Source organism: Amycolatopsis sp. NPDC059235, from assembly GCF_042754125.1.
Lineage (GTDB): Bacteria > Actinomycetota > Actinomycetes > Mycobacteriales > Pseudonocardiaceae > Amycolatopsis > Amycolatopsis albidoflava.
Genome location: NZ_JBHZAG010000042.1, coordinates 1 through 54,517 on the forward strand (window position 1 = coordinate 1; position 54,517 = coordinate 54,517).

55 protein-coding genes (1 of these 55 cut by a window edge) are annotated in these 54,517 nt (G+C 68.8%); 27 read left to right on the forward strand and 28 right to left on the reverse strand.

Going from position 1 to position 54,517, the window contains the following annotated elements; all coding sequences use genetic code 11:
* Window positions 1-42: 42 nt before the first annotated feature.
* Window positions 43-1,539, reverse strand: a complete 1,497-nt coding sequence (locus ACFXI3_RS25340) for an AMP-binding protein (protein WP_378402643.1) — start codon at window positions 1,537-1,539, stop codon at window positions 43-45.
* A gap of 131 nt (window positions 1,540-1,670) precedes the next feature.
* On the opposite strand from ACFXI3_RS25340, the gene ACFXI3_RS25345 reads away from it, so the two are divergent.
* Complete coding sequence (locus ACFXI3_RS25345; RefSeq protein ID WP_101438236.1) at window positions 1,671-1,916, forward strand: phosphopantetheine-binding protein; 246 nt, start codon at window positions 1,671-1,673, stop codon at window positions 1,914-1,916.
* Here the strand turns inward: ACFXI3_RS25345 and ACFXI3_RS25350 are convergent.
* Together ACFXI3_RS25350 and ACFXI3_RS25355 are read right to left on the reverse strand one after the other, a co-directional pair.
* Window positions 1,909-2,868 (reverse strand): ACP S-malonyltransferase, encoded by a 960-nt coding sequence (locus ACFXI3_RS25350; RefSeq protein ID WP_344272038.1) that lies wholly within the window; start codon window positions 2,866-2,868, stop codon window positions 1,909-1,911. The two genes, ACFXI3_RS25345 and ACFXI3_RS25350, sit on opposite strands and share 8 nt — an antisense overlap.
* Window positions 2,861-3,793 (reverse strand): proline iminopeptidase-family hydrolase, encoded by a 933-nt coding sequence (locus tag ACFXI3_RS25355; protein WP_344272035.1) that lies wholly within the window; start codon window positions 3,791-3,793, stop codon window positions 2,861-2,863. Before ACFXI3_RS25355 ends, ACFXI3_RS25350 begins: the two co-directional genes overlap by 8 nt.
* Before the next feature lie 232 nt (window positions 3,794-4,025).
* Between ACFXI3_RS25355 and ACFXI3_RS25360 the strand changes: the two genes are divergently transcribed.
* From ACFXI3_RS25360 to ACFXI3_RS25370, 3 genes are read left to right on the forward strand one after another with little or no spacing between them, the layout of a single operon-like run.
* Window positions 4,026-5,288 carry a nucleotide disphospho-sugar-binding domain-containing protein gene (locus ACFXI3_RS25360; RefSeq protein WP_378402645.1) on the forward strand — a complete coding sequence of 421 codons (1,263 nt, stop codon included), beginning with the start codon at window positions 4,026-4,028 and terminating at the stop codon, window positions 5,286-5,288.
* On the forward strand, window positions 5,279-6,394 hold the full coding sequence (locus ACFXI3_RS25365; RefSeq protein WP_378402647.1) for a sensor histidine kinase: 1,116 nt from the start codon (window positions 5,279-5,281) through the stop codon (window positions 6,392-6,394). Before ACFXI3_RS25360 ends, ACFXI3_RS25365 begins: the two co-directional genes overlap by 10 nt.
* A gap of 23 nt (window positions 6,395-6,417) precedes the next feature.
* Window positions 6,418-7,071: a response regulator transcription factor gene (locus tag ACFXI3_RS25370; RefSeq protein WP_067580506.1), complete on the forward strand. Its 654-nt coding sequence runs from the start codon at window positions 6,418-6,420 to the stop codon at window positions 7,069-7,071.
* Between the two features lie 332 nt (window positions 7,072-7,403).
* Here the strand turns inward: ACFXI3_RS25370 and ACFXI3_RS25375 are convergent, their stop codons facing one another.
* The 3 genes from ACFXI3_RS25375 to ACFXI3_RS25385 are packed head-to-tail and all read right to left on the reverse strand — an operon-like array spanning window position 7,404 to window position 10,637.
* Complete coding sequence (locus ACFXI3_RS25375; protein ID WP_378402649.1) at window positions 7,404-8,306, reverse strand: acyl-CoA carboxylase epsilon subunit; 903 nt, start codon at window positions 8,304-8,306, stop codon at window positions 7,404-7,406.
* The gene (locus tag ACFXI3_RS25380; protein ID WP_378402651.1) at window positions 8,306-9,874 is read right to left on the reverse strand and encodes an acyl-CoA carboxylase subunit beta; all 1,569 of its coding nucleotides are present in this window, start codon (window positions 9,872-9,874) and stop codon (window positions 8,306-8,308) included. Before ACFXI3_RS25380 ends, ACFXI3_RS25375 begins: the two co-directional genes overlap by 1 nt.
* Window positions 9,867-10,637, reverse strand: coding sequence for a thioesterase II family protein (locus ACFXI3_RS25385; RefSeq protein ID WP_378402653.1), 771 nt, complete (start codon window positions 10,635-10,637; stop codon window positions 9,867-9,869). The genes ACFXI3_RS25380 and ACFXI3_RS25385 overlap by 8 nt, the downstream gene beginning before the upstream one ends.
* 162 nt (window positions 10,638-10,799) lie before the next feature.
* On the opposite strand from ACFXI3_RS25385, the gene ACFXI3_RS25390 reads away from it, so the two are divergent.
* Window positions 10,800-11,639, forward strand: coding sequence for an alpha/beta hydrolase (locus ACFXI3_RS25390; protein WP_378402655.1), 840 nt, complete (start codon window positions 10,800-10,802; stop codon window positions 11,637-11,639).
* Here ACFXI3_RS25390 and ACFXI3_RS25395 read toward each other — a convergent pair.
* Window positions 11,621-12,307, reverse strand: coding sequence for a GNAT family N-acetyltransferase (locus ACFXI3_RS25395; RefSeq protein ID WP_378402657.1), 687 nt, complete (start codon window positions 12,305-12,307; stop codon window positions 11,621-11,623). The genes ACFXI3_RS25390 and ACFXI3_RS25395 overlap by 19 nt on opposite strands.
* 151 nt (window positions 12,308-12,458) lie before the next feature.
* Between ACFXI3_RS25395 and ACFXI3_RS25400 the strand changes: the two genes are divergently transcribed.
* On the forward strand, window positions 12,459-13,181 hold the full coding sequence (locus tag ACFXI3_RS25400; RefSeq protein ID WP_378402659.1) for a VOC family protein: 723 nt from the start codon (window positions 12,459-12,461) through the stop codon (window positions 13,179-13,181).
* A gap of 41 nt (window positions 13,182-13,222) precedes the next feature.
* The gene (locus ACFXI3_RS25405; protein WP_344272007.1) at window positions 13,223-13,711 is read left to right on the forward strand and encodes a GNAT family N-acetyltransferase; all 489 of its coding nucleotides are present in this window, start codon (window positions 13,223-13,225) and stop codon (window positions 13,709-13,711) included.
* Window positions 13,712-13,718: 7 nt separating this feature from the next.
* Here ACFXI3_RS25405 and ACFXI3_RS25410 read toward each other — a convergent pair whose 3' ends face one another.
* The gene (locus ACFXI3_RS25410; protein WP_378402661.1) at window positions 13,719-14,150 is read right to left on the reverse strand and encodes an Lrp/AsnC family transcriptional regulator; all 432 of its coding nucleotides are present in this window, start codon (window positions 14,148-14,150) and stop codon (window positions 13,719-13,721) included.
* Window positions 14,151-14,311: 161 nt separating this feature from the next.
* Here ACFXI3_RS25410 and pdhA point away from each other — a divergent pair, with 161 nt between their 5' ends.
* The 3 genes from pdhA to ACFXI3_RS25425 are packed head-to-tail and all read left to right on the forward strand — an operon-like array spanning window position 14,312 to window position 17,666.
* A complete protein-coding gene (gene pdhA, locus ACFXI3_RS25415; RefSeq protein ID WP_378402663.1) occupies window positions 14,312-15,412 on the forward strand; it encodes a pyruvate dehydrogenase (acetyl-transferring) E1 component subunit alpha in 1,101 nt (366 codons plus the stop codon).
* Window positions 15,409-16,425, forward strand: coding sequence for an alpha-ketoacid dehydrogenase subunit beta (locus tag ACFXI3_RS25420; RefSeq protein ID WP_378402665.1), 1,017 nt, complete (start codon window positions 15,409-15,411; stop codon window positions 16,423-16,425). The genes pdhA and ACFXI3_RS25420 overlap by 4 nt, the downstream gene beginning before the upstream one ends.
* The gene (locus ACFXI3_RS25425) at window positions 16,425-17,666 is read left to right on the forward strand and encodes a dihydrolipoamide acetyltransferase family protein (protein ID WP_378402667.1); all 1,242 of its coding nucleotides are present in this window, start codon (window positions 16,425-16,427) and stop codon (window positions 17,664-17,666) included. The genes ACFXI3_RS25420 and ACFXI3_RS25425 overlap by 1 nt, the downstream gene beginning before the upstream one ends.
* Window positions 17,667-17,672: 6 nt before the next feature.
* Here the strand turns inward: ACFXI3_RS25425 and ACFXI3_RS25430 are convergent, their stop codons facing one another.
* From ACFXI3_RS25430 to ACFXI3_RS25450, 5 genes are all read right to left on the reverse strand, one after another.
* Complete coding sequence (locus tag ACFXI3_RS25430; protein ID WP_378402669.1) at window positions 17,673-18,941, reverse strand: glycosyltransferase; 1,269 nt, start codon at window positions 18,939-18,941, stop codon at window positions 17,673-17,675.
* Window positions 18,938-19,111 carry a hypothetical protein gene (locus ACFXI3_RS25435; RefSeq protein WP_344271990.1) on the reverse strand — a complete coding sequence of 58 codons (174 nt, stop codon included), beginning with the start codon at window positions 19,109-19,111 and terminating at the stop codon, window positions 18,938-18,940. Before ACFXI3_RS25435 ends, ACFXI3_RS25430 begins: the two co-directional genes overlap by 4 nt.
* 22 nt (window positions 19,112-19,133) lie before the next feature.
* A complete protein-coding gene (locus tag ACFXI3_RS25440) occupies window positions 19,134-20,816 on the reverse strand; it encodes a DUF2334 domain-containing protein (RefSeq protein ID WP_378402672.1) in 1,683 nt (560 codons plus the stop codon).
* A complete protein-coding gene (gene wecB, locus ACFXI3_RS25445) occupies window positions 20,813-22,006 on the reverse strand; it encodes a non-hydrolyzing UDP-N-acetylglucosamine 2-epimerase (protein WP_378402674.1) in 1,194 nt (397 codons plus the stop codon). Before wecB ends, ACFXI3_RS25440 begins: the two co-directional genes overlap by 4 nt.
* 369 nt (window positions 22,007-22,375) lie before the next feature.
* A complete protein-coding gene (locus ACFXI3_RS25450) occupies window positions 22,376-22,861 on the reverse strand; it encodes a carboxymuconolactone decarboxylase family protein (RefSeq protein WP_378402676.1) in 486 nt (161 codons plus the stop codon).
* A 46-nt stretch (window positions 22,862-22,907) separates the two neighbouring features.
* Between ACFXI3_RS25450 and ACFXI3_RS25455 the strand changes: the two genes are divergently transcribed.
* Window positions 22,908-24,305, forward strand: a complete 1,398-nt coding sequence (locus tag ACFXI3_RS25455) for a PLP-dependent aminotransferase family protein (RefSeq protein WP_378402678.1) — start codon at window positions 22,908-22,910, stop codon at window positions 24,303-24,305.
* Window positions 24,306-24,323: 18 nt separating this feature from the next.
* Here ACFXI3_RS25455 and ACFXI3_RS25460 read toward each other — a convergent pair whose 3' ends face one another.
* A complete protein-coding gene (locus ACFXI3_RS25460) occupies window positions 24,324-24,533 on the reverse strand; it encodes a molybdopterin-binding protein (RefSeq protein ID WP_067580482.1) in 210 nt (69 codons plus the stop codon).
* A 229-nt stretch (window positions 24,534-24,762) separates the two neighbouring features.
* Between ACFXI3_RS25460 and ACFXI3_RS25465 the strand changes: the two genes are divergently transcribed.
* The 3 genes from ACFXI3_RS25465 (at window position 24,763) to ACFXI3_RS25475 (ending at window position 27,219) form a co-directional block, all read left to right on the forward strand.
* Window positions 24,763-24,939 (forward strand): CsbD family protein, encoded by a 177-nt coding sequence (locus tag ACFXI3_RS25465; RefSeq protein WP_344271974.1) that lies wholly within the window; start codon window positions 24,763-24,765, stop codon window positions 24,937-24,939.
* A 117-nt stretch (window positions 24,940-25,056) separates the two neighbouring features.
* The gene (locus ACFXI3_RS25470) at window positions 25,057-25,665 is read left to right on the forward strand and encodes a TetR family transcriptional regulator (RefSeq protein WP_344271971.1); all 609 of its coding nucleotides are present in this window, start codon (window positions 25,057-25,059) and stop codon (window positions 25,663-25,665) included.
* 18 nt (window positions 25,666-25,683) lie between these two features.
* Complete coding sequence (locus ACFXI3_RS25475) at window positions 25,684-27,219, forward strand: FAD-dependent monooxygenase (protein ID WP_378402680.1); 1,536 nt, start codon at window positions 25,684-25,686, stop codon at window positions 27,217-27,219.
* Here ACFXI3_RS25475 and ACFXI3_RS25480 read toward each other — a convergent pair.
* Both ACFXI3_RS25480 and ACFXI3_RS25485 read right to left on the reverse strand, forming a co-directional pair.
* The gene (locus tag ACFXI3_RS25480; protein WP_378402682.1) at window positions 27,191-28,000 is read right to left on the reverse strand and encodes a class I SAM-dependent methyltransferase; all 810 of its coding nucleotides are present in this window, start codon (window positions 27,998-28,000) and stop codon (window positions 27,191-27,193) included. The two genes, ACFXI3_RS25475 and ACFXI3_RS25480, sit on opposite strands and share 29 nt — an antisense overlap.
* 23 nt (window positions 28,001-28,023) lie before the next feature.
* The gene (locus ACFXI3_RS25485; RefSeq protein ID WP_378402684.1) at window positions 28,024-28,845 is read right to left on the reverse strand and encodes a class I SAM-dependent methyltransferase; all 822 of its coding nucleotides are present in this window, start codon (window positions 28,843-28,845) and stop codon (window positions 28,024-28,026) included.
* 36 nt (window positions 28,846-28,881) lie between these two features.
* Here ACFXI3_RS25485 and ACFXI3_RS25490 point away from each other — a divergent pair, with 36 nt between their 5' ends.
* Together ACFXI3_RS25490 and ACFXI3_RS25495 are read left to right on the forward strand one after the other, a co-directional pair.
* Window positions 28,882-30,312 (forward strand): FGGY-family carbohydrate kinase, encoded by a 1,431-nt coding sequence (locus tag ACFXI3_RS25490; RefSeq protein ID WP_378402686.1) that lies wholly within the window; start codon window positions 28,882-28,884, stop codon window positions 30,310-30,312.
* Window positions 30,313-30,316: 4 nt separating this feature from the next.
* Complete coding sequence (locus tag ACFXI3_RS25495) at window positions 30,317-31,000, forward strand: alpha/beta hydrolase family protein (RefSeq protein WP_378402688.1); 684 nt, start codon at window positions 30,317-30,319, stop codon at window positions 30,998-31,000.
* On the opposite strand, the gene ACFXI3_RS25500 is transcribed toward ACFXI3_RS25495, so the two are convergent.
* The 3 genes from ACFXI3_RS25500 to ACFXI3_RS25510 all read right to left on the reverse strand — a co-directional run bounded on the left by ACFXI3_RS25500 (window position 30,993) and on the right by ACFXI3_RS25510 (window position 33,747).
* Window positions 30,993-31,703, reverse strand: a complete 711-nt coding sequence (locus tag ACFXI3_RS25500; protein WP_344271953.1) for a zf-HC2 domain-containing protein — start codon at window positions 31,701-31,703, stop codon at window positions 30,993-30,995. The two genes, ACFXI3_RS25495 and ACFXI3_RS25500, sit on opposite strands and share 8 nt — an antisense overlap.
* Window positions 31,700-32,239 (reverse strand): sigma-70 family RNA polymerase sigma factor, encoded by a 540-nt coding sequence (locus tag ACFXI3_RS25505; protein WP_037810598.1) that lies wholly within the window; start codon window positions 32,237-32,239, stop codon window positions 31,700-31,702. The genes ACFXI3_RS25500 and ACFXI3_RS25505 overlap by 4 nt, the downstream gene beginning before the upstream one ends.
* A 1,265-nt stretch (window positions 32,240-33,504) precedes the next feature.
* On the reverse strand, window positions 33,505-33,747 hold the full coding sequence (locus ACFXI3_RS25510; protein ID WP_378402689.1) for a hypothetical protein: 243 nt from the start codon (window positions 33,745-33,747) through the stop codon (window positions 33,505-33,507).
* A gap of 128 nt (window positions 33,748-33,875) precedes the next feature.
* On the opposite strand from ACFXI3_RS25510, the gene ACFXI3_RS25515 reads away from it, so the two are divergent.
* Entirely contained in the window at window positions 33,876-34,760 is an 885-nt protein-coding gene (locus ACFXI3_RS25515) for a DUF3800 domain-containing protein (RefSeq protein ID WP_378402691.1), read from the forward strand.
* Between the two features lie 314 nt (window positions 34,761-35,074).
* Here the strand turns inward: ACFXI3_RS25515 and ACFXI3_RS25520 are convergent, their stop codons facing one another.
* Window positions 35,075-35,494, reverse strand: coding sequence for a DUF5709 domain-containing protein (locus tag ACFXI3_RS25520; RefSeq protein WP_378402693.1), 420 nt, complete (start codon window positions 35,492-35,494; stop codon window positions 35,075-35,077).
* 71 nt (window positions 35,495-35,565) lie between these two features.
* Between ACFXI3_RS25520 and ACFXI3_RS25525 the strand changes: the two genes are divergently transcribed.
* Genes ACFXI3_RS25525 through ACFXI3_RS25535 form a run of 3 tightly spaced genes read left to right on the forward strand, consistent with a single transcriptional unit; the run spans window position 35,566 to window position 38,656 of the window.
* Window positions 35,566-36,639: a VanZ family protein gene (locus ACFXI3_RS25525; protein WP_378402694.1), complete on the forward strand. Its 1,074-nt coding sequence runs from the start codon at window positions 35,566-35,568 to the stop codon at window positions 36,637-36,639.
* A 50-nt stretch (window positions 36,640-36,689) separates the two neighbouring features.
* Complete coding sequence (locus ACFXI3_RS25530; RefSeq protein WP_378402696.1) at window positions 36,690-38,168, forward strand: AlkA N-terminal domain-containing protein; 1,479 nt, start codon at window positions 36,690-36,692, stop codon at window positions 38,166-38,168.
* The gene (locus tag ACFXI3_RS25535; RefSeq protein ID WP_378402698.1) at window positions 38,165-38,656 is read left to right on the forward strand and encodes a methylated-DNA--[protein]-cysteine S-methyltransferase; all 492 of its coding nucleotides are present in this window, start codon (window positions 38,165-38,167) and stop codon (window positions 38,654-38,656) included. The genes ACFXI3_RS25530 and ACFXI3_RS25535 overlap by 4 nt, the downstream gene beginning before the upstream one ends.
* Window positions 38,657-39,323: 667 nt before the next feature.
* Here ACFXI3_RS25535 and ACFXI3_RS25540 read toward each other — a convergent pair.
* Window positions 39,324-40,148 carry an isocitrate lyase/phosphoenolpyruvate mutase family protein gene (locus tag ACFXI3_RS25540; protein ID WP_378402700.1) on the reverse strand — a complete coding sequence of 275 codons (825 nt, stop codon included), beginning with the start codon at window positions 40,146-40,148 and terminating at the stop codon, window positions 39,324-39,326.
* An 87-nt stretch (window positions 40,149-40,235) separates the two neighbouring features.
* A complete protein-coding gene (locus ACFXI3_RS25545; RefSeq protein WP_344271925.1) occupies window positions 40,236-40,868 on the reverse strand; it encodes a peptide deformylase in 633 nt (210 codons plus the stop codon).
* A gap of 93 nt (window positions 40,869-40,961) precedes the next feature.
* Between ACFXI3_RS25545 and ACFXI3_RS25550 the strand changes: the two genes are divergently transcribed.
* Window positions 40,962-42,158: a cysteine desulfurase-like protein gene (locus ACFXI3_RS25550; RefSeq protein ID WP_378402749.1), complete on the forward strand. Its 1,197-nt coding sequence runs from the start codon at window positions 40,962-40,964 to the stop codon at window positions 42,156-42,158.
* A complete protein-coding gene (locus ACFXI3_RS25555) occupies window positions 42,159-42,893 on the forward strand; it encodes an enoyl-CoA hydratase-related protein (protein ID WP_378402702.1) in 735 nt (244 codons plus the stop codon).
* Here ACFXI3_RS25555 and ACFXI3_RS25560 read toward each other — a convergent pair.
* Both ACFXI3_RS25560 and ACFXI3_RS25565 read right to left on the reverse strand, forming a co-directional pair.
* On the reverse strand, window positions 42,890-43,405 hold the full coding sequence (locus ACFXI3_RS25560; protein WP_378402704.1) for a TetR/AcrR family transcriptional regulator: 516 nt from the start codon (window positions 43,403-43,405) through the stop codon (window positions 42,890-42,892). The two genes, ACFXI3_RS25555 and ACFXI3_RS25560, sit on opposite strands and share 4 nt — an antisense overlap.
* Window positions 43,338-43,931 carry a GNAT family N-acetyltransferase gene (locus ACFXI3_RS25565; protein ID WP_378402706.1) on the reverse strand — a complete coding sequence of 198 codons (594 nt, stop codon included), beginning with the start codon at window positions 43,929-43,931 and terminating at the stop codon, window positions 43,338-43,340. Before ACFXI3_RS25565 ends, ACFXI3_RS25560 begins: the two co-directional genes overlap by 68 nt.
* A 318-nt stretch (window positions 43,932-44,249) precedes the next feature.
* On the opposite strand from ACFXI3_RS25565, the gene ACFXI3_RS25570 reads away from it, so the two are divergent.
* From ACFXI3_RS25570 to ACFXI3_RS25585, 4 genes are all read left to right on the forward strand, one after another.
* Window positions 44,250-44,672 carry a hypothetical protein gene (locus ACFXI3_RS25570; RefSeq protein WP_344271917.1) on the forward strand — a complete coding sequence of 141 codons (423 nt, stop codon included), beginning with the start codon at window positions 44,250-44,252 and terminating at the stop codon, window positions 44,670-44,672.
* 556 nt (window positions 44,673-45,228) lie between these two features.
* The gene (locus tag ACFXI3_RS25575) at window positions 45,229-45,783 is read left to right on the forward strand and encodes a hypothetical protein (RefSeq protein WP_344271914.1); all 555 of its coding nucleotides are present in this window, start codon (window positions 45,229-45,231) and stop codon (window positions 45,781-45,783) included.
* Window positions 45,784-46,493: 710 nt separating this feature from the next.
* Window positions 46,494-46,943: a helix-turn-helix domain-containing protein gene (locus tag ACFXI3_RS25580; RefSeq protein WP_344271911.1), complete on the forward strand. Its 450-nt coding sequence runs from the start codon at window positions 46,494-46,496 to the stop codon at window positions 46,941-46,943.
* Window positions 46,940-47,482 (forward strand): toxin, encoded by a 543-nt coding sequence (locus ACFXI3_RS25585; protein WP_344271907.1) that lies wholly within the window; start codon window positions 46,940-46,942, stop codon window positions 47,480-47,482. The genes ACFXI3_RS25580 and ACFXI3_RS25585 overlap by 4 nt, the downstream gene beginning before the upstream one ends.
* A 206-nt stretch (window positions 47,483-47,688) precedes the next feature.
* Here ACFXI3_RS25585 and ACFXI3_RS25590 read toward each other — a convergent pair whose 3' ends face one another.
* Together ACFXI3_RS25590 and ACFXI3_RS25595 are read right to left on the reverse strand one after the other, a co-directional pair.
* Window positions 47,689-51,090, reverse strand: coding sequence for an aminotransferase class I/II-fold pyridoxal phosphate-dependent enzyme (locus ACFXI3_RS25590; protein ID WP_378402709.1), 3,402 nt, complete (start codon window positions 51,088-51,090; stop codon window positions 47,689-47,691).
* A gap of 107 nt (window positions 51,091-51,197) precedes the next feature.
* Window positions 51,198-52,139, reverse strand: a complete 942-nt coding sequence (locus ACFXI3_RS25595; RefSeq protein ID WP_378402711.1) for an NAD-dependent epimerase/dehydratase family protein — start codon at window positions 52,137-52,139, stop codon at window positions 51,198-51,200.
* A gap of 265 nt (window positions 52,140-52,404) precedes the next feature.
* On the opposite strand from ACFXI3_RS25595, the gene ACFXI3_RS25600 reads away from it, so the two are divergent.
* Entirely contained in the window at window positions 52,405-53,535 is a 1,131-nt protein-coding gene (locus tag ACFXI3_RS25600) for an MAB_1171c family putative transporter (protein ID WP_378402713.1), read from the forward strand.
* On the opposite strand, the gene ACFXI3_RS25605 is transcribed toward ACFXI3_RS25600, so the two are convergent.
* Together ACFXI3_RS25605 and trxA are read right to left on the reverse strand one after the other, a co-directional pair.
* Window positions 53,517-54,167 carry a DUF998 domain-containing protein gene (locus ACFXI3_RS25605; protein ID WP_378402715.1) on the reverse strand — a complete coding sequence of 217 codons (651 nt, stop codon included), beginning with the start codon at window positions 54,165-54,167 and terminating at the stop codon, window positions 53,517-53,519. The two genes, ACFXI3_RS25600 and ACFXI3_RS25605, sit on opposite strands and share 19 nt — an antisense overlap.
* An 81-nt stretch (window positions 54,168-54,248) precedes the next feature.
* Window positions 54,249-54,517, reverse strand: partial view of a thioredoxin gene (gene trxA, locus ACFXI3_RS25610; RefSeq protein WP_378402717.1) — the 3' portion only. It continues 40 nt past the right edge of the window; the window shows 269 of its 309 coding nt (coding positions 41-309); the start codon falls outside the window, past its right edge; its stop codon occupies window positions 54,249-54,251.

Here is a 54,517-nt window from a genome sequence, read left to right on the forward strand (position 1 = left end):
CCTTGAGGGAATCTGATTCCCTCAAGGAGCCCTTCACGGACCTTAAGCGGGGACGGGGCTGAGGATCTCCGCGGCGCGCGCGGCGAGCGTCTTCCGGTCGATCTTGCGGTTGGAATTCAACGGAAACTCCTCGACATGCTCGTACCGCCGCGGGATCACGCCCTCGGGCAGCACCGCCCGCAACGCGCGCACCAGTTCGAGCACCGGCCGCCGTGGCCCGGTGTAGAAGACGAACAGCTCAGTCCCGGCGTCGCCTTGGACACCGAGCGCCACCGCCTGCACCCCGCACGTCTGCAGCGCGTGCTCCACCTCGGTGAGCTCCACCCGCCAGCCGAGCACCTGCACCTGCGAATCGAGCCGCCCCAGGTACGCGAGATCGTCGCCGCCGAGCCGGCGCACCCGGTCGCCGGTGCGGTAGAACCGCTGCCCGTCGCGGTCGAGGAACCGGCCCTTCTCGTCGGCCGGGTCGAGGTAGCCCGGCGTCAGCTGCGGTCCCGCGATGGCGAGTTCGCCCTCCCCCGCCTCGTTCTCGTCGATGAGCAGGTACTCGTGCCCCTCGTGCACCGCGCCGATCGGCACCACGCCGTTCACCGCCACGCGCGGGGTTTCCTCGTCGTCCCAGCGGTACCCGGCGACGGTGATGGTGAGCTCCGTGGGGCCGTAGAGGTTCTCGGTCACGGAATTGCCCGCCGCCGCCCGCCAATCCGCGGTGTCGCGGACGGTCAGCGCTTCCCCGGCGAAAAAGCTCCACCGCAGTCCGGGCATCGCGCCCGGGGTGAGCCGTCCGGTGCGGCGCACCAGATCGATCGCGCTCGGCGTGGAGAACCAGACGGTGAGGCCGCGCTCCTCCACGAACGCCGGCACGTTCCGGTACGCCGCCGCCGGCAGGACCACCGCTTCCGCACCCGCGCCCCACGCGCAGAAGAGGTCGAACATCGCGCAGTCGAAGTTCAGGTCGAAGGTCTGGGAGAAGACGTCGTCCGGGGTGAAGTCGTACCGCGCGTCGAGCAGGCCGAAGTAATGCTCGGTGGAGCCGTGGCCGATCCGGACCCCCTTCGGCCGTCCCGTGGAGCCCGAGGTGAACAGCACGTACGCGGAGTCCTCAGGTCGCACGTCCTTGGGCTCGCTGAGGGCTTGGGCCGCTTTCAGTCCTGTCTGGTTAGCCTCCGGAGCGAAGAGCGTCTTCACCGACGGAGCGACGGTCAGACCGCGTTCGTCGGCGATGATCGCGTCCACCTCCGCGGCCTCGACCATCTGCTCGGTCCGGGCCGCCGGGAAGTCCGGCCGCAGCGGGACAACCGTCGCCCCCGCGTACAGCCCGGCCAGAATCCCGGCGTAGGCAGTGACTCCCTTCCCGGCCAGCACCCCTACCGTGCTCGCGCCGGACTCCGCCAGCGCACCGCCCCACAGCAACGCCCGCTCGTGCAGCTCGCCGTAGGTGAAGGTCTCCCCGCCGACGCTGACCGCCGGGCGGGACTCGGAACGGGCCAGACCGCGCAGGAAACGCGAGTGCAGTCCCGAGGTAGTCGTCGTGTCCATCGTGGTCCTCCGCGTGAATAGGGGTGCCTGTGCGTCGCCCGGGAGCGACGGCGCGGGGTAAAGTTCAAAACCGAACCGGGCGGTCGGTTTTCCTGCCTGGTGAAGTGCCCGACCCAGCCACCGGAGTAGCCATGTGGGACAGCTCTTTCGACGAAGCCCTCCGCCCGTACCTTCCGTTCCTGCCCGCCGACGAAGCGCTGACCGCCGAGACCCCGCTCAAGGAGTACGGCCTCGACTCCCTGGCCACGGTGGAACTGCTGGCGGTGCTGGAGGAGAAGTACAACGTCCGGTTCTCCGACGACGCGCTGAACCTGGAGACGTTCGAGAACCCCGGACGTCTCTGGGCGACGCTGTCGCAGCTGCAGCCGGCTAGCTGACTCGCGAGGGACCCGCGCCGCGCCGCCGCGGCTGCAGCGCGAGCCGCGGGTTCACCGTGGTCACCTCGAACCGGCTGGTGGTGGCCCGGACACGGCCGAACAGCGTGTCCGGCCCGGCCACCCACAGCTTGCGCACGCCGAGCTGTTCGAGCGACGAGACGACGTCCGGCCAGCGCAGCGGCTCGACGATGCTGTCCAGCAGCATCGTGCGGACCTGCTCGCCGGACCGCAGCACCGAACCGTCCTGGTCAGCGATGATCGGAAGGAGGGGATCATGGAAGTCGAGGCCGCCGAGCACCTCGTCCTCGGCCTTGCGCCGCAACGCGCCGAACGCGCGCGAGTGCAGCGGAGGACGCATCGTGTACAGCGACAGCCCGCCCATGCTCCGCACGGTCTGCTTGAGCCAGTCGAGGTTCCGCTCCCGCACCGAGACCATGTAGAAGTCGTGGTCGATGTAGCAGGAGATGTCGGCCCACTCGCCGCGCCCGTCGAGTTCCGTCAGCGCGTCGCGCAGTTTCTCTTCCGGGGTGCGGACAAACGAGTGCGTGACGACGTCGGTGTGCTCGGTCGCGAAGAACTCGTCGAGGCATTGCGCGAGCTTCGCGGTCATCCACACCGCGTCCGGGAAAGTCAGCGAGCCGGCGTACACGCTGGCCGGCTTCTCGCCGAAACTCGGGCCGGTGCAGTAGTCCGGGCTCATCCCGTACTCCTGTTCGGCCCACTCGGCGAGCGCGACGCAGGTGAGCATGAACCCGACCTGGGCGTACTCGGAGTAGTCGCCCTCGGCCTCGCGGAAGCGGTCGACCAGCGAGTAGCCCAGCCGGTCGTCGGCGTCCTTGATGAGCCTGCGCGCGAACGGGTTGATGAGCAGGAACTTGCCGAAGTCGACGAACCGGCACGGGCTCATCCCGGGGAACACGACCGCCGATCCGGCCTGGCTGGCCTCATCCATGACTGGCGACCTCTCTCTCGGCGGGGGAATGGACTTCCTGCAGGAATCCCAGCAGGATTTCGCGGAACCGTTCCGGTTCCTCGAGATGGGGGACGTGGCTCGATTCCGGGAGGATCTCCCAGCGCACGTCGTGGATCCGGTCGTAGTACGGCTGCACGGTGGCCGGGGTGGCCTCGTCGTGCGCACCGGAAATGAGCAGGGTCGGCACCTCGATGTCGTCGAGGCGGTCGACCACCGAATAGTCCGCGAGCGTGCCGGTGACGGTGAACTCGCTGGGGCCGTTCATCACCGAGTAGACGGTGTTGTTGTCGGCCATCTCCATGAACGAGGCGACGTAGTCGGGCGGCCACGGCAGCACGCGGCAGACGTGCCGGTCGTAGAAGACGCGCATGAGGTCGAAGTACTCCTGCGTGTCCGTGGTGCCCGCCGTTTCGTGCGCCCGCAGGCCTTCGTCGACGCCCGGCGGGAGCAGCGCGCGCAGCCGGTCCATCTCGCTGCGCCACAGCTCGTAGGACGCCGGCGAGTTGGCGATCACCAGCCCGCGCAGGCCGTCCGGACGCTCGGCGGCGTGCCGCGCGACGACAAGGCCGCCCCACGACTGTCCATAGAGGACATAGTTGTCCTCGATGCCGAGCCGGTGCACCAGATTGTCCAGCTCGTCGCCGAACAGCTCCGGGTTCCAGAACCCGGGATCGGCGTCCGGCAGCCGGCTCGACCCGCCGCTGCCGAGCTGGTCGTAGTGCACGACCGGGAATCCGTGCCCGGCGAGCTCGGTCAGGCTCAGCAGGTAGTCGTGCGTGCTGCCCGGCCCGCCGTGCACCACGACCACAGCGGGCGCCGCTCCTCCCGGTTGCCCGGTGACCCGGTACCAGGTGCGGTGCTCGCCGAACGGGACCCAGCCTTTCGCGGTGGGCGCCACGGCCATGCTCATCACCTCGTTCGCCTCCCTCGTCCGTCTCCGGCACAGCGCGGCCGGATCCGATTACCTGTCTATCTGCCGCGGCCCGCGCGCCATAGCCCCTAAGGGGCATCTAAAGCCGAGCCAAATCCTCCTTGCCCGCGCCGGATTCAGGGGTCCCCTACCGGGTGGGCGCGGGCCCGGCGCGGCCCTACCGTTTCCCTTGTTCTCCTGTGACTACGAACCCGGAGCTGCCGCGATGCGCGTGATGCTGATGGTCTTCCCGACGAGGACGCACGTTTACAGCATGGCTCCGGTGGGCTGGGCGCTGGCCGCGGCCGGGCACGAGGTGCGCTTCGTCGGGCAGCGCAACCCGCGCGAGGTCGCGTCGTTCGCCGAAACCGGGCTGGACGCCATGTGGTTCGGCGACGAACTCGACATCGCCCGGCACCGCCAACTGCAGGTCGACGGCAACAACGCGATGCAGGGCGACTTCCGGATCTCCGAAAGCCGTCCCGAGTGCTACACCGACGAGTACGTCCGCAACGTGTACGAGCACTGGGTCGACGTGTTCCGCTGGACCACGCCGGACTCGCTGCTCGACGAACTCGTCCGCTTCGCCCGCCAGTGGCAGCCGGACCTCGTGGTGTGGGACCCGATGATCTACGCCGCGCCGATCGTCGCGCACGCGCTCGGCGTGCCGCACCTGCGGATGATGTACGCCGCCGACCAGACCGCCCGCATCGGCGCGCAGTACCGCGACCTCAGAGCCAGCCGCCCCGAGGACACCTCGCCGGACCCGTTCGTGGCGTGGATGTCCGCCGCGGTCGGCCGGTTCGGCGCGGACTACGACGAAGCCCTCCGCTACGGCGTGCGGACCATCGACTGCCATCCGTCGTATCTGCGGTACGACGGCGTGGACGTCGACTACGTCCCGGCCCGGTTCGTGCCGCAGAACAAGCCGATGGCGATCCCCTCATGGGTCCTGGAGCGGCCGGAGCGGCCGCGGGTGATGCTCACCCTCGGCATCTCCAACCGGCAGGTGCTCGGCGTCGAGGAGACCTCGGTCGGAGATCTGCTGGACGGGCTCGCCGACCTCGACATCGAGGTGATCGCCACGTTGAACGCGAGCCAGCTCGCGTCCGTGCGCGCGATCCCGGACAACGTCCGCGCGGTCGATTTCGTGCCGATGAACGAACTCCTCGCCTCGTGCTCGGCGATCGTGCACCAGGGCGGCGGCGCGACGATCAGCAACGCGGTGGTGAACGGCGTCCCGCAGCTGGTCATCCCGGGCACCACGTGGAGCGAACGCGGCTCCGCGGTGGCTCAGGTGAAGCGCGGCAACGGATTGCTGGTGGACCTCGAGGACGTGACGCCCGCGAGTGTCCGCGACGGAGTGTGCCGGCTGCTGGAAGAACCGTCCTTTCGGGAGTGTGCGCTCGAGGTGCGCGACGAGATGCTGGCGACGCCCACTCTCGACGACCTCGTGCCGGAGCTGGAACGGATCGCGCTATGCCCGTGACGCGGCCGCCGACCATGCGCACGATCGGGTTTCTGGTGCTGAGCCTCCCGATCCGGCTCGCCGCGTTCGTGCTGATCCTCGTGACCATGCTGGTCGGCGTCGGGACGACGATGCTGTGGATCGGCATCCCGATCCTGCTGGTCGCGACCTCGCTGATGCGTTCGTACTGCGCGTTCGAACGACGCTGGGCGCACCAGATGCTCGGCGCCGCGATCGCCGAACCGGTCCGCCGCCGTCCGGCCGGCCCGGGCATGCTCGCGGTGTGGCAGGCGCGCCTGCTCGACCCCGCCACCTGGCGCGAGTTCGCGTTCGTGCTGATCGCTTTTCCGCTGGGCATCGTGGAATTCGTGGCGGGCGTCGTGTCCACCGCAGTACCTCCTTTCGGAATCTTCGTGGCGCCGCGCATCGGGGCGATGCACGGCGAACTGGCGGCGTCGTTCCTCGGCCCGAACCGCACCGCGCAACTGGAAGCGCGCACGGTGCAGCTGCAGAACTCGCGAGCACGCGGAGTCGACGCGGTGGAAGCCGAACGACGCCGGATCGAACGCGACCTGCACGACGGCGCGCAGCAGCGGCTGGTGTCCGTCGCGATGAGCCTGGGCCGGGCCCAGCTCAAACTCGATCTCGACGACCCGACCGCGGTCCGCGAACTCATCGGAGCCGCGCACGCCGACGCGAAACTCGCTGTCGCGGAGTTGCGCGACCTGGCGCGCGGGATCTATCCGCCGGTGCTCCAGGATCGGGGCCTGGACGCGGCGCTGTCTTCTCTTACCGCAAGAATGCCTATCCCTATTGAGGTCGAGGTTACCGTACAACCCCGTCCGCCCGCACCTGTCGAAACGACGACGTACTTCATCGTGAGCGAAACGCTCACCAACGTGACCAAACATTCCGGCGCCGACCGCGCGTCCGTGCGAGTGACCCGCGACGACGACACCGTGGTCGTGGAAATCACCGACAACGGCCACGGCGGTGCCTCGATGCGCCCCGGCGGCGGCCTGGCCGGCCTGGCCGACCGCGCCGCCACGATCGACGGCGTGCTCACCGTCGTCAGCCCCGCCGGCGGCCCCACCGTCGTGCGGGCCGATCTGCCCGTCCGCTGGTGAATCCTGTTGTGGAGGCAAGGAAAATGCGCGTCGTGATCGCGGAAGACTCGGTGCTGTTGCGCGCCGGAGTGCAAAGCCTGCTCGCGGACGTCGGCATCGAAACCGCCGCCGCGGTGGACAACGGCGACGACCTCCTGGTGGCGATCCGAGACCACCGCCCCGACCTGGTCATCGCCGACGTCCGCATGCCTCCGACCTTCACTGACGAAGGCCTGCGCGCGGCTTTGGCCGCCCGCAAGGAAATCCCTGGCCTGCCAGTGCTGGTGGTGTCGCAGTATGTGGAAGGAAGCTACGCGGTAGACCTGATCGCGGAAGGCACTTCCGGCGTCGGCTACCTGCTGAAGGAACGAGTCGCCGACGTCGCGGATTTCCTGGAAGCCGTCCGCCGCGTCGCCGGCGGAGGTTCGGCGATCGACCCGGACGTGGTCGCGCAAATGCTGTCCCGCAGCCGGGATCCGCTGGAGGCGTTGACGGCGCGGGAAACCGAGGTCCTGGCACAGATGGCACAGGGCCTGTCGAACACGGCGATCGCCAAGGCGCTCGTGGTGACCCAGGGGGCGGTGGAGAACCACATCAGCAACATCTTCGCGAAGCTCGGCCTTGAGGCGAGCCGGGATCAGAACCGTCGTATCCGCGCTGTGCTTACGTATCTGGACAGCACCGCGGTGCACGCCTGATCCTCCAGCCGCCGCATCCGCCCTGCCCCGCCGTACACGCCTGATTCACCAGATCGATACCGTGCAGATGTTCGACCGGCGACGGTAGCTTGGGGATATGGATCTTGGACCTGTTCCCGTGTCGTCCGTTGTGGACGATGTAGTTGTTCTCTTGTGGCGCAACGCTTCCGCTGCACACCGCCGGTCTTCAAGACCGGCGCTTCGCCCAACCCGGCAATCCCGAAGACCGATGCTCCGCGCGGCTGCCGAAGCCGGTAATGCCGCAGTGCGGAAAGCCCGCATCGCCTTGCGCCGATGCGGGCCCCGCTCCTTCGCTCCATTGCCGGACCTGGCTACCGCGCCCGCCAGCTCGTCGCCGGAACAAACCTTGTCGACGGTTGCCGAGGTGACGGCACAGCAATTTCCTCGCGCCCATTCCCCGCTGCCTGACCGACAGCGGCCAACGCCACCAACAACGCAGCCACTTCACCGTCGTCCGGATTCCCACGCACCACACGTACTGCGGGCGCTGCCGCCGCAGCACCCTGTTCACCACGCGTCATGGCAGCTTCGAGCCCAGCCGAATCTCCCGGTGCCACAGGGACCTCCGCCCTGGCCTCGGCTCCAGACGTCATCGCATCGCGTCGATCACCGACTGTCCCACCAGATTCCAGCCCAGCCAAATCCCCCGACGACACAAGGATCTCCGCTCCATCCTCGACCACAGACGCGATCACATCGCGTCCTTCACCGGCCACCCCACCAGACTCCAGCCCAGTCGAATCCCCCGGCACCGAAGGGACCCCCGCCCCGGCCCCGACCGCAGACGCGATCACATCGCGTCTTTCGCCGACCGCACCACCAAATTCCAGCCCAGGCAAATCCCCCGACACCGCAGGGACCCCCGTCCTCGCCTCGACCACAGACGCCATCGCATCGCGTCGATCACCGACTGCCCCACCAGATTCCAGCCCAGCCAAATCCCCCGACACTGCAGGGACTCCCGCCCCAGCCCCGGCTCCAGACGCCATCACATCACGTCCTTCACCGGCCACCCCACCAGACTCCAGCCCAACCGAATCCCCCGGCCCCAGAGAAATCCCGGCCCCGGCCACCCCATCCCGCGCAGCAGGCAACTCCGCCGCACCCGATTCGCCGTCCGCGCCAGAAACCCCCGCACCCGGCCCCAGATCCGCGGCCGCTCCGACCGACCCCACCGCATCCCCCGTTCCTCGACGCGCGACCCGGGCCGCCATCACATCGGTGGGTTCCCGTGCTTGCGCGCCGGAACGTCGGCGTGCTTGGCCCGCAACATCGCCAGCGACCGGATCAGCATCTCCCGCGTCCGGCCGGGCTCGATCACGTCGTCGACCAGACCTCGCTCGGCCGCGTAGTACGGGTGCATCAGCTCGGTCTTGTACTCCTTGATCTTCTGCCGCCGTACCGCCTCCGGGTCGTCGGCCGCGTTGATCTCGCGCCGGAAGATCACGTTCGCCGCGCCCTCCGCACCCATCACCGCGATCTCGTTCGTCGGCCACGCCAGCGAAACGTCCGCGCCGATCGAGCGCGAGTCCATCACGATGTACGCGCCGCCGTAGGCCTTCCGCAGGATCATCTGCACGCGCGGCACCGTCGCGTTGCAGTAGGAGTACAGCAGCTTCGCGCCATGCCGGATGATGCCGCCGTGTTCCTGGTCCACCCCGGGCAGGAAGCCCGGCACGTCGACCAGCGTCACCAGCGGAATGTTGAACGCGTCGCACGTCTGCACGAACCGCGCGGCCTTCTCGCTCGCCTCGATGTCGAGCACCCCGGCGAGCGTCGCCGGCTGGTTCGCGACGATCCCGACCACGTGCCCGTCCAGCCGCGCCAGGGCGCACACCACGTTCGTCGCCCAACCGGCGTGCACCTGGAGAAACTCGCCGTCGTCGACGATTTCCTCGATCACCGCGCACATGTCGTACGCGCGGGCCGAGTCCGTCGGCACCACCTCGAGCAGCTTGTCCGTGCGGCGGTCTACCGGATCGGCCGTCGGCTCCACCGGTGGCACCTCGTTGTTGTTGGAGGGCAACAACGAAATCAGGTACCGCACGTCCTCGAGACAGCTGGGTTCGTCGTCGTAAACAAAGGCGGCGACACCCGACGTCGAGGCGTGCACGTCCGCGCCGCCAAGACCGTTCTGGGTGATCTCCTCGCCGGTCACCGCGTGCACCACATCTGGGCCGGTGATGAACATCTGCGAGGTTTCCCGCACCATGAACACGAAATCCGTCAGCGCGGGCGAGTACGCGGCGCCGCCGGCACACGGGCCGAGCATCACCGAGATCTGCGGAATGACCCCCGAAGACCGGGTGTTGCGTTGGAAGATCCCGCCGTACCCGGCGAGCGCCGTCACGCCCTCCTGGATCCGCGCGCCCGCACCGTCGTTGAGCGAAACCAACGGCGCACCGGCCGCGGCGGCGAGATCCATCACCTTGTGGATCTTCTGCGCGTGCGCCTCGCCAAGCGCGCCGCCGAAAATACGGAAGTCGTGGGCGTAAACGAAAACCGTGCGCCCATAGACCGTTCCCCAGCCGCACACCACGCCGTCCGAATACGGCTTCCGGTGTTCAAGGCCGAACGCCGTCGCGCGGTGCCGGCGCAAGGACTCGATCTCGGTGAAGGAACCTGGGTCGAGCAGCAGTTCGATGCGTTCGTGCGCGGTCAGTTTGCCGCGGTCGTGCTGGCGGGCGGTCGCGGCGTCGTCGGGACCGCGGCGCGCGGCCTCCTTGATCTCCCGCAGTTCCTCGAGCCTGCTGTCGAATCCGACCGCCAGTGCCTCAGACATGTGCACGCCCCTTGTCGACAAGCCGATCGGTCAGATACCGGAGAATCACGTCCTGGTGCCGGGTCAGGAAGAAGTGCCCGCCGGCGAGCGGGACCAGCTCGAAGCCCGCCGAAGTGTGGTCGCCCCACGACCGGACCTCGTCGACCGAGGCGACCGGGTCGTCGGTGCCGGTGAACGCGACCACCGGGGCCGCCAGCGGCGAGCCCGGCTGGTACCGGTAGGTCTCCACGGCGCGATAGTCGTTGCGCACCACGGGAAGGATCATCCGCACGACGTCATCGTCGCCGAGCAGGTCCATTTCGGTGCCGCTCAACCGGCGCAGTTCGCTGATCACGCCGTCGTCGGTGCGGGTGTGCACGTTCTCGTCGCGATGCCGGGACGGGGCCCGACGGCCGGACACGAAGAGCGTGTCCACCGCGGTGCCCGCGGCCTCCAGCCGGCGCGTCACCTCGAAGGCGATCATCGCGCCCATGCTGTGGCCGAACAACGCGAGCGGAAGGTCGTCGCGGCCGCGCAGCAGCTCGGCGATCCGGTCGGCCAGCGCGTCGATGGTGGTCAGGAACGGCTCGTGCCGCCGGTCCTGGCGGCCCGGGTACTGCACCGCGAGCACCTCGATGTCCGGCGTCAGCGCCCGCGAAACCGGGAAGTAGAACGGAGCCGAACCTCCGGCGTGCGGCAGGCACACCAGCCTTGCCTTCGCCTCGGGCGACGTGTGGAAGCGGCGAAACCAGCTGTCCTCGTCGGAATTCGCGCTACCCGTCATGTCGTCCCACCGCCTTTCCGACGTCTGCGCCGGGACGACCCGGCCACGGATCCTTCTTCGCCGACCCACGGTAACCGCGCCCACCGCGCGCAACGACCCCTAACTCCCCCTAAATCCACAATGGACAGTCACGCCCAGCCCCCTTGACCGAAGGATTCCCGCATGCAGCCAACGTTCGTCCTCGTGCACGGCTCCTACGCCTCCGGACGCTGCTTCACCGCGCTCCACCGCGAACTAGCCCTGCGCGGCCACCGCAGCCTCGCCGTCGACCTCCCCGGCCACGGCGCGGCCGGCTTCTCCACCGCCTACCAGGCCCAGGACCTCGCCGCCTTCGCCGAAGAACCATCGCCGCTGGCCAGCATCACGCACGCCGACAACGTCGCACACGTCGTCGAAACCGTCCGCCGCGTAAGCGAACACGGGCCGGTGATCCTCCTAGGGCACAGCCGCGGCGGCTTCACCGTCACGAGCGTCGCCAACGCTGTCCCGCACCTGCTGGCACGAACCGTCTACGTCTCCGCCTGGTGCTGTGTCACTGGCACCGCAGCCGACTACCTCGCGACCCCAGCCTTCAGGCCGCCCGACACCGGCGTCAACCCCATCGGAGACCCGCGACGCCTGGCCGCCGTCCGGATGAACTGGCGCACCGCCGATCCCACGCACCTGGCCGCGCTGAAACGCGCCTGGACCACCGACGGCACCGACGCGGAAGTGGTCGCTTTCCTGTCTACCCTTGACCCCGACGAATCGCGAGACGCCGGTACCGACGTCATAGACCCAGCGGCCTGGGGCCGGATCCCGCACAGCTACGTCCGGCTGACCGCGGACGCCAGCATGCCCCTCGCCTTGCAAGACCACTTCATCGAAGAAGCCGACGCCCTCACCCCCGGCAACCCCTTCGACGTGTACTCCCTGCCCGTCGGCCACGTCGATCCGCTGCTCCGTCCGGCAGCCCTCGCCGAAATCCTCGCCGGGACGGCCGGCTACCGGGAGGGAGCCTGATATACGCCGAACTGCATGTGCCGGGCGAGCCGGAACCCCAGCTTCTCGTACAACCGGATCGCGCCGGTGTTCGTCCCGGCGGCGTGGAGAAACGGCCGTTCCCCGCGTTCCCGGATCCCCGCGGCCACCGCCAGCACCAGCCGGGCGGCCAGGCCCTGCCCCTGGAACGCCGGATCCGTGCAGACCGCGCTGATCTCCGTCCACCCCGGCGGATGCATCCGCTCGCCCGCCATCGCCACCAGGACACCGTCACGGCGAATGCCCAAGTAGGTGCCCAAAGTGATCGTCCGGGGCAGAAACGGGCCGGGTTTCGTCCGGGACACCAGATCGAGCATCTCCGGCACGTCCGCCGCGGTCAGCCGCACCGCCTCGGCGTCGGCTGCTGCTGGGGCGGCCGAGCCGTCCATCTGCACCCCGGCGATCTCGGCCTCCACCGTCCAGTCCACGGGCGGCGGCGTCCCGACCGCGCCGACCACGACTGTCGACGCGCCCGGACCGATGAGGTCGGCGATGTCGTGCCACACCCGCTCGTCCGGCTCGTCCGGCACGGCAAGGAACGGAGAGACGTCCACCGGATACCGCAGCACCTGCCCCTTCTGCTCCGCGAACGACGCGTGCGGGCCGCTCAACGCGGCCCAAGCGGGGTTTTCGAGCGGGGACGTGCTCATTCTCGCCTGCCATTTCGATCCGGGGTACCCGATCAAGAATGCGTGCGCCGGACCAGCCCCGGCCACTTCCTCCCACATGCTGAGCAGCCGAGGACCGCCGCTGTCCGCAATCCGCCATACCGTCGCCGCCATCACTGACGAAGGGATCTCGATGAGCACCGTCGACCGCAACCAGCCGCTCGGCACCCCGACCTGGATCGACCTCGCCGTGCCGGACCTGGACCGTGCGCAACGCTTCTACCGCGCCGTCCTCGGCTGGACCTTCGACGGCGACCATTGCCTGCTGCGCGACCTCCCGGTCGCCGGCCTGCGCCAAGCAACCGACTCCCGAGCAGGCTGGACCGTCTACCTGGCCACCGATGACTGCGAGGTCACCGCGAAAGCCGTCACCGCCGCAGGCGGCAAGCTTCTCGACCAACCGCACGACGACGGAGACCACGCCCGCGTCGCAGTCGCGGAAGACCCGACCGGGGCGCGGTTCGGGATCTGGCAAGGCCGCAAACTCCCCGGGGCCAGGCTGGTCAACGAGCCCGGCACCCTGCTGCGCAACGACCTCGTCACGCCAACCCCCAAGCAGGCGCGCGACTTCTACTGCGAGCTCTTCGCCTTCACACTCGATGGCAACGACGACCTCGCCGGCGTCGACTTCACCTTCCTCCGCCGCCCAGACGGCCATGAAATCGGCGGCATCATCGGCGACCAGTCCGCCACAGCGTCGGCGTGGGGCACCCTGTTCCTCGTCGGCGACGCTGACGCGGCGGGCAAGCAGGCCGTCGAACACGGCGGCGAGGTGGTCGAAGCGCAAGACAGCCCCTACGGACGCATGGTGACCGTTCGCGATCCGTTCGGCACGGAGTTCGTCCTGGGCTCCTGAACCGGCTCCATCGCCCTGAACTCGGTGCTAGAACAGGACAGGTGGACCTTGAAACCCTTCCCGGCGCGACCCTGCGCCCAGCGACCCCGGACGACGCCGCCGAGCTGATGGTGCTCCAGCGGTGTTGCTGGGTCCAGGAAGCCCTGCTCAACAACACCCTGGAGCATCCCGCGCTGACCGAAGACCTCGAAGAGGTCCGCGAGTCGATCACGACCTGGCGCAGCTGGGTCGTCCGGCAGGGACACCGGCTCGTCGGCGCGGTTCGCGCCCGCACGGTCGAGGACGGCGGCTGGGAGATCGGCCGCCTGATGGTCGCGCCGGACCTGGCGGGGCGCGGCCTCGGACGCGTCCTCCTTGAGCACGCCGAGCGCCACGCCCCGCCGGAGACGAAGCAGTACGTCCTCTTCACCGGTGCGTCCAGCGAACGCAACATCGCCCTCTACCAACGGGCCGGGTACCGCCGCGCGCCGATGCCGTTCGAAGCGACCGGCGTCCTCCAGCTCGCGGTCTACCTGGTCAAAGCGGCCTGACCAAGGCTCACAGCTCGTCGAAGACCAGCACGGTGTGCGTCGAGAGCACGTCCGGCATGGACTGCAGCCGCTCGAACACCAAGTCTCGCAGGCTGTCCGCGTCGCGAGTCCGCACGAACAGGATCAGGTCGTTGTCCCCGGACACGAGGCCGCCGTGTTCGATTTCCGGGATGTGCTTGAGTTCCGCGCTCACCGTGCGCCACGAGTTCTGTGTGACCTTCAAGTACACGTACGCGGCCAGCCCCTGCCCCATCCGGCGCGGATCAGTCACGGCCGCGTACCCGGTGATCACTCCCTCGCGGTGCAGCCGCTCCACGCGCGTGTAGCAACCGGCCCGCGAAATGTGCGCGCGTTCGGCCAGCGCGCGCATCGAAGCGCGGCCGTCTTTCTTCAGCTCGGCGATCAGTTTCAGGTCGACCTCGTCGAGCGTCGCTGCCATTTGTCCATCCGGCCGGGACATCCGCGCCGCCTCCCAAGCCAATCGTCCAGCAGAGACTCCACAACCCGGTCATCATTCCACACTTGCCGAACAAGCCTGGACCCTTGATCGCCCAACAGCGAGTATCAGGGCCTACTCGTCTTTGTCGATGGGAGCTGTCGGTGACCACCACGGAACGCACTGCCGCGTCCTATTTCCTGCCCAGCGACGAGCCGCTCGGCCTCGTGACCGCCGACGGCGCGCCGACGCCCGATCCGGCGCTCGCGATGCCCGCGGACGACGTCCTCCTCCGCCTTTACCGCGGCATGGTTTCCGGACGCCGCTTCGACACCCAGGCCACCGCGCTCACCAAACAGGGCCGGCTCGCGGTGTATCCGTCGGCGCGCGGGCAGGAGGCCGCCGAGATCGGCTCGATCCTTGCGCTTCGCCCGCAGGACTGGCTTTTCCCGACCTACCGCGACTCGATGGCCGTCGTCGCGCGCGGCGTCGACCCGGTCGAAGTGCTCACGCTGCTGCGCGGCGACTGGCACTGCGGCTACGACCCGTACCGCGCCAATGTCGCTCCGCAGTGCACGCCGCTCGCCACCAACACGCTGCACGCTGTCGGCTTCGCACACGCTGCCCGGGCGAAGGGCGAGGACACGGTCTCGCTCGTTCTCGTCGGTGACGGTGCCACCAGTGAAGGCGACACGCACGAAGCGTTGAACTTCGCCGCTGTCTGGAAGGCACCGGTCGTCTTCCTCGTACAGAACAACGGCTACGCCATCAGCGTCCCGCTCGAGAAGCAGACCGCCGCGCCTTCGCTCGCGTACAAGGGTGTCGGCTACGGCATGCCCTCCGTACTCGTGGACGGCAACGACGCAGCCGCCGTACACGCTGTCGTCGAGCAGGCTGTCGAGCGCGCCGCCGCTGGCGAAGGGCCGACGCTCATCGAGGCCATCACCTATCGCATGGAGTCGCACACCAACGCCGACGACGCGACGCGCTACCGCGACAAGGCCGAAGTGGAGCAGTGGCTCACGCGCGACCCCATCAGCCGCCTTAAGCAGTACCTCACCGACCGTGGCCTCCTCGACGACAAGGCGCAGCAGGAGATCGACGCTCGCGCCGAAGAGGAAGCTGCCGCGTTACGCGAGCGGATGAACGTCGATACCAAGCTCGACCCGGCGGATCTCTTCCGGCACGTCTACGCCGAACCGACCGCCGCGTTGCGGCAGCAAGCCGCCGATCTGGCGCACGAGAACACCGAGGACCAGGCATGACCGCCACTCTGGACACGACGCTGTCCCTCGCCGGCGCGCTCAACCGCGCCCTCGCCGACGCGCTCGCCGAGGACGAGCGCGTGCTCGTCTTCGGCGAGGACGTCGGCACGCTCGGCGGCGTCTTCCGCGTCACCGACGGACTCGCCGCACGCTTCGGCGACGCCCGCGTCTTCGACTCGCCGCTGGCCGAATCCGGCATCGTCGGCACCGCGATCGGGATGGCGATGAACGGCCTGCGCCCGGTGATCGAGATGCAGTTCGACGCGTTCGCCTACCCCGCGTTCGAGCAGATCACCAGCCACCTCGCCAAACTCCGCAACCGCACCAAGGGCCGGGTCGAACTGCCCATCGTGATCCGGGTGCCCTACGGCGGCGGCATCGGCGGCGTCGAGCACCACTGCGACTCGTCCGAGGTTTACTACACGCACACGGCCGGCCTGCGCGTCGTCACCCCGGCCACGCCGGACGACGCCTACACCCTGCTGCGCGAGGCGATCGACAGCCCGGACCCGGTCATTTTCCTCGAACCCAAGCGCCGGTATTGGGAAAAGGGAACCGTTGACCCGCAACGGCGCTCGCCTGGTCTCGACAAAGCGGTGATTCGCCGCGAAGGCAGCGACGTCACACTCATTTCCTACGGCGGCGCACTCGGCACGACTCTCGAAGCTGCCGAAGCCGCCGCGGAAGAGGGCTACCACGCCGAAGTGATCGATTTGCGCAGCCTCGCGCCCTTCGACCTGGAAACGGTCGCCGCGTCCGTGCGTCGCACCGGCCGCGCGGTCGTGGTGCACGAAGCGAGCCGATTCTGCGGCTACGGCGCCGAAGTCGCCGCGCAGTTGTCCGAGCACTGTTTCCATTACCTGGAAGCGCCGGTCTTGCGCGTCGCCGGTTTCGATATTCCCTATCCCGCACCGAATCTGGAACAGCACCACCTGCCGGGCGTCGACCGGATCCTGGACGCGATCGAACGGCTCCAGTGGGACGACGCGGCACCGCTCGACGGGGAGAAGTGATGGCCGTCTTCAAACTGCCCGACCTCGGCGAAGGTCTGACCGAGGCGGAAATCGTCGCGTGGCACGTCGCGGTCGGCGACACGGTGACCGTGGACCAGACCGTCGTGGAGGTCGAGACCGCGAAGGCAAGCGTCGAGGTCCCGGTGCCGTTCGCGGGCCGGGTCGCGACACTGCACGGAGCAGCGGGCGAGGTGCTGACCGTCGGCAGTCCCTTGATCACTGTGGACAGTGCCGCGGACTTCACTGAGCCCGGCGTCGTCACGCCGGAGGGCAGCGGGAATGTCCTGATTGGCTATGGCACCAGCCAAACCCGCACCCGACGAGCGAGGCAACCCCGCGGAAGCAAGGCTCCTGCGTCAACGCCAGCTGCGGCACCGAAGTCCACTTCGGACCGCATTCGCGTCGTGTCCCCGCTAGTCCGCCGTCTAGCCCGCGAGTCCGGAGTGGACCTTCACGCGCTCAACGGCACGGGCACCGACGGCATCGTGAGCCGCGCCGACGTAGAACGCGCGATCGCCGCCACGGAAATCCCAGCGCCCCCGGCGGCAACGGCCGATGAGCAGCGAATCCCCCTGCGCGGCCTCCGCAAAACCGTCGCCGACAAACTCACCCGCTCCCGCCGCGAAATCCCCGAGGCGACAGTCTGGGTGGACGTCGACGCGACCGAACTGCTGCGGCTGCGCACCGCGCTCAACAGCGATCCGCATGCCCCGAAGCTCAGCCTGCTCGCGCTCATCGCCCGGTTCGCCGTCGCGGGCCTGCGCCGTTTCCCCGAACTGAACGCGCACCTGGAAGGCGACGAGATCGTCATCCCGTCCGCCGTCCACTTGGGATTCGCCGCGCAGACCGACCGCGGCTTGGTCGTCCCGGTGGTCCAGAACGCGCACCAGCACACGCTGGAAGACCTGTCCGCCGCACTCGCCGACCGCACCGAACAAGCCCGCTCCGGACGGCTCGCTCCGAGCGACCTCACCGGCGGCACGTTCACCGTGAACAACTACGGGGTGTTCGGAGTGGACGGTTCGGCCGCGATCATCAACTACCCGGAGGTCGCGATCCTGGGCGTCGGCCGGATCATCGACCGGCCGTGGATTGTGGACGGTCAGGTCACCGCCCGCAAGATCACCGAGCTGACGCTGGCGTTCGACCACCGCGTCTGCGACGGCGGCACCGCGGGCGGGTTCCTGCGCTTCGTCGCCGACTGCATGGAAAACCCAGTACGGCTCCTGCGCACCCTGTGAGGACGGTCAGGCTGGCAACTCTGCCAGCCTTTCCGTTTTCGCCCACACATTCCGCTTCAAGACGATCCGGAACACCGCTCGCCACGTCGCCAGCACGCCGAGCAACAGGAACGCCGGATAACACAGCCCGGCCAGCAACGCCCGAGGCAGTGGTTCGTCGCGCAACCGGACAAAGTAGACGATCGCCCACATGATCCCCGGCAACAGCAACGCAGCCAGCCACAACGCCACCGCTTGCGCCAGATTCCCGGTCTCCGCGACCAAACCGCCGAACGAGTTCCCGGTCAGCAACGCCACCGGAACGATGACCAGCAGCGCCGCCGCCAGCAACGACAGCGGAACAGTCAGCCAAGGCACCACGAGACAGACGAGGAAGTCGAACAACCCAGTCCCGGCGATGAATCGCGAGGTCGCGAGACTGCGCAAATGCCGGGAGCACTGGAGGTTTCCCTGTGCCCAGCGGGTCCGCTGACGCAGCAGGCGACGCACGTCCTCCAGCCCCTGCTGAGTCACCCAAGCCCGCTGCGTGTACCGGATCCGCACCCCGGCCAGATGCAGCCGAAGACCCAGCTCAAGATCCTCGACCAGGCAGTCGCTCCACGGCGACGGCCCGAACCTCCGCAGCACCGACAATCGCGTGAACTGCCCATTGCCACCCATCCCGACGCTGCCGAGCACATCCCGCAACGACTGCGAAGCATCCGCGATCGCGCCGAACTCCAAGTCCTGCAACAATGCCAGCAATCGGTGTCTATTGTGGATTCGCACCCGGCACTGCACCGCGCCGACGCCTCGGCTCCGCAGCATCGCCGCCACCTCCGTGAGCAGCCCGGCGCTGCCGCGCCCGTCACCGTCGATGATGCCCACAACGGTCTGCGAAACAGTGCCCTCCCGTTCGGCAATGCCGTCGATGTACCGGTAACCCGCGTTGAGCGCCTCGCCTTTGCCCTGCCGAGCCTGCGGCAAGTCACGCCGCAGCACATGCAGCCGTTCGTCAGCAATGCCCGCGAGGATCTCCGGCGTACCGTCGTCGGACCCGTCATCAATGACGAGCACTCGCACCGGAGTTTCGGGAGTGCCCAGCCGCAACGCATTCCGCACCGTGTTGGCGATGACGCGTTCTTCGTTCAGCGCCGGAATGACAATCCAGAACAGCAACGGCCTGGACGAGCGCTCCGAAGCAGGTCGCGGCGCGCGCCAGGCAAAGGCCGCCAGCACCAGGTTGTGCGCCGGCCACCAGCACAACAGCAGCACGAACCACCACGGCTGCGTCATGCCGCGTGCCGGCCCCGAGACCCGTTGGCACGCAGGCGAACCGAGCGAACCGTGAACGCCATCGCGACGAAGCCAGCCACGGACAAGACAAACCACAGCACCCCGTGGAACGGCGCGACACCGATCGCGGCAGCGGACACGACCGCGGGAGCGACCCGGGTGACAGACATTTCTTTTCCTTCCAGAAGAAACTCAAGCAGCAACGGCAGCGGGCGACACGAAGCGATAGCCGAGCCCCTCGATGCCCTCGACCACCTTCCGAAGGTCGCCGATGCCGAGAAACGGGTGATAGTAGAAACTGACGACGCTGTCGGTCACCACGCGATGGGTTTTCGCGTCGGCCAGGATGTCGTCGGCAGTGCGCGCGGCATGCTGGTTGAACTTGGCCGGAGCGACGTTGCCGACGTTCTCCGGCACCACGACAGTCCCGTAGACATCGCGGACCGGATACGGGAAGAACTGGCCGTAGACCTCGCGATAGGACACGTCCGTCAGTCCACATTGGCCGCCGTCGCACTGTCCGGCGTAGTAGCTGCCCCGGTCGTACCGCATCGGGAAGATCCGGCCCGCCTCCTGATAGTCCACAGTGGACCCGCCGTAGTGCGGGAACTCGAACGCGTCCGGCCGCGGCAGTCCGACTCGGTCGAACTCGGCGAGCCCGGTCGCGATGCGACTGCGGAACCATTCTGGCGAGTCTTCCGGAACCGGTCCGCTGAGCCGCACATTGTCCTTGTGGTCAACGGTCGCGCGATAGAACTCGTAGTCCGCAGCACTGGTTCCCGAGTACGGGTTGTCCGTGTCGCCGTACTGGTGACTGTAGCCGTGCATGACCAAGGTCCCGCCTCGCGCGACGGCATCCCGCAGCGCCGCAACGAGTTCCGGACTGTCCACCAGCCTCGCGAACGTCGGCTTGCCGCCGTTCGCTTCCCCGCGCGGATCCGCGTAGTACGGATACACCGCCAGCGAGAACGGTACGCCGCGCCCGCTGAGATAGTCGGTGATCGCCCGAACTTCGGCAGGTGGCGTCCGCGGGCCGATGTCCTCGATCCGTACCAGCGCACGTCGGCGTTCCGGAGCGTCCGGCGAGAGCACGCCGAGCAGAATGTCCGCAGCAGCCAAGTAACGATCGCCCGCGCCAACATACGAATACGGAACTTCGGCAAGGTACGTAAACGATCCACTGTGGACCGCCCACGGCGACGTCGCGCCGTCCGCGGACTTCGCCTGCGCCAGCACCTTTGCCTTCGCCGACGTCACGCGGACTCCCACGACATCGACCCCCGCGTTGGGATCGCGCCGCAGGTCAGTGTCCCGGTAGGACACCGTCGTGATCTTGTCCTCTCGGAACGGTGCCCACGTCCAACCCCACTTCCCGGCGAGTGTCGGCGCGTGGTCGAACAGCTGCCAGATGTTGCTGCCGATCCACACCACCGGCAGCCGGGTCCGGCTCACGTCGTCCAGCAACGCGGGCGGCAACTGTGCGTCGTAAACCGTCCCGACGTAAACGACCGCCTGGTACTCGTTCAGCTCACCGCGCTGATAGTCGGCGGCGGGCCGCATTCGCCAAGCGGTGGAACGGGAAACCAGGTTCGCCGTCTGGATCGCGTTGGCCTGCGCCTCCTCCGCGACCTGCGTCGCGGGCGGACTGGGCCGCAACCGTCGCCCGTCGTCGAACAGCACCAAGGTACGCCGGTCGTCACGCCCGCCAGGACCGGCCAGACCGATTTTCGGTTGCCGCAGAACCGGTTCAATCGGCGAAGCCGCTTCCGAGCCGGAGCCGTGGTCCGAGACCACCACGACGATCCCGCCGACCAAACTGACCACCGCGACGACAATGATCCCGAGCCGCAACCATGCCGGGAATCGTTGTTTCACTGCACAACCTCGGCCAAATCCGGAACGAACGGCTCCGGCGCTTCAACAGTCAGGCCGAGCAACCAGGCCACCGCCTGCTCAGTGCGCTCAGCGGCCCGGCCGTCACCGAACGGATTGGTGCGCGCGTTCATCGCCGCGCGCTGCACCGGATCGGTCAACAGCCTCGACGCGGTGTCCACAATGAGCTCGGCGTCCGTGCCGACGAGCATCGCGCAACCAGCGTCGACCGCTTCCATCCTTTCCGTCGTGTCCCGCAGCACCAGCACCGGAACCTTGAAGGTCGGCGCTTCCTCTTGAATGCCACCGGAATCGGACAACACGAGCGAACTCGCCGCGATCGCCGCCGCGGTCTGCTCATACGGCAGCGCCGGAGTAAGCACCACGCGCGGGTTCCCGGCGAGCGCCGAAGTGACTGCCTCCTGCACCGCCGGGTTCGGATGCATCGGCAGCAGCACGCGAACGTCCGGATGGCGCGCGAGCAGAGTGTCCACAGCGGACAGAATGCGAGTCAGCGGCTCGCCCCAGGACTCCCGGCGATGCGCAGTGACCAGAACCAGCCGGCACTCGCCGCGCGTCGCCGACTCGACCACATCGGCGACCGCACTGTCGGCAAAGGACACTGGCCGGTCAGTAACCCGGGAAATCGCGTCCACCACAGTGTTTCCAGTGACCAGCAGAACGCTGTCGTCGACGCTTTCGGCACGCAGGTTCCGCGCGGCCGCCGGCGTCGGGGCCAGGTGCAGGCTCGCGGTCTGCGTGACCAGCCGCCGATTCAGCTCCTCCGGGAACGGCGACTGCAGATCGAAGGAGCGCAGCCCGGCTTCCAAGTGCACCACGGGAATCTTGCGCCAGAACGCGACCAGCGCACCGGCCACAGTGGACGTCGTGTCGCCCTGCACGAGCACCGCCGCGGGCGGCCGTTGCGCGGCGAGCTCGTCCAGGCCGGTGACGAGCTGCGAGAACAACTCGGGCTGACCGCCGTCGACCCGGTTCAGCGTGAGCCGCAGGTCCGGGGACAGCGAGAACGCCGCGAGCACCTGGTCGACCAGTTCGGGATGCTGCCCGGTCGCGACGAGCACCGGCTCCAGCCGTCCGGACCGGCGCATCTCCTGCACGACCGGCGCCATTTTGATCGCCTCCGGCCGGGTTCCGGCAATCAGCCAGACCACCGGTGCGTCACCCCGGGTCATCACGGAACTCCATTTCAGCGAGAGCGGACACGAGCCGGGAAAGAACCCCTGGATCGCGCCGACCACGCTAACTGCGGCATCCGGAATAGACCTCACCCTCGAGGGTCAAACTCACCGTCAGTAGTCGCCGTCACAAGCCGTCAGTAAGGCACCAAACCACGGTCAACCTCGGTTTTAAGCAGCTGCTTACTTAGCCGAACCCGGATGCACCAGGCGCTTCGAGCACACTCGGTAATTACACTGGATCGGTTAAGTCACCAGTCGCGGAAAAGGGCACCCGAAACCCGGATGCCCCTTTTTCCATTCCGCGGTCAAACCGGCGGTATGGCCGCCCGCGATCCTGCTCACATAGTGGTCCAGACCACCAGGTCAGTGTTTCCCTGGCACGTATTCGCCGGGCACCATCCGCGTCGTGACGGCGAACCGGTTCCACGCGTTGATCACCGTGATCGTCGCGATCAGCTGAGCCAGCTCGGCCTCCTCGAAGTGCTCGGCCGCGCGGGCGAAGACCTCGTCCGGCACAAAGCCGTCGGTGAGCACAGTGACCGCTTCGGTCAACTCGAACGCGGCGACCTCCTTCGCCGTGTAGAAGTGCTTCGACTCCTGCCACGCCGGGAGCTGGATGATGCGCTCGGTCGATTCGCCGGCGGCCAACGCGTCCTTCGAGTGCATGTCGATGCAGAAGGCGCAGTGGTTGAGCTGCGACGCGCGGATCAGCACCAGCTGCCGCAGCGCGGGGTCGAGGCCGTGCCGGGTCGCGGCGTCGAGACGGATCATCGCCTTGTAGGCCTCGGGCGCCAGCTCCGCCATCTTGAGGCGGGGCGGTTCCACCGGAAGTCGTTCTGTCATGGTCATGGTTTCGACTCTACGAGCGATTGGCACTCTGTTATGGTCCATTTCCGTGCGCGCGGAGTGGGCCAGTTCGCTGAGTGAAGACCTCCACCTCGACCTGCGCGGGCCTCGCCTGCGCGACGGCCTGATGGAGGCCCTGCGCGACGCCATCCGCACCGGACGCCTCGCCCCGGGTGCGAAACTGCCGTCCAGCCGCACGCTCGGCGCGGATCTCGGCATCGCCCGGAACACCGTGGCGCAAGCGTATGCGGAACTCGTCGCCGAAGGCTGGCTCACCGCGCGCCAAGGCGCCGCAACCCGGGTTGCCCCGCGCGCCGAGATCGCGCCCGCGCCGACTGTGCCGAAGCCCGCGTCGCGACACCGGATCGTGCACGACCTACGCCCCGGACAGCCGGATCTGTCCGCATTCCCTCGCGCAGACTGGATCAAGGCCGCACGCCGCGCACTGGCCGTCGCGCCAGACGACGCGTTCGGCTACGGCGGTCCGTACGGCCGCCCGGAGCTGCGCGAAGCCCTGGCCGAGTACCTCGCCCGCACTCGCGGCGTACGCGCGCACCCGGACCAGATCATGATCTGCACGGGTACGTCGCACAGTCTCATCGTCCTCGCCGAAGTACTGAAGCAGCGAGAAACGCCGGCGGTCGCCGTGGAGTCGTACGGCCTGCAGGTGCATCGCGCGCATCTCGCCAAGGTCGGCCTGAACACCCCGCAGCTGCCGGTGGACGCCGACGGCGCGATGGTCGAACGCCTCAACGACCTGCCCGACGTCGGCGCAGTGCTGCTGACGCCGTCGCACCAGTTCCCCACCGGCGTCGCGCTGCATCCGGACCGCCGCGCCGCAGTAGTGGACTGGGCGCGCCGGACCGGCGGCTTGGTGCTGGAGGACGACTACGACGGCGAGTTCCGCTACGACCGCAGCCCGGTCGGCGCGATGCAGGGGCTCGACCCGGAACACGTGATTTACCTTGGCACCACCAGCAAAGCGCTCGCACCGGGACTTCGGCTCGGCTGGATGGTGCTGCCGCCGCGGATCGCCAGGGCCGCCGCCGAGATCAAGGGCGAGCGCGACCCGCACTCCGGCGTGCTCGACCAGCTCACGATGGCCGAGTTCCTCACGTCGGGAAGCTACGACCGGCACATCCGCGCGATGCGGCTGCACTACCGCCGCCGGCGCGACCAACTCGTCGCGGCGCTGGCCGAGCACGCCCCGAACACGCGGGTGACCGGGCTGTCCGCCGGATTGCAGGTGCTCGTGGACGTCCCCTCCGGAGAGGAAGACGCCGTGGTGCAAGGGTCCGCGTGGCAGGGGCTGGCCATGCACGGAATCGGCGCGTTCCGGCATCCCGACGCGCCCGCGGACCGCGACGCGCTGGTAATCGGTTTCAGCACGCCGTCGGCGAGCGCATGGTCGGGTGCGCTGGCCGCGTTGTGCCGGGTGCTGCCCTAATCACTCACTCGACCTCGCTCACTCGACGCCGAGCATGACCTCGGTCGACTTCACCAGCGCGGTCACCGGCTTGCCGACCTCGAGTTCAAGCTCCTCGGCGGCGTCTTTGGTGATCGAGGCGACGACAGACTGCCCGCCGTCGAGCTGGACTGTGACCACGGTCATGACCGCACCGGGCTGGACCGCGGACACAGTGCCGGTGAGTTGGTTGCGAGTGGACAGACGCATGGCGTGAAACTCCTTCGAAGCTGAACAGAACACGGCCACAGTAAAGGGAAATCTCCCGATTCGCTGCCGCCGTCCCCGACCGCCCGCAGCAGGTGCGGAGGCAGTCACTCGACCGTGTCCGCAGGTGCTGCCCGCGGACCGGGTACGCGCCGATTCCGCGTTTTCGCGAGTTTGCCGCGCCGGAGAGCGGGTAGCCGAAGCGCGAGGGACGAGAAAGGGAGGACCCACAGTGAACGACAAAGCCGAAAACAAGGCCGAAGAACTTAAGGGTCGCGCCAAGGAAGCGATCGGCAACGCCACGGACAATGAGCAGTGGCAGGCCGAAGGCAAGGCAGAGCAGGGCAAGGGCAACCTCAAGCAGGCCGCCGAGAAGGTGAAGGACGCGTTCAAGAGCACCAAGGACTGACCGGACGCGCGTCGCCGAGAAGCCCGGGGCATCTCGCCCCGGGCTTCTTCTTCGCCCTCGAACTTGCACAACACGCAAACATTGCGCGCCACGCAAGCAGCGCGCTATGGTGGTCACATGACCGAGCGACCGAACCTGCGAGACCGCCGCCGCCAAGAGACCCGGGTCGACATCTCCTGGGCGGCAGTCCGGCTCACAGTCGAGCGCGGTCTGTCCAACGTGACCATCGAGGAAATCGCCCGTGCGGCGGGAGTTTCGCCGCGCACAGTCAACAATTACTTCTCCAGCAAAGCCGAAGCGATCGTCGCGCGCCACCAGGACCGGGCTCGCGGGATCGCCGATCACCTCCGCGCGCGCCCGGCGGCGGAACCGCTGTGGACCGCGCTGCGGGAAGCCTCGCTGGCGCAGCTCGACGACGACCGCGGCACCGCTTCCGGCGGCACCTCCGATCCACAGTGGACCGCAGGAGTCCGGGTCATGATCGCGGAACCCGCGCTGGCGGGCGAATTTCTCAAAGCCAATGTCGCGGCCGAAGAATCACTGGCCGAAGCGATCGCGGAACGCCTCGGCGCGGATGTCCACGATCTCCGCGTCCAGATCATCGCCACCACCGCCGGCGGCGTGCTGCGCGCAGTCATCCAGGAATGGCTGCGCACCGACCCGCCCGCAGAGCTGTCCACCATCGTGCACCAGGCGTTCGACACCCTCGCCGAGGTGCTTCCCTGATCCCGCAAGGAGATCCCCATGTCCGCCGTCGTCATCGCGGGCGCCGGGCCGAACGGCCTGATGCTCGCCGCAGAACTCTGCCTTGCCGGAGTCCGCCCCGTGGTCCTGGAGCGGCTCGCCGAACCCGACGGGGTGCGCCGTGCCAACGGTCTCGTCGGCCAGGTCGTGCCGCTGCTGCACCGGCGCGGGCTGTTCGAGAAGCTCACCGGCAGCCCTCGACCGGCACCCGCGCCACGGTTCGTCTTCGGCGCTTTCCCGATCGAATTCGCCGATCTGCCCCGAAACCCGATGTACCTCCTGCCGAAACCGCAGCACGAACTCGAGCAGATCCTCATCGAGCACATCCTCGGGCTCGGCGCCGAACTCCGCCGCGGCCACGAAATCACCGGCTTCGCCCAGGACGAGAACTCGGTGACCGTGCGAGTTCAAGGACCGGACGGGTCCTACGAAATCGCCGCGGACTACCTCGTCGGCGCGGACGGCGGACGCAGCACCGTGCGCAAGCTCGCCGGAATCGACTTCCCCGGCGTCACCTGGGACGAATCGGTGTCCCGCAGCGCGAATGTCCGGATCCCGCAGTCGTTCGTCGACCCCGCGACCGGCGGCCTGAGGCTGGAGACCGGCGTCCTCCCGCCGTTCCTGCACCACCGGACGGAAACCGGGGTGTTCGTGTTCGCGCCGTTCGACCCGGCGAACCCGGCCGTGTCGACCAGCGAACGAGGCGGTGCCGCCGACTTCGCCGAGGACGATCCGCTGACCATGGAAGAACTGCGCGCGAGTGTGCGGCGCGTGCTCGGCGTCGATCTGCCGCTCGAACCTCCGTCCGGTGCCGGCCCGTTCCTGCTGCGCAGGCTGACCGGCGGCAACACCAGGATCGCCGAGACCTACCGGCGAGGCCGGGTCCTGCTGGTCGGCGACGCGGCCCACGTGCACTCGTCGATCGGCGGGCCGGGCCTGAACCTCGGCCTGCAGGACGCGGCGAACCTCGGGTGGAAGCTCGCCGCGGAGGTCCAAGGCTGGGCTCCGCCGGGGCTGCTCGACAGCTACGAAGGCGAACGCCGTCCGGTGAGCGAGCGCGTCGTGATGCACACCCAGGCGCAGAGCGCGCTCGTCGCGCCCGGGCCGGAAGTCACCGCGCTGCGCGAATTCTTCGCCGAACTGCTGGCCTTTCCGGATACGCGGCAGCACGTCGCCGACCTGATGTCCGGGGCCGACATCCACTACGGCACCGACCCGAGCACCGGCCGGTGGGCTCCCGACCTGGCGCTCGCCGACCCAGCTCCGCTGACCGCCGCCTACCAGGCCGCACGGCCGGTGCTGCTCGACCTGACCCCTGGCGCCGTGCTCGCCGACGTGGCCGCACCGTGGCACGACCGCGTGACCACCGTGTCCACCGCGGCCACCGGCGACGCACCAACGGCCCTGCTCATCCGCCCGGACGGTTACGTCGCCTGGTCCTCCACCGACGCCGAACCAGACGTCGAGGCGCTCCGAACCGCTCTCGCACAGTGGTTCGGCGCACCGGTCAGGTCAGCCGTGTCGTCGCCACGTTGATGAGCGCCCCGGCCGGCAGCGTGCCGTCCGGGGCCACCAGCGACCGGGACGCCACCTTGAACGCGGTCCGCAGCCCCATCAGCTGCGTCTCGTCGAGGGCGTCGACCTGGTAGTAGGTGTCGTGGCAGGTCTGCCAGACCGAATCCGGCGGGCCGGACAGGTCCACCAGCAGCTGGTGCCATTCGACCGGCGCGAACCCGGCCGGGCCGAGCAGCGCGTCGAGACCTTCGCGGGTGCGGCTGCGCGGGTCGCCGGAGGTCGGGATCTGCCGGTCCTCGGCGACCACCGCGAAGAGCGGCCGGGCGACCTTCAGGAACACCTCCAGCGCGTCGGTCCCGCCGCCGCCGACACCGATCACGAAGGCGCCGCCGGGCCGCAGCACCCGGGCGGTCTCGGCGATCACCTTCTCGACGTCGGACATGAGCATCAACGCCATGTGCGACACGACCGCGTCGTAGCCGTCGTCCTCGAAAGGCAGCTCCTGCGCGCGGCCGGGCCGCAGATCCGCGTCGGCGAGCCCGGCCCGGCCGCGGGCGACGTCCAGCTGCTTGGCGGAAAGGTCGATGCCAGCGAGCTTTTCGGTACCGCGACCGGCGAGCACGGCCAGCAGCGCGCCGTCCCCGCAGCCGAGGTCGAGCACGCTGCCCGGCTGGCCCACGTGGTCGGCGAACGCCTCGTACACCGAGCGTCCGTCGACGCGGCCCCGATCGGCCAGTTCGGACGCAGCTGCCGGGTTCCGGTCGTGATAGTCGCGCAGGAACTCTTCGGCGGGCGTCATCATGCCCGTGACGGTAGCGCGAACGGTCACTTCAGCAGCTCGGTTTTGGCCAGGTTGACGCAAAGCCCCGCCGGAAGCCGTCCGTCGGCGGTGCGCAGCTGCTCGGTTTCGGCGAGAAAGGCCGCGCGCAGCCGAGACAACTGAGCGTCATCGAGGGTGTCGGTCGAGTAATACGACTCGCAGCACAACGTCCACACCTCATCCGGCGCGGCGGTCAGGTCGATCTCGTACGGTTCCCAGGAAACCGGCGCGAATCCGGCCGGAGCGAGCACCTCGTCGATCCCCTCGCGGTTCGACGTGCGCCGCTCGGCGGTGTAGGTGGCCCGTCGTTCCTCCGGCACCTCGCGGAACAACGGCCGGGCCAATTCCAGGAACACCGGAGTCGCGCCGGTCGATTCGGGACCGCCGACGACCACCGCGAACGTTCCGCGCGGAGCCAGCACCCGCGCGATCTCGGCGGCGACCTCCTCGGGGTTGTCCATGAGCATGAAGGCCATGTGCGACACGACCGCGTCGAAGCTGTCGTCCGCGAACGGCAGCTCCTGCGCCCGCCCGTGGCACAGCTCCGCACCGGCCAGCTCGGGCCGTTGCCGGGCAAGCGCGAGCTGGCCGGAAGAAAGGTCAACGCCGGCGAGCTTTTCCGCACCGCCACGGGCGAAAACGGCCAGCAGCGCGCCGTCGCCGCAGCCGAGATCGAGCACCCGGCGCGCGGGCGCGACACGATCGGCCAGCACCTCGTAACTCGTGCGGCCGTCCCCGGTCACCCGGCCGGACTCGATCAGCGCGGACATCGCGTCCGGTTTGCGATCGTGGTACTCGCGCAGGTAATTCTCCGCGGCAGAGGTCATGCACCGACGGTAGCGAATTCCTGGTACCCCTGTGGCATGGACGAAGAAGCTCTGCTCGGCATCGACGTCGGCACGACCGCGGTGAAAGTCGCCGCGTTCACGGCGGACGGCCGGGAACTCGCGGCGCATTCGGTGCCCTATCCGATCGCGCGGCCGCGTCCCGGCTGGGCCGAACAAGATCCGGAAAACTGGTGGCACGCAACGGAAACCGCGCTGCACACCGTCCTTTCCGGACTTCCCGCCGGTTCGGTGCGCGCGGCCGGAATCGTCAGCCAGGTCAACACCCATCTCCTCGTCGGCCAAGACCTGCGGCCGCTCGCCCCGGCGGTGATCTGGCAGGACCAGCGCTGCGCGGAGATCGCCGCGGAACTCGACGCCCGCTTCACTGACGACGACAAAAAACGCATCTGGGGTGGGCCGATCGTGCTCGATGCGTCGTTCGCGGGCGCGCGGGCCGCGTGGTTCGCGCGCGAACAACCGGAGCTGTGGTCCCGCGCGCGATGGATGATGAGCCCCAAGGACTTCATCGGTGCCCGGCTCACCGGAAGGGTCGCGACCGACCTGCTGTCCGGCGTACGCATCGCGGGCGCTTCCGGTTACCTGCCCGAAGCAGTCGCGCTCGTCGACGGGCTCGGCGTGCGGCTGCCGGAACTGCTCGCTCCAGAGGAACCCCTCGGCCACGCTGCCGTACTGGGCGACGCACCGGTTGTCGTCGGAACCATGGACGCGTTCGGCGCGGTTTTCGGCACCCGCACCACAGAACCCGGCCGTGCGATGGTCACCTGCGGGACGTCGTTGGTCGTCGCAGCCGCCTCGCACCGGAACGAATCAGTCCGAGGGCTGGTCACCTTCCCACCGCGCGGCGACGTCGTCGTCCACGCCGGACCGACCCAAGCCGCCGGCGACGCCGTTCGCTGGTGGAGCCGGGTGTCCGGGCTGTCCGTGCCGGAGGTGTTCGCCTCCGCCGCGGACGGCCAGCCCGGCGTGGTGTTCCTCCCGCATTTGCAAGGCGAACGCGCGCCGCTGTGGGATCCAGACCTGCGCGGCAGTTTCCTCGGCCTGACCTCGTCCACGAGCACCGCGGACCTGTCGCGAGCCGTGCTGACCGGCGTCGCGTTCTCCGCACGGCACGTACTGGAAACCGTCGAAGAAGCTTGCGGCGAACGTCTTCCGTCGGTGACGTTCTCCGGCGGCGGCGCACGGAGCGACCTCTGGACCCAGCTCCACGCGGACGTCCTGTCCCGCCCCGTCGAACGCCTCCGGGTGCACGACAGCGCTGCCCTCGGAGCGGCCCTGCTCGGCGCCGTCGGCGCGGGCCAGTATCCGGACGTCGAAACCGCCGCAGCCGCGACCGTCGCCGTTGAGCGAACCTTCGCCCCCTCGACGGACCTGACCGGCCTGTACGAGGCGTATCGCGCGGCACACGAAGGGCTCGCGAGAGTGCACGAACGGCTGGCCCGATGGTGATCTAATGGCCAGCATGGAAACCCTCCGCTACGGCAGCGAGCCCAGCCAGTTCGTCGAACTCCACGGGACTCCGGGCGGGCGGGGCACCGCCGTCCTGCTGCACGGCGGATGGTGGCGCGCCCGGCACGACCTGCACCAGCTCGACCCGATGGCAGCCGACCTCGTCGCCGCGGGCTGGTACGTGGCGAACGTCGAGTACCGGCGCATCGACGGCGACACCGGCGGCTGGCCGCAAACCCTGGACGACGTGCTGGCCGCGATCGCCGCCGTCGAACGCCCCGCCGCGCTTCCGACCGTCGCGATCGGACACTCCGCGGGCGGGCACTTGGCGCTGTTGACCGGGGGTTCGCTCGCCGGTGTCGTCGCACTGGCCCCGATCACCGACGTCCCCCGCGCGCGGGCCGAGGAATTGGGCGAAGGGGCCGCCGGACTGTTCCTGACCGGCGACGACGCCGCGGCCTCCCCGATCCGGCAGGTCCCGATCGGCTGCCCGCAGCTGGTCGTTCAAGGCGACGCCGACGTCCGGGTCCCGGTGGCGCACAGCCGCGACTACGTGGCCGCGGCGAAGGCGGCCGGCGACGACGTGGATTACGTCGAGCTTCCCGGCGTCGACCACTTCCGGCTGATCGACCCCGGGGACGAGCCGTGGCAGCCCGTCCGGGAATGGCTCGACCGCCGGTTCAGCTGACGTCCGCCTCCACGAACCGGTGGCCGGCGGTGTTCTCGATAGCCACCGCCGCGACCTGAGCCGGGTCGACGACCGCCGTGCCGTAGAGGTACGCGCCGTCCCGCGCCGCCCTCTCCGACACCATCCAGCCGCCCGCGACCTGGCGCTGGCCGTTCTTGCCGATGACCACCAGCAGGCATTTCTGCCCGGCCGGAATGCCGGTCACCGAACCGTCCACGCGCACCCAGCCGGTCTCCGGCACGATGCTCGCGGTGAGCCGGGTCTGCCCGCTGGCGTCCGCACCGGAAATGACTTTCGTGCCAGGAACCACGCTGGTCGACGACGGCGGCGGCGCAGTCGGCACCGCCACCGCGGGCCCGGACCAGTTGCGTCCCACCAGCACCCCGACACTCACCGCGACCGCGGCCACCACGACCGCCGCGACGATCGCCATCGAGCGTCCCCGCCCGGCCTGCGCACGCGACTCCGCGCGCACCCGGTCGACGGTCCGCTGCATCACCAGGTCCGCGCCCACCGGCGGCCCCTCCAGCAACGCCTCCGGCGGCAACTCCCCGAGGAAACTCTGCACCTCGCGCAGGGACGCGGCCTCGGCCCGGCACCGCTCGCAGCCGTCCAGATGCGCCTCGACGTCGCGCTGCTCGCCCGAGGCGAGCTGACCGGACAGGTATCCCGCCAGGTCGACGTGTTCGTCGGCAGTGTTCATCCGGCCACTCCTTCCGCTCGCCGGAACTCTTCCCGCAACGCCCGCAACCCGTAATACGAGCGGGACTTCACCGTGCCCGGAGGAATCCCGAGCCGCTCAGCCGCCTCCGCGACGCTCCGTCCCTGCAGATACATCTGCTCGAGCACCTCGCGATGCTCCGGAGAAAGCCCGTCGAGCGCGGCGAGCACCACCATCGAGTCGACGACCTGATCGGCATGATCCCGCTCGACCGGCCCGCCCGACGGCGACTCGGCCACCTCCTGCGGCCGCGCCTCCTTGGCCCGGAACCGGTCGATCACGAGGTTCCGCACCACGGTGAGCAGCCAGCCGCGCACCGACCCGCGCCCGTTGACCAGACTGTCCGGACTGCGCCACGCGCGGACGAGCGCCTCCTGCACCACATCCTCCGCCGCCGCGCGGTCGCCGAGCAACCGGGTGGCGTAGGCGAGCATCGCGCGCCCATGCTCCTCGAAAAGCGCGCGGACCAGCGCCTCGTCCGCAACCGCCCGCCGATGACGAGCCCTGAACCCGGCCATGCCCCGATCATCCTCCCGCTCAAGGCCGATTGTCCCGCACCGGCGGCGTGTTGCTCCCTACCCGGTGCTGACCCGGTGCTGCTGCTGTTCTTTCCAACGCTGGGTGAGACTCCGCGTCCCCGCCCTCGCCGTTCCCCGCCTTCGCTGTCCTCCGCCCTCGCTGTCCCCCGCCCTCGCTGTCCCCCGCCCTCGCTGCCTCTCGCTCGATGTGGTGGCTGTCCGCTGCGCCGACCGCGCTGGGCGCCGCAGCCTTTCCCACTCCGCTGTCTCATCGGTGTCGCCTCCCCGCCCCGCCGCCTCATCCGTCTCGCTTCCCCGCCCCGCCGCCTCATCCGTGCCGCTTCCCCGCCCCGCTGCCTTATCCGTCTCGCTCCCCCGATCGGTGCAGCTCTCCCGCCTGGCACCGCACCTGCCCGGCGAGCTTTCCCCGCTGAGCGCCGCTGCCCCGATCGATACCCGCCCACCCGCGTGGTTCCGCCGACACGATCGGGGAACGCACCGCCTGCGAGCCCCGGACCTGGGCTAAGTTCGAAATTGATCCAGCCGGAAGGCTTGCTCACCAGGTCGGCGCACGCCGGTGCCGTGCACTGGGATCACCGTCCCGGCCGCCCGACCGCCCTGGAGCCGCCGGGAGCGCTGCGCACACCGCCCTCCCGGCGGCTCCGGGGCACCTTGGGCCGTTCCGCTCCCGCCCACCAACGGCACCGGGGCACCATGGGCCGTTCCGCTCCCGCCCACCAACGGCACCGGGGCACCATGGGCCGTTCCGCCCCGACGGCGTGGAGGGGCACGCCGGTGGCGATTCGTAATGCCCAGACTGATCCAGTTGGAGCCAGGGCCGCCCCATGCGCCAGGACATTCCGACACGCGCAGCTCTCGCCCGGACGGCGACCAACCGCCGCACCGCCACCAGCAGCCATCGCACCAGAGCGGCCCTCGCCGCGGCCCTGAGGTCTCATCCCCGGAAACCGCGGCGAACGCAACGCGGCGTCCGTCCGGGGACGTTTGGTATTGACGACTGCAGACCTGGCAAGCATCCGCTAGAACCCGCTGGCAATCGCCGCGGCCAGCGCCGCCTCGAGCGAACTTCCGCGGAAGGAAGGCCTGCCATCGCCCGGAATCCCCGGCTCAAGGCCGCGCCGAGGCATCACCCGTCCGCCGAAATAAACCCGCCACGGCACTGCGGCTCGACACGAATCCCAGGCCGCGGAGCCAACTGCTTCCGACCTGCCGTGCAAGCACCCGCACCACCGTCCACAAAGGACTCAAGCGGCGGCCGCGCCGAGGTCGGTCAGCACCACCGGGCTCGCCGGGGCTCCCCGGCGGCGGGCGATTCTCACCAGGCCCCGGCGGTGCAGGCGGTCCATCGCCTGCGTTTCCCACAGCGGGACTCGCCCGCCGACCGACCACAGGTAGCATTCCGCGGTCCCGGCGAAACCGTTGCGGACCACCACCAGTCCGCGCCGGACGTCGTCCAGTGCGTGTACGTCCTCCTCGACGAGCACCATGACCGGCTCCCTCCGTCCCCTTCATGGTGAAACGTCCGGGGCCGCCGGCACATCCGGGAATCCACCTCAGGGGTCCCCTGGAGAAATGGGGTCGCCCTCGCCTCGCGGACCTGGCAGGATCGGGCCTTGTGCGGCCGCCGGCGATCGCGTGCGACGAGTCCGGTTCGGAGGGCGTGAACCTGATCGGCGCGAACACCGCGGTATTCGCGCACGCCGCCGTCCGGCTGGAACCGGCGGACGCCGCGGAATGTGTTGCGCGGCTGCGGGAACTCATCGGTTCGCCCGCGCTCGAGTACAAAGCCAACCATCTGCTGCGCGCGAAGAACCGCGCCGCGTTGGAGTGGCTGCTCACCGAACCTCTCGCCGATGCCGCCAGCGTCCTGCTCGTCGACAAGGCGCTGTTCCTCGCGGGCAAAATCGTCGATTTGCTCGTCGACCAGACCCCGTACCCGGAATGCCTGCGACGCCGTCCGGACGCTCGCGCCCGTGCCCTCCACCAAGACGGTCCACGCCTCCACGGACCCGGCCGCTGGACAGAATTCCTGCGCTCGTTCACCGGACTGTTGCGTACCTCGAACCGCCGCCTCCCGGCGACCACTCCCGACGAATTCTTCGCCCAGACGGACGTCCTCGGCGATCTGGTCGCGGCCCGCCCGCAACTGACCGCCCTGCGGGACGACCTGCTCGCCAACCCGGGCCTCGTCCCGCCGCTCGACCCGTTGATGCCCGCCCTCGCCGACACGATCGCGTTCTGGCGGCCGGAAAAAGTCATCCACGACGAGCAGCCGTCCCTCACCCCGGCCCGGCTCGCGCAACTGCTCGACCCGGTGCCGCGGTGGCGATTCGTCGACTCGAAGTCCGAACCGCGGGTCCAGATCGCCGATTTCCTGGCCGGGGTCGCCCGGCGGCTGACCGAGGAAACCCTGCACGGCGACGGGGACGCGGAGCTGGTCAAACTGCTGCGGCCGTACGTGCTTCCGGCGTCAGTCTGGATCGGGGATCCGGCGGACTAGCGCGGTCGTCACCGCCATGGCAGCCGAACGCGGTCGACGGACTTCCGGCTGGCCTGCCGACCCGGGAAAGGCGTTACCAATCCCGCAGGATTGGCGACGAGCTCCCGGCTGGCTAGCCGCCCCGGGAGAGGAGTCGCCGATCCCTCGGGGTCGGTGCCGAGCTCCCGGCAGGCTCGCCTCCCCGGGAGCGGAGTCACCAATCCCTCGGGGTCGGTGCCAAGCTCCCGGCAGGCTCGCCGATCCAGGAGAGGAATCGCCAATCCCGCAGGGTCGGCGACGAGCTCCCGGCTGGCTTGCCAACCCCCGCGGAGGAGTCACCAATCCTGCGGATTGACGACGTGCACGGCGGCTTCCTCGGCCGACGCCGCACCGCCGTCGATGCCGATGTCCGAGGCATACAGTTCGGCCTCGGTGTCGGGGCCGAAGCCGGCGTTGGAGGCGACGAGGCGGCCCGCGCGGAAGTCGCCGACCTCGTCGTCGACCAGTTCGCCGTCGGTGTCGTCAGTGTCGCCGAGGCCGTCGCCGTCGGTCGCGCGGATGTCCGGGAGTTCGCGGGCCAGGCGGCCCGCCCAGCTTTCCCCGGCGGCTTCCTCGGCGGCGGTGGTGCCCCAGTCGCGGGTCGCGAGTGGACGTTCCGGCGGCGAATACCCCTCGTCATAGGGGTCGCCGTCCTCCAGGGTGTCTTCGGGATCCAGCACGCCGGTGTCGGCGTTGTCTTCGATGTCGTCGTCCACTGCTCCTCCTTCCCGCGTGCCCAGGTTACTGCCGCCCGCTAGCCTGTGCGCTCACGCCGGGTGGAGGAACGATGACTCAGTGGAGCGGTCCCACGCTGATCGCCGTATTCGCCGGATTCGGGCTGGCGTTCGTTTTGGTGGTGCCGTATGTGGCGGTCAGCTATCGCAAACGCGGCGAACTCGGCCTGCTGCGCGCGATCGCCGCGCCGGCGTGCCTCGTGTACTGCTTCGCGCTGGTCACCTACACGCTGCTGCCGCTGCCGAACGTCGACGCGGCGTACTGCGTGGCACACGAATCGCTGCGGCATCCGGTGTGGAATCCGCTTCAGTTCCTTGAAGACATGAAGCAGTTCAACACCGGGTTGCTGGATAATCCGGCGCTGCGTCAGGTGTTGTTCAATGTCGCGTTCTTCGTGCCGTGGGGCGTGTTCCTGCGGCGGCTTTTCGGGCGGAGCATCGGGTTCTCGATCGTCAGCGGGTTCTTCGTGTCGCTCGCCATCGAGACGACCCAGCTGACCGGCGTGTGGTTCCTGATGGAGTGCCCATACCGGCTGTTCGACACCGGCGACCTGCTGTCGAACACCGTCGGAGCGGGGGTCGGCGCGCTGCTCGCGCCCGTGCTGCGCCGGTCTGGACGGCTGCGTCCGGCCGACGAGCCGCGTCCCGTCCTCGCCCGGCGGCGGCTGCTGGGCATGGTGCTCGATCTGATCTCGGTCACGCTGGTGGGCGTCGTGCTGAGCATGATCGCGCTCGTGGTGCAGTACGTCATGAAGGGCACGCTGCAGAACAACACGCTGATCGACGACGTCCTCGGCCGTTGGGTGCCCACCGCGGTTCTGCTGCTGCTCGTGCCGCTGGCGGGCAACGGCGCGACGCCTGGTCAGCGTGCGGTCATGCTGACGGTCGTGCGCGCGGACGGGCGGCCGCCGTCGGTACTGCAGTCGATCGTCCGGTTCCTGATCGGTTCGGGCGGCTATTTCATTCTGGTCGGCTTGGACTCCGGGTGGACGTCACTGTGGCTGCTGGCGCATCTGGTGTTCATGATCTTCACCCGGGGGCATCGGGGCCTGACCGGGCTGGTGTGCCGGTTGTCCGTCGTCGACACGCGGGCCGCGATCCGGGAGCCGGTTGCCCCGCCAGGGTGATGTCGTTTTTTCGCGAGGTTTCGTGCGCGCGGCGGGGCAGACTGGTCGGCGTGTACGAGGACACTGAACGCTGTATCCGCGCGGTGCAGTCGAAGGACGACCGGTTCGACGGGTGGTTTTTCACCGCGGTGCTGACCACGCGAATCTACTGTCGGCCGAGTTGTCCGGTGGTGCCGCCCAAGGTCGAGAACATGCGCTTCTACCCGAGCGCGGCCGCCGCGCAGGCCGCCGGATTCCGCGCCTGCAAACGCTGCCGGCCCGACGCGTCACCCGGTTCGCCGCTGTGGAACGAACGCGCCGACGTCGTGGCGCGCGCGATGCGCCTGATCGGCGACGGGGTCGTCGACCGGGAAGGCGTGCAGGGCCTCGCCGCGCGGCTGGGGTACAGCGTGCGGCAGATCGAACGCCAGGTGCAGGCCGAACTCGGCGCCGGACCGCTCGCGCTCGCCCGGGCCCAGCGCGCCGAGACCGCCCGGCTGCTGATCGAAACCACCACGATGCCGATGAGCGATATCGCGCACGCGGCCGGGTTCTCCAGCATCCGGACGTTCAACGAAACCGTGCGGGCCATCTTCGCCCTGACGCCGAGCGAACTGCGTGCGCGTGTCCGTGGCGGCAAGCGGACCAAGTCGCCAGGCGTCCTGTCGCTACGGCTCCCGTTCCGCCGGCCGCTGTGCCCGGACAACCTGTTCGGGCACCTGATCGCCACCGCGGTCCCAGGCGTCGAGGAATGGCGCGACGGCGCGTACCGCCGCACGCTGCGACTGCCGCACGGCCACGGCGTGGTGTCGCTCCGCCCGGAGCCGGACCACGTCGCGTGCCGCCTGAGTCTCACCGACCTGCGCGACCTAGCCGCCGCGATCAGCCGCTGCCGCTGGCTGCTCGACCTGGACGCCGACCCAGTCGCGGTCGACGAGCAACTTGCCGCGGACCCGACCCTCGCTCCCCTGGTCGCCGCCGCCCCGGGCAGGCGCGTCCCGCGCACGACCGACGCCGCCGAGTTCGCCGTACGAGCCGTTCTCGGCCAACAGGTCTCGACCGCCGCCGCCCGCACCCACGCGGCACGTCTGGTCCTGGCGCACGGCACCCCGATCGAGGACCGGGAGGGCGGTCTGACGCACCTGTTCCCGTCGCCCGAGTCGCTGGCGGACCTGGACCCGGAAACGCTGGCGATGCCGAAGTCCCGCCGCGCGACCCTGCTGGGCCTGGTGTCGGCTCTCGTCTCCGGCGACGTCGACCTCACCGCAGGCGGCGATTGGGTCCACGCCCGCGCGCAACTGGCCGCGCTGCCGGGTTTCGGCCCGTGGACGGTGGAGAGCATCGCCATGCGCGCCCTCGGCGATCCGGACGCCTTCGTCGCGACCGACCTGGGAGTGAAGATCGCCGCCGAAACCCTAGGCCTGCCAACAAGTCCAGCCGCTTTGACCGCACATGCCAGCCGGTGGCAGCCGTGGCGCGCGTACGCGGTCCAGCATCTCTGGGCGACCGGCGACCATCCGATCAACCGAATTCCCGCGGTGTCGGCATGACCGTGGTGCACACCGTCATCGACAGCCCCGAAGGCCCGCTGACCCTCATGGCCCGCGACGGCGGCCTGGCCGGCCTGTACATCGGCAACGAGCAGTACCGCCCGCCACGCGCCGCCTTCGGCGACCGCGACGACCGCCCGTTCTCCGCGGCGACGCGTCAGCTGAACGAGTACTTCGCTGGTGACCGGGTCGAGTTCGACCTTCCGTTAGCTTTCAGTGGAACTCCTTTCCAAGAGACGGTGTGGCGGGCGCTCCTGCGGATCCCGTACGGCGAGACGACGACCTACCGAGAACTGGCGGAATCGATCGGCCGCCCGACGGCGTCCCGCGCGGTCGGCCTGGCGAACGGCCGGAACCCCATCGGCATCGTGGTGCCGTGCCACCGGGTGCTGGGCAGCGACGGATCACTGACCGGCTACGCGGCTGGGGTGGAGTGCAAGCGGAGGTTGCTGGAGTTGGAGCGGAGTGGGCGGTTGGTTGTGGGGTGAGCGTGGGTTGGCGGCGGTTGAGTTGAGACTGAGGTGGGTTGGCTCGGGCTTGGCTGGCTGGTTTCAGGTTGGGCCGGGTGGGTTGGAGTGACGCGGCTTGGGCTGGACGCAGTGGCTCAGGCTGGGCGAGCGGGCTGATTCGGGCTTCGCCGACTGGCTCAGATCAGGCCGACGGATTGAAGTGACCCGGCTTGGGCCGGACGGATTGACTTGGCTCAGGCTGGTTGCGCGGGCTGCGGCAGCTGGCCTGACTCGTTCAGGGCTGGGCAAGGCGGATGAGCTGACCCGGCCGCGAGGAGCCAGCCGGAGAGGACCGACTCGAGTCAATCGGCGCTGCCTCGGGCCAGGTTGGGCGGCTCGACACGGGTTGAGGCTGGCATCTCACCTCGCGCTGCCCGCTCGGCTAGCTCCGCTCGGTTCAGCTGAAATGCTGCAACGCCCCTGTCCCGGCCCGTTCCGATTCGCCTCGGCCGCGCCTTCGAATCGACCGCTCGCGCGGTGCGGTTCCGGCTTCCCCAGCCCGCAGGACTCGGGCCGACCTGGAGCGCTGCCCGCGCAGACTCGACCGTCCCGAGACCAGCCGAAGCTCAAGCCAAGCGAGGACGCAGCCCACGCAGGCTCAGGTCGCCCTGGTTCAGCCGGAGTCGGGACCAGTCGAGGACCAGGCTCAGCTGAACCAGCCGTTCACCGCTCCGAAGTCCAGTGCCCCTGTCACCTCCCCATAAGTCCCCTGCTTCAGCATTTCCGCCGCGGCGTGGTGGGCCAGGGAGTAAGCCGCCTGGGCGATCGACGTTCCCACACTCACCCGGCGCACTCCGGCCGCCGCTAGCTCTGACACCGGGGGTGCTCCTGGTCCGGCCATGGCGCTCACTGGGATCGGCGACGACTTTGCCAGCTCCGCCAAGACTTCGAGGTCCACCAGGCCGGGGACGAAGACGCTGTCCGCTCCGGCATCGGCGTAGACGCGGGCTCGGGTCAGGACATCGTCGAAGCGGCCGGCGGGTTCGCCGATTCCGAAGAGGTACACATCTGTCCGGGCGTTGATCCACAGCTCCGAGAGACCGGCCGTCGCGGCGGCGGCTCGGGCCGCGGTGAAGCGTTCTGCCTGTTCGTCTGGGGTGAAGAGGGTCAGAGTTCCGGCGCGGGAGTCTTCCAGGTTCACGCCTACCGCCCCGGCCTCGACTACGCCGGTCACGGTTTCCGCTACGGCTGAGGGGGCTAGGCCGTAGCCGCCTTCTACGTCGGCCGTCACTGGGACTTCTACGGCTGCGGCGATTTGGGCTACGACTGACAGCATTTCCGCGCGCGAGAGGTGTTGGCCGTCGCCTCTGGCTAGCGCCCAGGAGACGCCGCCGCTGGTGGTGGCGATCGCGGGCGCGCCGGCGCGTTCGATGGCGACCGCGCTGCCCGCGTCCCAGGCGTTCGGCAGCACGAGGACGTCCGACGCGTGCAGTTCGCGGAAGAGCTTTGCCTTGTCTTGCAACGAGTTCACGAGGTTCCTCCCCAGTGGCGAGCCCCGGTCGGGGCAACTGCGGAGGAACGTATCAGCGGGCACCGACAAAAATCGGAGCCAACTACCTCAGGGGAGCTCGAAGCCCAGTTCGCGGGCGGCGTCGGCGGGGGTCGGCTGGGTCCAGCGGCGGGCGACGGCCTCGTGGGTGGACAGCGAGCGCAATTCGGCTCGGTCCAGGTACAGGATGCCGTGCAGGTGATCGGTCTCGTGCTGGACGATTCGCGCTGGCCAGCCGGACAATTCCTCGTCCAGGGCGGCACCGGTTTCGTCACTGCCGCGAAGCCTGATCCGCAGGGCCCGCGCGACGACGGCCTGCCAGCCGCGAACGCTGAGGCAGCCTTCGAAGAACGCGGCGGTTTCGTCGCCCACTCGGGTGTACGTCGGATTCACCAGCACGCGGAACGGCAACGGGACGATCCCGCGGGTGGCGAGGGTGGATTCGGCGACGCCTGGGCGTTCGCGCGCACCGTCTTCGACCACCGCGATCCGCACCGACAGGCCGATCTGCGGCGCAGCCAGGCCGACGCCGGGTGCGGCGCGCATCGTCTCCTTCATGCCTTCGATCAACGCCGACAGCATCCCGTCGCTCAGTTCGCCCTCGTACGGGCGGGCGGCGGCGCGCAGCACGGGATCGCCTGCCTGCACGATCGGCCACGGCAACGGCTGGGCGAGCAGTTTTTCGACCTCTTCGGCGAGCACCGGCGGACCCCTCTCCAAGAGCAACGGGACTGCGGCATGATCGCACCCGCGCGGAGCACGACACTCGACCGGGGATCAGGCAAGCTGGCAGCCGTGGCCTACGACGTGAACGCGATCCGCAAGCACTTCCCCGCGCTCGAGAGCGGCGCTGCCCACTTCGACGGACCTGGCGGTTCCCAAGTCCCGGACGTGGTCGGCGAAGCAGTGTCCTCGACCCTCTGCGCCGCTATCGCGAACCGCGGCACCGTCACGGCGGCGGAGCGCCGCGCGGACGGCGTCGTGCGCGAAGCCCGCCAAGCCGTCGCTGACCTGCTCGGCGCGCGTCCGGAGGGCGTCGTGTTCGGGCGCAGCATGACCCAGGTGACCTACGACTTCTCCCGCACGCTCGCGAAGAACTGGGGTCCGGGCGACGAGGTCGTGGTCACCCGGCTGGACCACGACGCCAACGTCCGGCCGTGGGTGCAGGCCGCCGAAGCACGCGGGGCGACCGTTCGCTGGGCGGACTTCGATCCGGGGACGGGCGAGTTGCCGACGTCCGCGATCACAGAGCTGCTCACTGACCGGACGCGACTGGTCGCGGTCACCGCGGCGTCGAATCTCCTCGGCACTCGTCCGGATATCCCGGCGATTACCGACGCGGTGCGCGAAGCAGGCGCGCTGAGCTATGTGGACGGCGTGCATCTGACGCCGCACTCGCCGGTCGACATCGCCGCATTGGGCGCTGACTTCTACGCCTGCTCGCCGTACAAGTTCCTCGGCCCGCACCTCGGTCTTCTCGCCGCCGCGCCCGATCTCCTGGAGACGCTGCAGCCGGACAAGCTGCTGCCGTCGAGCAACGCCGTTCCTGAGCGTTTCGAACTGGGTACGTTGCCGTACGAACTCCTCGCGGGCACTACGGCGGCTATCGACTTCCTCGCTGGGCTCGTGCCGAGCGAAGGCAGCCGCCGCGAGCGTTTGCGTACGTCGCTTACAGCTCTCGAAGCGCATGAAGACGCACTGCTGCAGCGGCTGGAGGACGGTCTCGCTGCGCTGCCGCGCGTCGTCCGTTACGGCTCACCGACGCGTCGCCGTACGCCGACAGTGCTGTTCTCGGTCACCAGCCTGACGCCGCAGGCCGTGTACGAGCGCCTCGGCGCGCGCGGGATCAACGCGCCTGCTTCGACGTTCTACGCCATCGAGTGCGCGCGGCATCTCGGTCTCGGCGACGCTGGTGCCGTACGCGCTGGCATCGCGCCGTACACGACTGCAGCAGAAGTCGATCTGCTGCTCGCTGCTGTTGCGCAGCTGTGAATGAGCATCGAGACGACTGTCGACGGACAGGTCACCACTGTCACCATCAACCGGCCGGAGAAGCGCAACGCGCTCACGAAGGCGATGTACGTCGCCCTCGCCGACGCCTTCGACGCTGTACGCACGCCTATCGCCGTACTGAGCGGAGCGGGCGGCGCGTTCACCGCAGGCAACGACCTCGGTGACTTCCTCGCGCACGAAGCCGGAGACCGCACGAAGACGCCCGCGCGGGTGTTTCAAGAGGCCTTGCTCGCGACGCAGGCAGTGGTGGTCGCATCGGTCGACGGTCCGGCTGTCGGCATCGGCGCGACCCTGCTGTTGCACTGCGACCTCGTCTACGCCACCGAACGCAGCTACCTGCAGTTCCCATTCGTGCCGTTGGGGCTGGTGCCGGAGTTCGGCAGCAGTTACGCGCTGCCGCGCCGAGTCGGTCCACAGCGCGCGGCGGAGCTACTGCTGTTCGGAGAACGACTCCCCGCGGTCGACGCAGCACAACTCGGGTTGGTCAATGAAGTGCTCCCTGACGCGACAGCGCTCAACAAGCGCGTCGAGGAACGCGTCGCGACCCTCGCCGCACGGTCGGTATGCGCGCTGACGGCAACGCGCGCACTGCTGCACGACCGCACCGACATTAGCGTCGAAGAACGAATGGAGTCGGAGTCCAAGCACTTCGCCGAACTGCTGCACGACCCGGACACTGTCGCCGCGTTGCGCGCGAAGCTCGACCGGCGTTAGCGACGGCGGCGCTTGTCCACCGCCGCGCCGAGAACTGGACCTAGCTCCTCGACGACGGTGTCGAGCGCCGTCACCGCGTGCTCGACGCGCGCCAACACCAAGGCTCCTTCAAGCGCGCTGATCATCAACACTGCCAACGAAGCGGCGCGCGCCGTCGGTACGCCCATCTGCTCCAGCGCGGACACGATGGGTTTCCGCCACTGCACAAAGGCGTCGTTCGCACGCTCGCGCAACGGTTCGCTCGACGCCGCCGTGTCAGTGACGGTGGCTACTAACGGACAGCCGTAGTCGTAGCCGATCTCGACGAACTCCGCGCGCCAGTACTCGACAACCGCAGCGAAGAGCGCGGACGGCGTCGGGTCCGTCAGGGAGGCCATCGCGCGCGTCACGCGGCGCGCGGCGTAACGGCCCGCCCAGTCGATGGCCTCGCCGAACAGCTGTTCCTTACCGCCCGGGAAGTAGTGCTGCAGCGACCCCCGCGGCGCTTCGGCATGCGCTACTACCTCGCGCATTCCGGTGCCGCTCAGGCCTTGCGTACGCAGCAACTGCGCAGCGCTGAAGACCATCCGGTCGCGCGCCGGCCGTTCCGTCATCGAGCGTCTCCTCCGTGACCGTCAGCTCGTACTCGTTCTCGCCGCCGTACCCCGGGACGAAGCGGAATCCGCACGCCCGCAGCAATCCGTCCGCGGCGACGTTGCCCTCCTGCACAGTGGCGTGCAGCGTCCAGCCTCGCCACTGCTCGGCGGCCAGCCGGACCAGGCCGCGGCCGATGCCCTGCCGCTGCCACCCGTCGGCGACGAGCAGCCCCAGTTCGACGCGGCGGTCGTCTTCCGGAACCGCGTTCAGGAGCCCGGCGGGCACGCCGGAAACCTCGGCGACGAGGGCGGTGCCGGCGAGCAGGAATCGCCGGTACCGGGACAGGACCGCCTCCGGGTCGATCGGGCCGCCGAGGGTGAACCGGCGGCTCAGCGATTCCGGCGAGCAGGCGCGGACGAGATCGGCCACGGAACCGGCGGTGGCCGGTCGCACGGCGGTCATGACAGTCGTCATAATCCGAGGGTCGCACACGGCCGCGGCTATGACAAGCGTCATGGGAGATGTCACGCTGCCGACACGGCCCGCGCGGCCCGCGAGCCCCGGTACCGCCGGGCGGCCACCGGTTTCGGGCAAGACGAATTCACTTATCGTATCCGCTATACCCCATCGGCGGTAATTCCACCGATTAATCGGGCGTTGACCACGATGCGTGGCCACTGGGCCTCTTTGGGTGAAAACGGTTCCCGATACCTGCGGGGAACCCGTTTCTTCCTTATATTTTCCTGGACGCTCCGGCATGCGAGCAAAGGAGACACGGCCATGACCCAGTCGCTCGAAGTTCCGACGAAGGAATTCTGTCTCGACTGGACGATGGACGGGGCCAATGGCGGCAGGGTGCACTTCACCCTGTCCGGCCAGGTGAGCCTGTTGGACGGCAAGAGGTTCTACAAGGTCGACGGCGTCCTGTACATCGCGGACGGCAGCGCGTACTGCCGGGAGATCGGGAACCCGCGGCTGCACGTGCGGCGCAACGGCGTCGAGGAGACCGGACGGCAATGGGGCTGGGAGACGATCAGTTCCCGCAAGAGCGCGAACCGGCTCTGCACAATGGACGGTTATTTCGTGCGCACGGGCTACTGGGCGCCCGCCGATCGCAGCATCCAACTAGGAATCGTCGCCGAACACGGGATCACCCGGCGGCGTTCGCACAGCCCGACGGCCACGATTCGACTGGTCGACTGAATGGTTCCCGGATATCGGGAGCACTCCTCGGTTTGTGCTCGGCAATGGCCCGATTCCGGGACGATCACCGGCAAGCAATTTCGCGACAGCTCGGGCGGGCGAACCCGCCCGAGCTGGCCGCGACGGAAACCCGCGGTGGCCTCCGCGCGAACATCCGGCGCACGGCCGGCCGGCGGCGCAAGATCGCTTGCCCGCCAACGTGAACCGTGCGAATCAGACGATCCGCCGCTGAATCACCGACACCGCAACCCATTCCCGGACGCGCGCGGCGAAAGATCAATCCAGGCAACGTGCTCCGGGCCGCCCGAGCCCGCCGGACATTGGCCTGGACCACTCGCCGCGATGGCCCCACCTCCGCTCGTCGTCACCCACATGGGTAAAGCCGCGCCCTTGAGGTAAGCAGAAACACACCGGATCCCCAGGAAAAACGTGAAAAACGTTGTGCGGGACACAGCGCTCGCGCGCGCGGAAGAGGACCATGGGAGCCATGCGGAACAGGACTCGGGCAGGCAGACCACCACACCCTGGCAAACGATTGCTCCGACGGCTCGGCGCCGTGCGCAACCCGCTCGTGCGACGGTCGGACCGGATCGAAGGCGTGTTCGCCGGGATCGTCACGCTGCTGGCGCTCATCGCGATTCCGTTCGCGATGATGATCGGCAGCGCGGACATCACCGCGGAGACCGCCGCTTCGGACGCGCAGCTGCAGTCGCGGCACCAGGTCACCGCCACGGTGCTCACGACGGCCGCGCAACCGGCGGCTTCGGTCGGAGACAGCGCGCCGATCGCCAACACCGCGCGTGTGAACGCGGTCTGGAAGCCGCCGAACAGCGTGCAGCGGACCGGGATCATCACGGTGCCCAGCGCTTCCGCGACCGAGGGTTCGACCACCGACATCTGGCTCGACGACTCCGGCAAGCAGACCACCGCCCCGCTGACGCACGCGGACGCGGTCACCAATGGCGTGCTCGTCGCGGCCTTCTGCTGGCTGTGCGCGGTCGCGGTGCTGGGCGGAGCGTTCTGGGTGGCGCGGCGCGTGCTGGACCACCGGCGTGCGGCGCGGTGGGCTGCCGAGTGGGCCCAGTTCGCTGGGCCGGAAGCGGTTCGCTGAGATCTTCGGTCACGCGGCGCCTGCGGGAGCGTTCCGAGCGGTCTGGGAAGTCGACTGGCGGATGGCTGCGGTTCGCGAATCCGGACGCCGTTCGCTGACACCGCCGCTGGCTGGGTGGCCACGGGGCCGGCGGGAGCATTCCGAGCTGACGGATGGCTGCAGTTCGCGAGGGGCCGGGGTGGCCGCGGTGGCACCGCGCAGGAAGACCTCCGGCGATAGTGCTGTCGGCCGCCGGGCGGGCGCAATCCGCTGACACCTCCGCAGGCCGTGCCCGGGCTCGGCGCTCAACGGGAAGCAGCAAAGCTCACTGGCGCACTTGGCCAGAAGCGCGGTTCGCCGGAGAGCGCCGTGCGGCAAGTCCTCCGGAGCTGGCGGCACCTTCCGCATGAGTTCGACCGTTGAATGGACCCACCCCCTGGCCGTAGCCGTGTTCTGGGCGGTCCCGCGCTGAACGCCGGGCCCGGAGGCAGTCCGCTGACACGGTCGCTGCCTCCGGGCCAGGCTCGGCGGACCGAGCGGGGCGACACCCCCAGCGTCGCCCCGGGCCGGTACTACGCCTTCCGCTCTTGCCCGGATGTGGCGAGTTAGCCACCAGCTATCTCGTCGAGGCACAGTCTTGTGGAGCCCTCCGGCGATTGTCAACTGTGAGCTAATCTGAGATAGTCGCCTTAGCTGAGAGCAATCAGCTGCAACTGGAGGGGCGTAGCAGCATGTCCGAAGACACTCAGCCGGCGGATGCCCGGCCCACCCTGGCCTCCAGACTCGACGACCTCTTTCGCACCGTGCGCCCGCAGGGAAGGCACTGGACGAACGCCGAGGTGGCAGCGGAACTGAAGCGGGCCTCGCCGGAGCTGAAGGCCGGCGCGGTGTACTTGTCTCAGCTGCGCACGGGCAAACGGACCAATCCTTCCCAGGAGCTGCTGGCCGCGCTGGCGAAATTCTTCGGGGTGTCCGTCGCGTACTTCTTCGACGACGAGGTCGCCGGATCCGTCTTGTCCGAGCTGGCCGCCGTGGAGGCGATGCGCCAGGCGGGCGTCCGGGCGGTCGCGATGCGGGCGGCGGGCATGCGCGAGGAAAACCTCCAGGCGATCACCACGATCATGGACCAGTACCGCAAGATGCAGGGGCTGCCCCCGGTCACGGACGAAGCGGCACGGTGACCGGCACCCCGTCCGAAGCCCCGCAGCGGCGCGAGCAGCTGCGGCGGATGCGCGACGAAGGCGCCCGGCGGATCGCCGAACTCGACCTTCCGCCGAAATACGACCTGGCCGCCCTCTGCGCGCGCCTCGGCGAGATCCGCGAACGGCCGATCACCCTCGTGCCGCTCCCGATGCCGGCGTCGCACCCGTGCGGCATGTGGGTGGCCGCGCGGGGCGAGGACCTGATCTTCTTCGACGCCAACACCACCGGGGCGCACCAGGAGCACATCATCTTGCACGAGCTGGGTCACATCATCTGCTGTCATCGCGGGTCGGGTCTGTTGGACGACGAGAGTGCTCGGTCGTTGTTTCCCAATCTGGATCCGGACATTGTTCGGGATATGTTGATGCGTGCTACTTATGATGATGCTCAGGAGCAGGAGGCGGAGATTATCGCGTTTCTGCTTTCGGAGCGGATGGGGGCGCCGGCTAAGCCTGTCGCGGGGGTTCCTGAGGCTGGGGAGAAGCCGTTGGATCGGATTGAGCGGTCGCTTCTTTAGGCTTATCTCGGTCGGCTCGTCGCCTGGCGGCGACATTGCCGTGGTGGTTTCGTGGGGCACCCCGAAGCTTGATTGTGATGACGGTCTGAGGGTGCTTGTCAAGGCTGGAAAGATGCCTTGACAAGCACCCTCAGACCGCATTTGGGCTTCGTATCGGGGTGTGGGGTGGTGTGGGTGCCTCGATTTTTGGGTGCGTTGGTTGCGGTTTAGGGAGCGGTGGAGCGCAATTTGGCTAGCTCTGCTGCTGTGGATTCTACTGCGTATCTCAATTGATCTTGTCGGTGTTCGCTGGTGATGAAGAAGCGCAATCTGGCTTGTTCCTCTTCCACTGCGGGGTGGAGGATGGGGTCCACTACTACGCCTCGTTCGTACAATGCTGTTGCCAGTCTCAGCGTGGTGTCTGAGCCGCCTGCGACGCACGGCACGATCGGTGTGTCTCCTGCTGAGCCGGTCGGCAGTCCTACTGCCGTGGCTAGTTCCAGGAACAATCTGGAATTGTTTCGCAGGCGCGCCAGTCTTTCCGGCTCCTGTCGCAGAATCCTCAGTGCGGCTAGGGAAGCTGCGGCGTTGGCTGGGGTTATTCCTACGCTGTAGACAAAACCTGGCAGGGAATACCGCAGCCAGCGCACCGTCTTCGCCGATCCGGCCAGGTAGCCTCCGCAACCGGCCAGCGACTTTGACAGGGTTCCCATCCAAAGATCTACGCCGGCGCGATCAACCGCGAAATGGTCGCCGACTCCGGCTCCTCGTGGGCCCATCGTGCCGATGCTGTGCGCTTCGTCGACCATCAGCAACGCTCCATAGCGTCGCTTCAGGTCAATCAGCGCAGGCAAATCAGCGACATCGCCGTCCATGCTGTACACGCCTTCGACGACGATCAACACCCGGCGGAACCGCGATCGGGATCGACGCAGCACGTCCTCCAGTCGTGCTGTGTCGTTGTGCGGGAACGGTTGCCGGGTAGCGCCGGACAGGGCGCAGCCTTGCAGGATGCTGTCGTGCGCCAGCGAATCGTGCACGATGAGGTCACCCGGGCCGACCAGGTGGCCGATTGCGCCGACATTCGTCGCGTGTCCGCTCACCAGGACTAGGCTGTCCTCGACGCCTAGGAACGCCGCGAGCTCCGTCTCCAAGTCACGGGACAAGTCGCGGTCCCCAGCCAGCAATCGGCTGCCGGACACCGAAGTCCCGTACCGCTCGACAGCTTCGTGCACCGCCGCGGTTACCGCTGGGTGCCCGGCCAGGCCTAGATAGTTGTAGCTGGAGAAGGACAGATACTCGCGGCCGGACACCGAGGTGGTGGCGTCCACTCGTCCCTGATGCTTGCGGAAGTACGGATTCGGCACCCCAAGGTCATCAAACTCCTTCAGGCGCGCCTCGATCGCCGCTGCCTCCGGGAAGTCCTCGATCGCCGCACTCGCCGGATCCCACGACGGGGCCGGAGTGTCCGGTACCGGACCGGCAGGCACCAAAGCCGTTGCGGGAGCCAGCAAACCCGCCACCGCGCCGACCGTCAGCGCACCCGACTGCTCGACCTCCAGCGCCAAGCCGGGGAACCGCTTGCGCAGCCGGCCCTCCAGCTCAGTGAGCATCAGGGAGTCGAACCCGAGGTCGTCCACCAGCAATTGCCCGGCATACAACTCGCTGACCGGGAACGCCGTCGTCCGCGCGACTTCTTCAAGGACCACAGCCAGCACGTCCCGTGCGGATGTCGTCTCCTCCGCCTCCTCGACCGGCGTTGCGGCAGCGCCGAGCGGCTCCAGCGTCTGAGCCTTGGCGAGCTTCGCGTCGTCGACGACCCAGTGCCGTCGCGGGCTAAGCGGGCTTGGCGGCAACGTGCAACGAGGGAGGCCGTCCGCGACCGGTCTCAATCCGACCCCGGTCACCGCGCGCGGGGCCAGCTCGGCCGGTACGCCGTCCTCGACTGGCTCCTCCCCCGGTGACACGACGCCAGCGAACACGCCGGGCACCAGCTCGCCGACCTGTCCGGATTCGAGAGCGACCGACGCGGCGGTGAGCTTCGTGACCGCGTCAGCCACATCCTCCGCGGCCACTGCGAGCCGCTCCGGGAAGAGCGTCCGGCGGGCGAGCGTGCCTGCGACGGCGGCCAGCGGCGGGTGCTCGCTGCCGAGCGTTTCGGCCACCTCCCGGGCGTGCCGAGCCAGCCCGGCGCGATCCCGTGCGGTGAGCAGCAGCAGGCGCGGCGTCTCGGCGGACGGGGCTTCCTGCGCCGCCTCCTCGACGACCACGTGCACGTTCGAGCCGCCGAAGCCGAACGCGCTCACTCCGGCCCGGCGCGGTCCGTCGCTGTCCCACGGCGTGACCTGGCCGGCCACCTGGAGCCCGGCGTCCCGCAGCGGCAGATGATCCGCCTGCTCGAAATCCGGCTGCGGCAGAATCTGTCCCTTGTGGACGGACAAAATGGACTTGATCAGCCCGGCGATCCCCGCGGTGCCAAGGGAATGCCCGACCACCGACTTCGCCGCACCGAGATACGCCGGCTCGTCGGCACCCCGGCGCAGCTCCGTCAGCGCACTGATCTCCACGTCGTCGCCGACCGCGGTCGCGGTGCCGTGCGCCTCCAGGAAGCCGACCGACGCCGGGTCGATCCCCGCGTCCGCGTAGGCCCGCCGCAACGCCCGCAGCTGCCCGGATTCCTGCGGCATCATGCCGCCCTTGACCGTGCCGTCATTGGACAATCCGACGCCGCGGATCACCGCGTACACCCGGTCCCCCGCCGCCCGCGCGTCCGCGAGCCGGCGCAGCACCAGGACGCCCGCCCCCTCGCCGAGCACGAATCCGTCGGCCCGGCGGTCGAACGGACGGCATTCGCCGGTGCGCGAGATCGCGCCGATCCGGCACAGGCCCACGAACAGGTCCGGGGCCAAGACCAGCTGGGCGCCGCCGGCGACGGCGATCCGGCATCTGCCCGCCCGCAGCGCGAACACCGCGTTCGCCACCGCGGTCAGCCCGCCGGAGCAGGCCGAGTCCAGCGCGTAGCTCTCGCCGTGCAGGTCGAAGACGTTGCTGATCGAACTCGGCCCCATGTTGAGCAGCAGCCCGGCCATCGCGGTGGCGTGCAGGCCGCTGACCGCGGACGCCGCCTCGGCCATCGCCGGATCGCCCGCCCGGCCGAACTCGCCGCCGATCAATTGCTTCAGCCGCAGATGCAGCGTGCTCATATCGCGGTAACCGCTGTCGCTGAGCGACATGATCACCGAGGTGTCGTCGCGGTCGAAGCCCTCCGCCTCCCATCCCGCGTCCTGCAGTGCTTCGCGGGTCAGATCGACCAGCAGCCGGTGCTGCGGGTCGAGTGATTTGGCCCGCCGCGGCGGGATCTTGTAGTGCCCCGCGTCGAAGTCGCCGACGTCCTCCAGCAGCGCCATGCGGTCGGAGTAGACCGCGCCGCTGTCCCGGAAATCGTCGTTGTAGAACGCTTCGCGCCGCCACCGCGAATCCGGCACGCGCCGAAACTGCGGTTTGGGCTCGCTCAGCAGATCCCAGTACTCGTTGACGTTGCGCGCTCCCGGAAAACGGCATCCCATTCCGACAACGGCGATGTCCTGGTTATTTTCGGATTCTTCCCACCCAGATGCAACAGACCCCATGGCATGACTTCCTCGTGCCGATTCCCACCCAGTCGACACCGAGATTGCCCGTTCTTACCCGGTTTTTCAAGGGCATTGGGCAATCTGCGGAGGAATGCACAGACAACTCAACTCACGGTAGCCGAGCGATCACGCCACCAGGCCACGGTCCTGGCGAATTGATCTTTCTCAGCCGTCGGCGCGATATCGAAGAATTCCTGTGCCGCTTGGGAATCGAGGACGAACGGAAGATCGAACTGGTAGCGGACCTCGCGCAACTCGCGCAACATCGGCGAAACAAGCGCGCCCGCGTTCAGTAACATCGGGGAAAGGCGTTGCACAGCCACCGGAGCCACTCCGGCCGCCTCGCACAACAGCGCCACCATCACCCGGGCGGACCGCGGCGGACCAGTCGGCACGTGCCACGCCTTGCCCCACGCCTTTTCTTCCCGCGCTGCCGCGACCAGCGTGCGCGCGACATCGGAAATGTACGTCCAACTGTGCGGCGCGTCCGGATCGCCGAACACCTGCACCTTCTGTCGTCGCAGCACGTTCGGCACCACCCGGGCGGCGAGATGGCCGCCGTCGGTCACTCCGGGACCGAAGAAATCGGAGGCGCGCACCTCGACCATGTGGAGCCGGCCCTCGTCGTGCATCGCGTGCAGTTGTTCGGACAGCAAAGCCCGGATCCGGCCCTTGGTTCCGGTGGCCGCGAGCGGCAGATTCTCAGTGAGCGGACCGTCGACCGGGCCGTAGCCGTACAAATTCCCCAGCGACACCACCAGTGCGTCGTTCGCTTCGGCCGCGGCGCAGATCGAGGCCTGCAGCGGCGGCCAATCAGTCGCCCACCGAGGATAAGGCGGGGCCGCGCAGCTGTAGATCGCTGTCGCGCCCTTGGTTGCTTCGGCGAGCGCGGCCTGGTCGGCGGCGTCGAGCGCGACGTGCTCCAGCCCCGGTTCGTTCTCTCGGGGCGAACGGGAGATCACCCGTACTCGCTCGCCTTGCTCAGCCAGCAAAGCCGCGGTGGCCGCGCCCGCCGGTCCGTTCCCGATCACCACCTGAAGACTCATGGCGACACCCTAGCCACCAGCGCATCCCGTTGCGGCCGTTCACGAACCGGCCGCCCGACGTTCACCGGAGCGTCTCGCCGGACGGGTCTCGCCCACGCCGCCGACACCGGGGATCCACCCGGAATTCGCCCAGGCCAGAACCCGTTTTCCGGCCCTAGTTCAGCACGTTGCGGTGGTGTATGGTCGCCGATCGTGAACAATTCCGCCGAGGTCGCCGCGCACACCGTTCCGCCCACCGGGCACTGACCGCATTCCGGGGGCGCGAGTGAACACCCTGAAGATCATTCTGTTCTCCTTGTCGGCGGTCTCCTCGTACGCGGCCTTGCTGTACAAGCTTTTCTCGATGCGCCGCTCGTGGCGCGACCCGGCCTACATCGTGCTGATGACGACGCTGATCCTGCAGTGCGTCACGTTCACCCTCGGCGCGCTCTCGCTCAGCATCGGCTCGCTGTTCGGGATCCCGAATCTGGCCATCCTGATCTTGCACCTGGCGGCGGTCGCGTACTGCATCAGCGCGCAGCTCCTCCTGATGCTGTGGGCGAATCCGCCGTCGGAGATCCGCGCCCAGATCCGCGCGTGGATCGTTTCCGGCGCGGTGCTGTTCGTGGTGCTGACCGTGCTGTTCTCCATCGGCAACAAGCCGGGCACGCCGGGCACCGCGTTCGCCGTGGGCAGCAAGGATCCGGTGATCCTCACCTATCTGCTGCTGTTCATCATTTCGCAGGCAGTGCCGTGCGTGACGATCTACCTGCAGTGCCTGCCGTACGCGCGAAGCACCTCGAGGGTGTGGCTGCGCCGGACGTTGCGGACGCTCGCGGTCGGTGCGGTGATCCTGTTCCTCTACTGCGCCACGCGCGCGGTGAACATCGTGAGCCCGGCTCTCGGCTGGCATCTCGGCACGTGGGCGATCGCGCCGTCGGTGTTCAGCGCGCTGGGCATCGTGATCGTGTCGTTCGGGCTGACCATGCCGTCGTGGGGCGAGCACGTGTCGTCGGTCGCGCGGTGGCAGCGCAATTACCGTTCTTATCGCGCGCTCTACCCGCTGTGGCATTCGCTGTACGAATCCTCGCCGGGCATCGCGCTGGAACCGCCGACCGAGGGAGACACCGATCGGCGCTGGTCCGACTTGCACTACCGGCTGCATCGCCGGGTGATCGAGATCCGCGACGGCTGGCGCGCGCTGCGGCCGTACATGGACCGCGCCGACACTCCGAACGGCGACCAGGCGATGGCCGAGGCGCGCAAGATCCGCCAGGCGCTGGAGGCCAAGACCTCCGGCGTGACCCCGCCGGAAAACCAGGACAGCGGCGCGTTCGACGACCACGACGCGAAGACGTTCGCCGCCGAAGTCGCCTGGCTCACCCAGGTTTCGGAGGCTTACGCCAAGCTCGCCTGAGCCGGAGCCTGCGGCTGAGGCTGGTCGCCAAGCAGCGTCTCGCCCTTCGTCAGCCACGCGAAACCGAACGCGAACACCGCGAGCGACTCCAGCCAGAGCGTCGGATGCAGGGCCGCGGTGGCGGCGCTGAAGAACAAGCCGTTGAGGACGATCAGCACCAGGCACGCGAGCATCACGATGCCGCAGGTCCGGTAGACGGCGTTGCGCGAGCGTTTGCGCTTCGTCGGCGCGCCGTCGTCCCGGGTGAACAGGAAGAGGCAGAAGAACGCGAGGGTGAGGAAGAAGATCGCGGCGAACACGAGGTGCGCCACGCCGATCGCGTGCTGGGTGGGCGTCGGCGAGACCGGCTGGGTCGGGAACAGCGCGACGCCGATGCCGGCGATCGCCGCGACGTTCGCCGCGATGTCGTCGAGACGGCCGTAGCCGCGGTAGGCGATCAGGAAGACGCCGATCGCGCACAGCGTGCCGACGAAGACGTTCCGGAGATCGCTGTAGTAATAGCCGCTGAGCGAGCCGAGCAGGCCGCCGCCTTCCAGCAGCTCCTTCCCGACGATCACGACGATCGGCAGCAGGATCCCGAGCACTCCGATGGCGCGGCGAAGGAACAGGTACGAGCGCACGAACGCGGTCATGGCACGGCCTCCCCGAGAGTCGTGCACTCTTTGTACCTGCTCCGTCACCGAACCACCCGGCAAACGGGAAAGGCCACCGGTTCAGCCCAGCAGATCGTCCAGGTCGGCCAGCAATTTCGCCTTCGGCCGGGCGCCGACGAACGACGCCACCGGGGCTCCGTCGCGGAACAACATCAGCGTCGGCAGCGCCATCACCTGGTAGGCACGCATGGTTTCGGGGTTTTCGTCGGTATTGAGCTCGCGCACGGTCAGGCCGGGGCGTTCCGCGGAGATCTCGGCGAGCACCGGCGCGATCATCCGGCACGGCGGGCACCAGTCGGCGGTGAAGTCGACCAGGACGGGCTGGCCGT

Excerpts from the sequence above, each read along its gene's own strand:
- ACFXI3_RS25340 (WP_378402643.1), bottom strand. The coding sequence starts at position 1,539 with ATGGACACGACGACTACCTCGGGACTGCACTCGCGTTTCCTGCGCGGT.
- ACFXI3_RS25345 (WP_101438236.1), top strand. The coding sequence starts at position 1,671 with ATGTGGGACAGCTCTTTCGACGAAGCCCTCCGCCCGTACCTTCCGTTC.
- ACFXI3_RS25350 (WP_344272038.1), bottom strand. The coding sequence starts at position 2,868 with ATGGATGAGGCCAGCCAGGCCGGATCGGCGGTCGTGTTCCCCGGGATG.
- ACFXI3_RS25355 (WP_344272035.1), bottom strand. The coding sequence starts at position 3,793 with ATGGCCGTGGCGCCCACCGCGAAAGGCTGGGTCCCGTTCGGCGAGCAC.
- ACFXI3_RS25360 (WP_378402645.1), top strand. The coding sequence starts at position 4,026 with ATGCGCGTGATGCTGATGGTCTTCCCGACGAGGACGCACGTTTACAGC.
- ACFXI3_RS25365 (WP_378402647.1), top strand. The coding sequence starts at position 5,279 with ATGCCCGTGACGCGGCCGCCGACCATGCGCACGATCGGGTTTCTGGTG.
- ACFXI3_RS25370 (WP_067580506.1), top strand. The coding sequence starts at position 6,418 with ATGCGCGTCGTGATCGCGGAAGACTCGGTGCTGTTGCGCGCCGGAGTG.
- ACFXI3_RS25375 (WP_378402649.1), bottom strand. The coding sequence starts at position 8,306 with ATGGCGGCCCGGGTCGCGCGTCGAGGAACGGGGGATGCGGTGGGGTCG.
- ACFXI3_RS25380 (WP_378402651.1), bottom strand. The coding sequence starts at position 9,874 with ATGTCTGAGGCACTGGCGGTCGGATTCGACAGCAGGCTCGAGGAACTG.
- ACFXI3_RS25385 (WP_378402653.1), bottom strand. The coding sequence starts at position 10,637 with ATGACGGGTAGCGCGAATTCCGACGAGGACAGCTGGTTTCGCCGCTTC.
- ACFXI3_RS25390 (WP_378402655.1), top strand. The coding sequence starts at position 10,800 with ATGCAGCCAACGTTCGTCCTCGTGCACGGCTCCTACGCCTCCGGACGC.
- ACFXI3_RS25395 (WP_378402657.1), bottom strand. The coding sequence starts at position 12,307 with ATGAGCACGTCCCCGCTCGAAAACCCCGCTTGGGCCGCGTTGAGCGGC.
- ACFXI3_RS25400 (WP_378402659.1), top strand. The coding sequence starts at position 12,459 with ATGAGCACCGTCGACCGCAACCAGCCGCTCGGCACCCCGACCTGGATC.
- ACFXI3_RS25410 (WP_378402661.1), bottom strand. The coding sequence starts at position 14,150 with ATGGCAGCGACGCTCGACGAGGTCGACCTGAAACTGATCGCCGAGCTG.
- ACFXI3_RS25420 (WP_378402665.1), top strand. The coding sequence starts at position 15,409 with ATGACCGCCACTCTGGACACGACGCTGTCCCTCGCCGGCGCGCTCAAC.
- ACFXI3_RS25425 (WP_378402667.1), top strand. The coding sequence starts at position 16,425 with ATGGCCGTCTTCAAACTGCCCGACCTCGGCGAAGGTCTGACCGAGGCG.
- ACFXI3_RS25430 (WP_378402669.1), bottom strand. The coding sequence starts at position 18,941 with ATGACGCAGCCGTGGTGGTTCGTGCTGCTGTTGTGCTGGTGGCCGGCG.
- ACFXI3_RS25435 (WP_344271990.1), bottom strand. The coding sequence starts at position 19,111 with ATGTCTGTCACCCGGGTCGCTCCCGCGGTCGTGTCCGCTGCCGCGATC.
- wecB (WP_378402674.1), bottom strand. The coding sequence starts at position 22,006 with ATGACCCGGGGTGACGCACCGGTGGTCTGGCTGATTGCCGGAACCCGG.
- ACFXI3_RS25450 (WP_378402676.1), bottom strand. The coding sequence starts at position 22,861 with ATGACCATGACAGAACGACTTCCGGTGGAACCGCCCCGCCTCAAGATG.
- ACFXI3_RS25460 (WP_067580482.1), bottom strand. The coding sequence starts at position 24,533 with ATGCGTCTGTCCACTCGCAACCAACTCACCGGCACTGTGTCCGCGGTC.
- ACFXI3_RS25470 (WP_344271971.1), top strand. The coding sequence starts at position 25,057 with ATGACCGAGCGACCGAACCTGCGAGACCGCCGCCGCCAAGAGACCCGG.
- ACFXI3_RS25475 (WP_378402680.1), top strand. The coding sequence starts at position 25,684 with ATGTCCGCCGTCGTCATCGCGGGCGCCGGGCCGAACGGCCTGATGCTC.
- ACFXI3_RS25480 (WP_378402682.1), bottom strand. The coding sequence starts at position 28,000 with ATGATGACGCCCGCCGAAGAGTTCCTGCGCGACTATCACGACCGGAAC.
- ACFXI3_RS25485 (WP_378402684.1), bottom strand. The coding sequence starts at position 28,845 with ATGACCTCTGCCGCGGAGAATTACCTGCGCGAGTACCACGATCGCAAA.
- ACFXI3_RS25490 (WP_378402686.1), top strand. The coding sequence starts at position 28,882 with ATGGACGAAGAAGCTCTGCTCGGCATCGACGTCGGCACGACCGCGGTG.
- ACFXI3_RS25495 (WP_378402688.1), top strand. The coding sequence starts at position 30,317 with ATGGCCAGCATGGAAACCCTCCGCTACGGCAGCGAGCCCAGCCAGTTC.
- ACFXI3_RS25500 (WP_344271953.1), bottom strand. The coding sequence starts at position 31,703 with ATGAACACTGCCGACGAACACGTCGACCTGGCGGGATACCTGTCCGGT.
- ACFXI3_RS25505 (WP_037810598.1), bottom strand. The coding sequence starts at position 32,239 with ATGGCCGGGTTCAGGGCTCGTCATCGGCGGGCGGTTGCGGACGAGGCG.
- ACFXI3_RS25510 (WP_378402689.1), bottom strand. The coding sequence starts at position 33,747 with ATGGTGCTCGTCGAGGAGGACGTACACGCACTGGACGACGTCCGGCGC.
- ACFXI3_RS25525 (WP_378402694.1), top strand. The coding sequence starts at position 35,566 with ATGACTCAGTGGAGCGGTCCCACGCTGATCGCCGTATTCGCCGGATTC.
- ACFXI3_RS25535 (WP_378402698.1), top strand. The coding sequence starts at position 38,165 with ATGACCGTGGTGCACACCGTCATCGACAGCCCCGAAGGCCCGCTGACC.
- ACFXI3_RS25555 (WP_378402702.1), top strand. The coding sequence starts at position 42,159 with ATGAGCATCGAGACGACTGTCGACGGACAGGTCACCACTGTCACCATC.
- ACFXI3_RS25560 (WP_378402704.1), bottom strand. The coding sequence starts at position 43,405 with ATGCGCGAGGTAGTAGCGCATGCCGAAGCGCCGCGGGGGTCGCTGCAG.
- ACFXI3_RS25565 (WP_378402706.1), bottom strand. The coding sequence starts at position 43,931 with ATGACCGCCGTGCGACCGGCCACCGCCGGTTCCGTGGCCGATCTCGTC.
- ACFXI3_RS25570 (WP_344271917.1), top strand. The coding sequence starts at position 44,250 with ATGACCCAGTCGCTCGAAGTTCCGACGAAGGAATTCTGTCTCGACTGG.
- ACFXI3_RS25580 (WP_344271911.1), top strand. The coding sequence starts at position 46,494 with ATGTCCGAAGACACTCAGCCGGCGGATGCCCGGCCCACCCTGGCCTCC.
- ACFXI3_RS25590 (WP_378402709.1), bottom strand. The coding sequence starts at position 51,090 with ATGGGGTCTGTTGCATCTGGGTGGGAAGAATCCGAAAATAACCAGGAC.
- ACFXI3_RS25595 (WP_378402711.1), bottom strand. The coding sequence starts at position 52,139 with ATGAGTCTTCAGGTGGTGATCGGGAACGGACCGGCGGGCGCGGCCACC.
- ACFXI3_RS25605 (WP_378402715.1), bottom strand. The coding sequence starts at position 54,167 with ATGACCGCGTTCGTGCGCTCGTACCTGTTCCTTCGCCGCGCCATCGGA.